The following is a 47,028-nucleotide window of genomic DNA, read 5'->3' as shown; positions in this document are numbered from 1 at the left end:
TACCCGGACCGGCCGCCCGCACCCTGGAACAACTACACGCCCGAGCGACTCCCATCGAAGATCGACCCTGACAGCTATTCAATTACAGGCCCCCGGCGGTGCCGGAATATTGGCGCTGGACCCCGGCGGAGGTGGTGCCCTTCTTGATGAAGCCAGTGTCGTCGATGATAAGGACACCGTCGTCCTCACCGAGCCTGCCGGCGACGTATTGCTGCAGGTCATCGCGGATGTCGTCGGGCTCCCACTTCGCGCCGGCCAGCAAGTGCTGCAGGCCGTCGGGAGTGGCGTGGCCTGCCTGCTCGGCCAGCTGCCAGCTGTTCTTCCGGGCGACCGGGGCCAGCAGCCCGCGTACGTAGTCACGCATGCGACGCCGGAGCTCCACCCGGCCGAAACGATGGCCGATGCTGATGAAAAGGTCGTCGAGCTCCAAGTCCCATTGCGCGGCACAACGCTCGGTCATCACGAGGAGACCCTGCCCTCGTCGCTGTCACTACCGGCGGCGTTGTCGCACGTTCGAGGGGCGGTCTCCGTGAGACCGTCCCTGACCATGCCCCGGCCCGCTACACTCCAGCCGCCCAGCCAAACCCACAGGTCAGACAGCGAAATCCTGCTGGAGTACTAAAGCGGCGGCGTTCCGGCTTCTCCGGGCTGCCAGTCTCCTCCGCACGGGCCAGCCAGCTTCACACCGTCCTCTTGTGCACACCCACCGCGTCAGCGACCAGCCGCACATGCGCCGTCGCCAACTCCCCCGACGCGCGCAGCCGCAGCAACTGGGCCACCGCAGCGGGCCTGAGCTCATCCCGATGCCGCCCCAAACCGCCATCCACGGCCCCAGGGGAACCACCGCCCGCCATCACCAGAGCCGCCCATCGCACCAGGAGCGAACCAGCAACCAAGCAGTGATCACAGCGCCAGCCCCCGGCCGTCAACTACCGCCCCACACAGGGCAGTTCACATCGCACCCACGGCAGGCGCGACGGAACAGACGCTAAAGCCGGCACCCCGGCCCCAGCCCCGCAGACCACCCGAGCGGGTGACAAAGCTCCACTCCACCTCCGCCCCCACACCCTCAAGAGATGAGGTGGCTTTGCAGGGCGCCGCATGGATGTGTCGGATGCCGCGTCGCGGTGAGCCGTAGGGGCGTGCCTTCGAAGATGAACAGGCAGTGCGACCCTTTTCTGTGACGGGCAGTCACTCTGGGGGAGGGCTGGTGGTCACTGTCCGAAGTGATCGACCCGGAGAGCTTGTCACATGCACGTACTGTGTGATTAATGTGTTTCTCCTGTGGCGCATCGGTAAAGATCGCGCCCGAAGACGCGGCCTGACGACCGCCTCGCGCCGGTCTGTCATGCCGCCACAACCTGGGTATACCGAACTGCTGCGAAGCAGCCTGTCAGGCACATGACCAAAACGGGCCGTGTTGTCGGCTCGTGAAGGATTCACGTTGCAACGCAGAAGATGGCAAAGCGGACGCGGGAAACAAAGACTTGCGTACCTCTCCCCGGCAGTAACTTCCATCACGGCTCTCGCTTTGATGGCGGGGCTGACCGCGCAGCCGGACGCCCTGGCCCCGGGGCAGCGAAACCGCGCCAGCACGGTCAGTGACTCGGAGGACTGGTACAAGGACACCGCAGCGGAGCAGTTACGGCAGGACCAGTGCCTGATGAGCGACGTGCTGCGGCTTGGCGGTACATCAATGGCCGCTACCGCGCAGAACGGTCTGAATCAGACACCGGACAAGCTGCACGAACTTGCCGACCGCGACTACTGGGACCACACTCCGCTCGCCACTGCCTACGAGACCGACAAGACCGCTTCGGCGAAGGCGCTGGACGACCTCGACACCTCAGTGGACAGATGGGAGGAGCCCGTCTCTGGCCTGGAGGGGCCACCGATCGACTTCTCGCCCGGCAGCTTCGACTGGCCGCCGGGAGCCGTTGACGGCGATGGCGAGAACTTCTATGAGCAAACCGGGCTTTGGCAGTGGACCGCCGACCGGCTCTGGAAGCAGGAAGGCGACTTTTACAAGGACCCCACCCCCCTCGCCGATGAAGCGACGAAGAAGGCGGTGACGTCGCTGGGCGAGCCGATCTACGGCGGTGGCACAAATGGTACGGACCCGCTGTTCGAAGAGAAGCAGGCGTACGACTACCTGACGAACTGGAGCCTGGAGCCGACCGGGGCGGACAACGCCCGGATCTTCCTGGAGTCGGGTGGCTTCCCCACGTCGGCGCCGCAGCCGGACAGTGCCGAGTTCCGGATCGCAGTCGAAGAGCTCAAGTCCCGGTTCGCCGCGTGCGCCTGGCGCGATCCGATCGACCCCAACCAGGTCCTCGGGGCCGAAGAGAGCACCGCGGCCGACGAGTGGCAGCAGGAAATCGCCTCGCAGACCACCCAGCGCAACGCGATCCTGGACGCCAACACCAACGCGACCCAGCGACTTGCAGCCGCATCGAAGGTTCTCGGCACCATGATTGGCAACTCCTGGGTTGCCGACCACACCACGCAGTGGCTCGATTACTGGTCACCCGGTGGTCTCGGCACGCTGGTGGACAAGGAACACACCATCCAGGTCAACGGGGCCGCGGGTAAGTGCCTGGACATCGAGGGCGGCGGGAAAGCCGACGGCACCCCGGTTCAGGTCTACACCTGCAACAACACGCTGCCCCAGGTCTGGGTGATCGAGGGGGGCGGGGCGGAGCTGAAGCTGCGCAATCCCATCTCGTCCAAGTGCCTCACGGCAAACGGCACAAAGATCCAGATCGCGGTGTGCAGCAACTCGCCGACGCAGGACTGGACGTTCAACCATCGCGCCCCGACGGCACTTCAGAACGTAGCCTCCGGCAAATGCCTGGCACTGGGCTCCTACACCAACGGGTCCAACGCGGGACTCGCCACCTGTGACGGCGGCACAGCCCAGCGGTACACCGTCAAGCCGAACGCGACTCCGCCACCCTCTCAGGAGGTCATCCCTCAGGCCCAGTTCGACAAGGCGAAGAAGAGCCTCAGCGCTGCTCAGGCGTCGGCGAAAGTTCAGATGATCCTGCTCAAGCAGCAGGCCACGGCAGCCCACGCAGCGGTCACCGCCACAGACAAAGCGGTGACGGCTGCCAACACCATCGCGGACGCCAACGGCGCCCCACGGGGCCGCGGACTCCTGGTCGCCCAGCAGAAGGCGCAGGTGACTCACGGCGTCGCGGCCGCACTGGATGCGCTCGTCATCGCCGGGCAGACGGCCGAGGCAGCCACCCAAGCCTCCGCTTCCGACAGTGCCACGATCGCGCAGCGGGCCATCGCGCAGGCGGCGCAGTCCAAGGCGGAGTTCCGCAAGGAGTCCGCGCAGTACGCCGAGCTGCAGGCCAAGTGGGCCATGGAATCGGCGAAGCAGCACCGGGACAACGCCAAGGTGGACAAGGAGACCGCCGAGGCCAACCTCCAGATCGCGCTCAAGGCCGAGGGCGACGCGAAAACGGCGGCGGAGGACGCGCACAAGAAGCGTCTGGCGGCCGAGGCCGAGGAGAAGACGGCCAAGGCGGAGAAGGAGACGGCCGCCGCCAAGCAGGCGGAGGCCGCCCGGCACCGTAAGGATGCCGAGGGCTACAACACCACGGCGCAGGAAGCCAACAAGAAGGCCGAGACGGCGGCCGGTACCGCGTCGGCCAGGCGCAAGGACGCGGAGACGGCGCGCGACAAGGCCGAGGCCAAACGGGACGACGCCTGGGATGCCGAGCAGAAGGCTGACGCGGTGCGGTCAAAGGCCGACGCGAAGGGTGCCTACGCCGACTCGCTGGACGCGGGGGAGGCGGCAACCGCTGCCCGCGCGGCCGCTGACGAGGCAGACCGCCAGGCCACCACGGCGGAGACGGCAGCGAAGAACGCCCGTACCGCGGCCGACGCCGCCACCCAGGCGGCAGCCGACGCGGACGCCGCGGCCACCCGCGCGGAAGCCGCCGCCGGCCGGGCCCGCGCGGACGCGGACGCCGCCCAGGCTGACAAGCTGGCGGCAGACGCCGCCGTGCGCACCGCGACCAGCGCTGCGGCAGACGCTATCGCCGCAGCCAAGCACGCGGCCGCCGAGGCCGCCCTGGCGGTCAAGGCCGCCGACGAAGCCGAGGCCCACGCCAAGGAGGCCAAGGGCCACGCCAACGAGGCGCTGAAACAGTCCGTCATCGCACGGGTCGCAGCGGCGAAGGCCGCCGGTTTCGCGTACACCACTGCACAGGCGGCGGTCGACGCCCGCGAGGCGGCATCCCGCGTCGCCGACCCGGCCAACGACGCCATCCAGCTCGGCTCCCCCTACGTCACCAAAGACTCAGCCGCCGGCCTCGTCGTCCTGGCCGGCCAGGGCGCCAAATCCATCGCCGACCAGCAAGCGGCGGTCGCCGACGCCCACGCCAAAAACGCCGTGGAAGAAGCCGCCCTCGCCAAGACCTTGGCCGACCAGGCCACAGCGGACTCCAAAGCCGCCCTCCAGGCAGCAGCCGGCGCAGCCGCGTACGCGTCACAGGCGCGCGGCTACGCCAAGGAAGCCCTGGGCTACTCCGCAGCCGCCGCCCTGGCCGCCTCCAAGACCACCCAGTCCCTGACCCGCACCATCGAATACGACCGCCAGGCCACCGCCGACGCAGCAGCCGCCGACGCAGCAGCCGGCCGCGCCGAAGGCTACGCCACCGACGCCCGCAACTCAGCCGACACAGCAGCCCTGGACGCCGACGCAGCCCGCGAAGCCGCCACCCAAGCCGAAACCGCAGCCAAAGACGCGCGAGAGGCGGCAGACCGAGCAGACACAGACGCAACCGCGGCCGAAGAAGCCGCCAAAGACGCAGACACCTACGCCACCGAGGCGCAGAAGACGTCTCAGAAAACTGAGACAAGACAGAACAACGATGCGATATCGGGTGGCGCCACGACCGGAATCGGCAACGTTTTCTACGTCAACTCCCTTGAGATGGTGGGGGAGCCAAAAAACGTCAAGAAGGATAACTGCAACCCGATCGTCCACTTCGGTGATTGCGTTGTAACAGCAACCGTTCGTGCTAGGGCTAGCGTAGACGTCTACCTGTGTACTGCGCTGCAAATCCCTGCGGAATTGTCCGGCTGCCCGCGAGATGAAACGCTCTTCTTGGATTCCATCCCAGCAGAGGAGCAGGAGGAGGAGGTCACGCATGTGATCTCGATGGTCGATTTCAACTCAGGAATCGACCCCGTGAAAATCCTTCTCGGCGATTACATCAAGTGCGCCGAAAAAGTTCTTCCGGGCGGTGCAGGCGGAAGCCTTGGGGGCTGCGGATGGGTCGCCTTCGACGTGGCCTCGATATTTTCCGGTAAAGCCATTAAGGCAATCGCGGACAGCATTAAGGCTGTCGATTTTTCCCTGCGTACGGGCAGCGGTTTCCGGGAGGCATATGCAGCGCTTAAGGCTGTCGATGGTGTGAACCCCGCTGCGCTCGCCGATGTCGGGCGTACGGTCGCCGCGTACACGGAGGACGCACAAGCGGCCTGTCAGGCTGCAGATTCCATCACAGCGCTGAGAGCGGCAGTAGTATCTACCTCAGCCGCCGGCCCGGTCTGCAAGTTCTGGAAGCTGACCGAGTTCGAGGGGCAGCGTGTTTACACGCGCGATGACCTAATCAAGCCGGATTATGTCTCACCTAACGACAACTACGGGCGAACGAACCTGAAGCGGATGACTCAAGGGTTGGCCCCGATGGGACCCGACGACCAGCCCATGAATCTGCACCACATGCTGCAGACCCAGGAGGGGCCGATCGCCGAAGTCACCAAGAAAATGCACCTCGACGAGAACTATCATCAGCTCCACTGGAAGTCCGGCACAAAGATTCCCAGCGGAATCGACCGGCCCGAGTTCACGAAGTGGAAGACAGCCTACTGGAAGGCTAGAGCGAAGGGATTTAGTGGATGACAGAAGCGTTGGAAGCAAGCCGTCGAGTGCTCAAAATCATTCGCGCCAACGAGGAGATTTCCAATCACGGCGCAGGCTGTGACGAGGAAATGCTAGCGGCGGCTGAACATGAGCTGGGGCTCACCTTCCCCCCCTCCTATAGACTCCTTCTCAAGGAGTTCGGGACATGGGACATCGGGGGAACGGAATTTCCTGGCGTATACCGGGTTGCCGCTCGAGGGGGAACCCTCTTGGGTACAGTTCAGGAGACACTGTCCGCTAGGCGCGAGCTAGATCTTCCGTCGGAGTTGATGGTCGTGAAGACGGATGATGTATGGATGCTTGTGGTCCTGGACACCTCTAAGCCGGACCAGTATATGGAATATCCGGTCTACGCATGGAATCCGGGACTTCCCGGACGCGAGTCGCTGGAACGGATTAGTGACAACTTCGGAACATTCGCTCTGGAAGAATGCCAGCGGTCTGTGTTCTAGTTGATCCGAGGTGAGCCGCCTCTCGAAAGCGGCTCACCTCGTCCGCCTCTATTTTACGGGTAGAGCAGCGAGCTGCTGCCCGGATCGCGATGCCCGGGTAGGCTGAAGGAATTGATTATGGGACGTGATCTGCGCATTTTGCAGAGTTATTTCTTGCCGGGAATGGTGTCATCGATTATTCCGGTGCGCATCCGGCGTAGCCGCCCACCACGCATGTGACGGCCGAGTTCCTCTGCTTTCAGCGGTTTTGTTTACGGCTGGCCAGCGCCGCCATCAAAGCCAGAATGAGTCCGCCCGCAATCGCAACTGCCCCGAAGATGATAGGCAGCGTGTCCCCGGTCGTAGCACTGGCAACGCATCCACAGGCGCCCGCCAGTACCGCAATGACTGAGAAAATGAATGTCTTCCGAATCGCTTTGTTTATCATGGGTTCTCGCCTCCCGCCCTGTGCGTTGTTTCCGACGTTGCTGCTTGCCACAACGTCTGGACTGAGGGGCATCAGCCCAGACGTTGGGTCACGCCGACGGTTTCACCCGTGCGATAGATGCCGGTATCGCAGACAACGGCAACTGCTCCGACCGTGCAGCCTGTGACTCCGCCCCATCCACCGGCACAGCAACCCGGTGGACGACAAAGTCCCCTTTACCGCACGCGACTGTTCATCTATTTCTTCCACCGGAACAAATAGATAGCGATGCCCACCAGAACAAGGAACCCGACGGTGAAAATTAGGGCCGAATTACCATCATGCAACATTGGCGGAGCGGAAAGGGACCACATCACCCCTGACCTTTCCTTTCACTGAACCAGCCAATCGGAATAAAGAGCACACCTGCCGCGATGAGCAGCCACCCGAATACGCCTGTTGATCCCTCTGCCGAGATCAAAAGCTGCTGCCCGCGTGCCGCCTTCGCGGCCTTCTGTGCCGGGGTCTGTCCCACGCGCGGATCGTAGAACCTGGCCTCCGGCGGCCGACACACGCCACGCGCACCAGGTACACCCGAGCAGTGGCGCGCGGAAGCGGACCGGGGCGCGCACGGCGCGATGAGTTGCGCCCGAACGGGACAGCGCCCAGGGGACGGAGATTTCTCCTCCCCCGGGCGCTGTCCCGTTCGGGCGGGATGTCGCAGGTAGCGAACGTGGTCAAGGAGCGATGCGTGCCGCCCGGAGCCGCTATCCAACCCGGTCAAGGAGCGATGCAACCTCCCGGACTGGCCCGGCATCCGGTGCACAGCATCGGATGCTGTGCACTCCCCATCGCGATGTCGCGCATCGGATGTGGTGCATCGTCCGGACATCGGATGCGGTGGCGGACATCGGGTGCGCTCCACTGAGCCTCCGCCAACCTGAAAGTCCCAGGTCAGCAGGGCTGGTGTGACCGTGTTCCGGGGTGCTCGTGCTGGTCGTGGGCGACAGTCTGTGGAGTAGATCGTCTGCCAGCAGTGTTGAGGCTCTTCAAACGATCAAAGTTGCCTCATCCCCACCTGCTTGGTCCGGTGTCCAACGCACCGGGAGAGTTGCACCGGGCATCGACGGTAGGGGCTCAGGCAGTGCCCTCGTTTGGCTTGTCGAGGACGGACAACTCCTGCTCGGTCAAGCGCGGGCTTCCGGCGGCGATGTTCTCTGCGAGGTGTGCCGGGTTCGCGGTGCCGGGAATGGCCAGCACGTGGGGACCGCGGTGGAGGGTCCAGGCGAGCCGTATATGGGCCGGCGTCGCATCGTGGGCGCGGGCGACGGAGTCGACGCGCGCGTCGTGCTCCTGGTCTGCGGCTGCCTCGCGCCGCAGACCAGAGACCGTGAAGAACGGGACGAAGGCGATGTCCTGCTCCCGACACAGGTCCACCAGCCCGCTTTTGTCAGCGCGGCGCCAGTCCAGGCCGTAGGAGTTCTGCACGCAGACTACGGGCGCGATCGTTCGGGCCTCGGCCACATGCTCAGGCAGGACAGCGGAGAGCCCGAGGTGCCGGATCAGGCCGGCCTCGCGCAGTTCGGCGAGGGCTCCGAAGTGCTCGGCGACCGATGCCGTGCCGGGGCCGTTGGCGCGCAGGTTCACCACGTCCAGGTGGTCTCGGCCGAGCTGGCGCAGGTTCTTCTCGACCTGGCCGCGCATCTGGTCGGGGCGGGCCATGCCACGCCACTCGCCGGAGGGATCACGCGCCGGGCCGACCTTCGTCACCACGACCACGTCGCCGGACCAGGACACGAGGGCGCGATTGATGAGCTCGTTCGCGGACCGCAGCGGCGAGAAGTAGAAGGCGACCGTGTCGATGTGGTTGACACCCTGCTCGAACGCGCTGTGCAGCAGGCCGACGGCGAGATCGCGGTCGATCGGTGTGCCATCGGAGTTCCCCATCATGCCGTTGCCCGTCAGCCGCATCGCTCCGTAGCCGATGCGATTCACCTCTAGGTCCCCCAGCTTCCAGGTCCCTGCTGCCGCCGCTGCGCTCACCGTGCTCCTTCGCCTGTTGGTTCATGAGGTCCTGGAGTATGGGGCTGCCACGGTGCGCTGCGACAGGTCAAAGGGCTGGGCGAAACGTCACATCTCCATCGGGACCTCACCGCCGCCGCAAAGCCGTTGAACCTTTCGGGAGAAGGTCAGTCTGTCCCGTGCTAATCAGCGGTTGACTTCGAGGTTCGTTAGAACGAGCAGGGCGCGCAGGAGGCGGGTGGCGCGGGTGGGGTCGGCACGGAGTTTGCTGAGGATCCGCCAGTTCTTGAGGTGGGCGAAGCCGTGCTCGACCGGTGCGTGTCCGACGGCGAGTACCCGGTTGGCTTCCTTCTCGCCGGGAGTCAGCTTGTGGGTGCGGCTGGCGTGGAAGCCGGTGACGATCACGGGGTCGAGTACGTCGTTGTCCAGGCCGCGAAAGCCGAGGTCCGCGAGGGCGCCGAGGCTGGCGGCGCGCAGGTGGGCCAGGATGTGGTCGTGGCGGGCGGCGGTGTTGTCGTGGGTGCGGCCGGGCCGGGCGGCGGAGATCCAGACCAGACGGCCCCTCTCGTCAGTGAGGGCGAGGAAGTGCAGACCGTGCTGGCGGTGCTTGCCGGAATAGTTCTTGCGGTCGGCTTTCCCGGTGCGGCGCTGGGTATGGACGAGGGTGCCGTCAATCAGGACGACCTCCCCACCCTGACGGGCGATCTTCTTCAACGCGCGGTCCAGGCGCGGGGCCCGCGCGGTGAGCAGAGCGATCACCTCGTCGCGCCAGCGACGGACGGTGGACTCGGAGACGTTGTTGCCGCCGGCCATGTCGGCCAGGCGCTGGTCGTGGCGCAGTACGGCCAGGACGATCACCGCGATCTTTCCGGGCGGCAGGATCCGCCACCTGGACCGGATCGCCTTCAGGTGGCGCCGCAGCAGGTCGGCGAGGGGGTTGACGGTGCGCGTGGACAGCGACAGACGGCACTGATAGACAAGCGGGCAGGTGTCCTCGGTGTGCTCTTTGGTTTTGGTCACACATTTCCAACAGCCGCCGGGGGCACCCCGGTTACGCCCGCTCGGCACCGCCCACGGGCAGTAGCTTCCGTGGTGTCACAGCCGGGTGGTGAACCGGCCGTCGGGCTGTTTCCGCAGCCAGCCGCGGTCGACCAGTCTGACCAGTTTCCCGCGCAGCGGCTCCAGCTTGCTCCTCACGCTGACGTCCACTCCCAGCACCTCGCCGACCTGCCGGGCCATGACCGGACCGGCGGCCTGCCGCACGACGGCCAGGATCCGCTGGTAGTCCGGTGGGAGCGCCGTCTCCTCCACGTCTGGCGCGCGGTGGGGGATCATCATCACCGCCCGACCGCCCACCTGCCCGGGCGTCGGTGCGAACGCGGCCCGCTCCTCGGCGAGCTGCTCGCTCATCCGCTCCAAGACCTTCTCAGCAACGGCGAGTTCGTCGCGCTCGGCCCGTACCTCCGCCAGCTGCTTGGCCAGCTGTTCTTCGAGTTCGTCCAGTTCCGCACGCCGTGCGGTGATCCGTTCCAGCAACTCGGGATCCATACACCGGATCGTAGAAGGCCGCTCGCCCGCCGCGAGCGGGAAACCGGCAAGCCGCCCCGTGACGGACAATCTACGCCACAGACTGTCACCCACGACCAGCACGAGCACCCCGGAACACGGTCACACTAGCCCTGCTGACCTGGGACTTTCAGGTTGGCGGAGGCTCCGTGGTCTCCACTCCCCCGACAACGGTCCACTCACAAGGCGCGCGGTGGAGTCCACCGTGTCCACTCATCCCCGGCGGCGGCCCCGTGCGGTGCGCCACGGGTTCGGCCGGCCAGCGGGGTACCGCCGTGAGCGGGAGCGGCGCCGAACGGGTGGCAGCTTCGGGCGGTGATCTGGGGCGAGGTCAGCTGTGCGGTGTCGCTGCGGCATCTGCGCAGCTACTGGCCGACGCCGTGGACGTCTTCCCGGTGGGCGAGCGGGACGTGGAGGTGCAGCGGCTGTTCGATCTGGAGGGCAGGGAGCGAGCTGACGTCTCGTCATGTGCGGCTGCTGGCACAGGGGTTGGGGACGACGGAGCGGGCGGTGTGGCGGTGTGGCGGTGGCTGAAAGTGACACCGTCACCTACGGCAGCGAGCCTCATTTGATCGAGCACGTACAACGGATCGGGCACCCGCCACGCGGGTCTGCTCGCCGCCCAGCTGATCAGCCACAGCGTCCAGAGCGAGCAACTCGCTGCGATACGGCTGAGAGACCTCGTGTCCGACGCGACCGCGCCGGCACTCCCCCACCCTCCGCGGGGGCCCTACCAGTGACCGTTGCCGACAGCCGGTACCGGTGTGGGCCCGGCCCCTTCTGATCGCCGCGCGGGCCTGGCAGTACCTGAGCGGACATCGATACGGAATCCGGCGCTTGTTTCAGCACCTCAACTTCCATCACCGACTCCCCGACTTCGTCGGGAAGTGGCTACGGGGTGGGGCTGGGCTGGTTCAGGGTTAGACGTCGAGGACGCGGACGCCTGCGCCGTCCCAGTCTTTGGGGGTGGTGGTGACCACGCGGGCGCCTTCCGGCCGCTCGGGATCGGGTTGTGCCACATGCCGGGTGTGGGACCAGCCCAGGGAACGGGGTTGGCCGGAGGCGGCGAGGACGGCTGCCAGATCCAGGGCGTGGAAGACGATCTGGTCCAGCATGGCGAGGTGGCCGGCGACTCCGGTACGGGCGCGGTCAGCATCGGCAAGCGCGGCCAGGGCGACGTGGACGCGCCAGCTGTCTGTGGCGGCAGTTTGGTGCAGGATCCGGGAGACCAGGATGTTGCCCGAGCCCAGGGCGAGGAGGGCGCTTTCGTCCAGGACCACATCGACGGTGTGGGTGGGAGGGGTGGAGCTCACGCGGTGTCGCCGAGTCGGCGGGCCAGTTCGGCATCAGCCGCCTGGTCCTGTTCGGGGGTCGGGGTGTAGCCCGACATCTCGTGCAGGACCGCCAGCGTGCGGGCGGTGCGTTCGGCTCGTTCGCTTGCGGTCGGTGTGTGTGCGGCGAAGTCGCTGACCAGCTGCGCGATGCTGGTGCCTTTCTCGGCGGCGAGAGCGGCGAGCCTGTCCCGGACGGTGTCCTCGACCTTGATCGTCGTGTGAGCCATGACGAAAGAATACATCAGGTATACTGCCGGGATGGGTGAGTCTGCAGACCGGTCACATACGGTCACGAATGCCCCTCATCGAGCGCAGCTACGGCGACGACATCTACGAGTACCGCTACGGGGTGGCACAGCCCTGCGGACTAGCGCCTGGAGGGTGGGACGGCTGGTATGCCCGGTGACGGCGCCGTGCGCGTAGGCGCGGTGTTCTCGTGGAAACCAGCGGCGAGCGCTCGGTGCGATGCGTCTCAGGTGAAGTGGGTGATGAGCATGAAGGCCACCATGCACAGGAACAGCGCCCCCACTATGCGGGTCATCGTGTAGCCGGCCCGGGTCGGCTCTGTGGCGTCGTAGTCCTTCACGAAGGGGCGTTGCAGGGGGCGGTTCGCTTTCCAGAGCAGCTGGGGTCTGATGAGCTGGATCAGGCCCATGACGGCGAAGAAGCAGAGCAGGACGACGATCATGGGCTCTCCCGTTCGGGTCCGCAGGTATCTGTGTGACCCGCTTACCCCCGTCTTGCGGGTTGCTACGCCGCCGTCTCAAGGGGGGCTTTCTGCCCTCAGTGATCGCCTCGGTCGTCCGTCCTTGCCCCGGCGAAGCAGCGGGCCAGTGCGCGGCCGAACCAGTTGCCGGCGGCTGCTTGCAGGAGGGCGACGAGCAGGGTCAGTGTGATGGTCACGGTCGCTGAGGCGGGCAGTCCGGCGAGTCCCGCGGTCGTGCGTGCGGTTCCGCCGATCGTGTCCCCCGATAGCGCGCGTACGGCGAGCAGTGCGGCCCAGGGCAGCGGTCCGAGCAGTAGCAGTAGTGCGGTGGTGCGCAGGAAGCCGTGGCGGTGCCAGGTGCTGTGGACGCCGAGGGCTACGCCTGCCGCCAGGGGCAGGTACCACTGGTCTGCCCAGGCTCCGAGGGCTACGGCTATGACGGCTATGGCTGTCAGCGCGGTCAGTGCCGGTGTGGGCAGCGGGAGTTTTCCGGCTTGCCGTTTTCTGGGGCCGCTTGCCGTTTCCTCGGTGGTCTGGTCCGGGGTTTCCACGGCGGTTTCGATCGTCATGTCAGTCTCCCGCTCGTAGGGACCAGGTTGCCGTGGTGTTCGCCTTGTCGTCCGGCGACGGCAGCGGCAGGTACTTCTTCTCCCGCCAGAGCGGGACGAGGTTGTCGTACAGGGGGGAGGTGGGGGTGTCGCTCTGTCCGCCGGGGTAGATCGCGACCGCTTCGGAGGTGCCGGGTGCTGTCCACTTGACGATGAGTCGGATGCTCGGTCCGTAGCTCGAGTTCAGTTCGCCGCCTGCCGCGTTCACGGTCCAGGGGTCGCCGCCGGCGGTGTAGGGCTCGTACCCGAGTCCCGGGGCCCCGGTGATCGAGGGGATCTCGCGGGTGTGCAGCTTGCCCCAGGTCCAGGCCGAGGGGGCGGCACCCAGTTTGTCCGTCAGTTCGGTCACGGCTGTGCGGAAGGCGGTCCGCATGGCTTGTGGGGCGTCGCGGTGGGCGGCGTTCGGCGGGGTGAAGGCCGCGTTGTCGGGATCGTCGAGCGTCCAGTGCTGGAGCATTTCGCGCAGCGGGATGGGTGAGCGGTCAAGGTCGAGGATCCAGCGGTCCTTGCTCTCCGGGACGTTCTTCTTGTCCCACCACGGCTGGAAGACCTCGTGGAGGTAGGAGTCGAGGAACGTCCACCAGACGGAGGCGGCGGGCGAGTCGCTGTCCATCGAGTGGTTCCACTTGGTCAGCAGGTCGCGTGCGGCGCTTTGTCGTCCGGTCAGTTTTGTGTCGTCGAGCGCGGTGAGCAGTGCCGGCAGGAGTTTCACGGCCAGTTCGTCGGTGACGTCGTTCTGGAGCTCGGTGTAGTCCTTGGGTTGCAACGCGCTCTGCCCGGTGTGGAACCGTTCGATCACCGACTGCCGGTACCCGGGGTCGAAGTTCATGGAGGTGCCGAGGTAGTACGGGTAGTCCTGGCCTGCCGGGCGCTGGTTGGTCGAGGCCACGAGGTGGCTGGGCGGGTCATAGGCCTTGGGCAGTGCCGCGTAGGGGATGGTGCCCACCACGTCTTCGGTGCCGGTGCCGGACAGGGGCAGCCAGGGCTGGGAGCCCTTGGGTGTCTGGGGGACGTCGCCGACGAGGAGCGTGCCGATGTGGCCCTTGTCGTCGGCATAGACGAAGTTCAGGGCCGGTGCCTTCCAGCCGCTCAGCGCTGCCCGGAAGGTGGTGAAGTCGTGGGCCTGGTTGGCTTTGAGCAGCGCGTTGAGGTCGTTGTGGGCGTAGTTGCCCATCCAGTTGACCGAGACTCGTTGGCCGAGCACCTTCATCATCGGTCCGTGCACGGTGAGGTCCGTGGTCAGGTCGACCGTGGAGCCGCCGCGTACCGGGATGGTGTATTGCGCCTTCTTCATGGGTCGCCAGGCGCCGTGCCAGTAGTAGGAGTCGGGCCTGTGGGGTGAGAGTTTCTCCTGGTAGTAGAGCGTGCCGACGGTCTGGGCGTTGGTCAGGGACCAGGAGATGTGTTCGTTGTGGCCGACGAGGATCCCGGGTACGCCGGGCAGGGAGCCGCCGGCGATCTGGTAGTCGGGTGAGTGCAGCGATATCTGGAACCAGTACGAGGGCAGCGTGGTCGCCAGGTGCGGGTCGCCGGCGAGCATCGCGCCGCCTCCGGCCACCTTGGGGCCGTTCGCCGCCCAGGCGTTGCTGTTGAAGTCGAGTTGCCGCACGGTGTCGGGCAGGGCGACGTCCTGGGCGGCGGGTGTCCGGGACACCGTCTGCGGGGCCGGGCTGTTGGCTGTGGCGGCCGGGTCGGCGGCGTTGGTGTTGCGTACGGTCAGCGGGGCCGGGGGGAGGGTCTTGTAGGGGCCGGGGTCGTAGGGGCGCTGGGAGGTCCGGGTCGGTGCCTGTACCGGGAACCAGTCCTTGGTCAGCTTCGGCCCGAGGGAGCGTTGCAGCAGTGCGTAGTCGAGCGGGATGGTGTTGAAGTTCATCTGCTGCGTGAGCACCCCTTGGACGACCAGGGTGTCCGTGGGTGTCCATGCCTGGGGTCGTACTCCGGTCAGGCCGTAGATCGTGGGCCATTCACCGGTCTCGTCGAGTCTGCTCATCCAGGAGTTGACGCCCGCGGAGTATGCGGTCAGTGCCTGGCCGGCGGCGCTGTCCCGCGGGGTGGCGTCCCAGCGGGCGCGGGCGGTGCGCAGCAGGCCGAGGTTCAGTTCGAACTTGTCGCTCTCCAGTCCGGCGGCACCGACGAGTTCGGACAGGCGGCCCTGGCCGAGTCTGCGCTGAAGGTCGAGCTGGGTGAAGCGCATGCGGGCGGTGACGTATCCCTGGGCGAGGAAGAGGTCGTGGTCGGTCGCGGCCTCGACGGAGGCGTATCCCTCGGCGGTGAAGGAGACCTTCACTGGTTTGTCCAGGCCGGGGAGGGTGAGGGTCTCGGACCGGACGGTGGTCTGGGCCGAGGCCGATGCCCAGACTCCCCCGCCCGGTACCAGTGCTTTGCCGAGCGCGGGCACCGGACCGTAGCCGGCGCCGAGCAGCAGGAGCACGGCGAGGGCCACGGCGGTCGAGCAGACCAGGTGGATCGCGCGACTGACCTTGCTTGCCATCGTGTCCTCGTCTTCGCAGGGGGATGGTCCGCCGGGAAGCCTTGCAGCGTCCGGCCGCGCCCATAAGTCAGGAAGGTTCCCTACATCCGTCGCGGCCGGCGGGCCGTGTGGTGCGGGTCAGGGCCGGGGTTCGCCGTCGGATTCCTTGGCGAGCAGCTCGGTGACCTCGTCGTCGGAGAGTCCGGACAGCCAGCCGAGGACGTCGTCGACCTCGGTGCTGCCCGCTTCGGTGAGTTGTCTGCTCTGTACGAGTGCGGCCAGTCGCTCGACGGTCAGTGAGCCGGTGAGCAGTTCGTCGGTGGAGAGGCCGACTCCGAACGTCTCCCGTACGCGCATCGCGACGCGGGTGGCCATGAGCGAGTGTCCGCCGAGGCGGTAGAAGTCGGCGGTGACCGACGGTACGGGGACGCCCAGTACCTCGTTCCAGATGGTGGCCATTTTGTGTTCGACGGGGTTGCGGGGTGCGATCGTCTGCTGCGGGGTGGCGGCTTCCGGGGCCGGGTCCGGCAGTGCGGCGCGGTCGAGTTTGCCGTGCGGGCCCACGGGGAGCTGTGCCAGTACGGTCACCGTGTCCGGGACGAGGCCCGAGGGCAGGGTCTGTTCGAGGTGGTCGCGGAGTGTGGCGGGGCTGGGGTGCTCGTCGCCTGCGGGTACGGCCCAGGCCATCAGGCGCGGGTGGCCGGAGGGGTCGGGGCGTGCCTCCACGACCGAGGTCCGTACGAGCGGGTGCCGGTTCAGTACTGCTTCGACCTCGCCGGGTTCGATGCGCTGCCCGCGGATCTTGAGCTGTCGGTCGAGGCGGCCCAGGTATTCGAAGGTGCCGTCGGGGTGCATCCGTGCGCGGTCACCGGTCCGGTACAGGCGTGCGCCGGGTTCGTAGGGGTCCGGTACGAAGCGTTCGGCGGTCAGGCCGGGGCGGCCGAGGTAGCCGCGGGCCGGGGCGAGTCCGCCGATGTGGAGTTCTCCGGGGACCAGCGGTGGGGCGATCGCGCCGGAGGAGTCGAAGACGTAGAGGCGGGTGCCGGTGATCGCGCGGCCGATGGGGATGCGGATGCGGTGGGTCGTCGCGGGGTCGGCGGGCTGGGCGGTGACGTCGATGGCCGCCTCCGTCGGGCCGTACTGGTTGTGCAGCCGTACGCCGGGCAGGACCTCGGCGAAGCGGTCGGCCAGGGCCGGGGTCAGTTCTTCGCCACTGCACACGACGTGACGCAGGGTCCGTGCGGCGTGTACGGCGTCGGGCTCTTCGAGGAAGATCTGGAGCATCGACGGGACGAAGTGGCAGTAGGTGACGGTGTGCCGGGCGATCAGGTGGGCGAGGTAGTGGGGGTCGCGGTGTCCTTCGGGCCGGGCGAGGACGACGGTGGCGCCGGCGACGAGGGGCCCGAGGAGCTCCCTTCCGGCTACGTCGAAGCTGACCGGGGTCTTGTGGAGCACGGCCTGTCCGGCTTCGAGTCCGTAGGTGCGCTTGTTCCACAGGAGTTGGTTCGCCAGGGCGGCGTGGGTCGTCATCACGCCCTTGGGTTCGCCGGTCGAGCCCGAGGTGAAGAGCACGTTGGCGAGGTGCCCGGGCAGTACCCGCGGGGGCTCGTAGGGTTCGGTGCCGCTCTCCCGCGGGTCGACGGGCACGGTCCCCTCGGGCGGGGTGAGGCCCGGGGCGGAGCCGATGAGCACCCGGGCTCCGGAGGTGCTGATCTGCCGGGCGATGCGGGCCGTCGGGTGTGCGGTGTCCAGGGGGAGGTAGGCGCCTCCGGCCAGCAGGACGGCGTACACGGCGATGATCAGTTCGGGTGACCGGGGCAGGCAGACGGCGACGGGTTCGTCGCGGTCCACGCCGAGTTCACGCAGCCGGGCCGCAAGGCCGCGGGCCCGTGTGGAGAGTTCGCCGTAGGTGAGTGAGCCTTCGTCCCAGACCACGGCCGGTACCGCGGCGGCGGAGTGTGCGACGCGTTCGATGATCTGGTGGACCAGTTCCTCACCGGGTTCCGGGGGGCCTCCGTCGGCGGTGGTCCGCGCGATGTGCTCGGCTTCGGCGGGGGGCAGTGCGGGCAGGGCGGCGACGGCGGTGGCCGGTTCGGTGAGTGCCGCGTCGAGCAGGGCGGGCAGCCCGGACAGCAGGGCGGCGACGGTCTGCTCCTCGAACAGGTCGGCGGCGTAGACGGCGTGGCCGCTCAGTGAGCCGTCGGGCGCCGGTGCGAGGTGCACGGAGAGTTCGAACTGGGCGCCGGGCGCGGGCAGTTCGAAGGGTTCGGCGCGTACCCCGTGGGCTTCCCAGGGGCCGACCGGGAGGTTCTGGAAGGCGAGCAGGGCCCGTACCAGCGGTGCGCGGCCGTCGGCGGGCCGCCGGCCGACGGCGCGGACGATCTCGTCGTACGGGGGCCGGTCGGCGCCGTAGGCCGTGAGGCACTGGGACCGTACGTCGTCGATGACCGTGTCGAAGTCGGCTGTGCCGGTGCGGACGCGCAGCGGCAGCGTGTCGGCGAACATGCCGATGGCGGTGTCGGCGCCGGGCCTCTCCCGGCCGGCGGCGACGGTGCCGACGATCACGTCGTCCTGGCCGCTCCACCGGCCGAGGAGGGCGCCGAAGGCGGCCATGAGGACCATGAAGGGGGTGGCGCCCCGGTCCGCGGCGAGGATCCGTACGCGTTCGGCGAGCTCCGCGGGGATCCGTACGGGCAGGGAGGCGCCGTGCCAGGTCGGTACGGCCGGGACGGGGCGGTCGGTGGGCAGTTCCAGCGCCTGCGCCCCGTCGAGGCGGTCGCGCCATCCGGCGAGGGTCTCCTCGGTCCACGGGGTGGGGGCGGGGGCGGTCGCCGGTACGGGTTCGACCGTTCCGCCGGCCCGGTAGGCGTCGCCGAGCCGCTGGAGCAGCAGGCCCAGCGACCAGCCGTCGACCACGGCGTGGTGGGCGGCGACCGCGAGCACCCAGTCCCGTGGTCCCTGTCGCAGCAGGAGCAGGCGGACGAGGGGGCCGGAGGCGAGGTCGAACGGTTGGGCGGCCAGTGTGCGCAGTGCGTCGGCCACGCCGTCCTCGCCGGTGGTCCGCAGGTCCTGGAACGGCAGCCGGAACATGTCGGCGGTGGGGCGGACGGAGATGCTCGGTGTCCCGTCGGGTGTGGTCCGGAAGACGGAGCGCAGGAGCGGGACCTCGTCGAAGAGGGCGGTGAGGCTTTGTTCGAGGAGCGTCCGGTCGAGGGGCCCGTGCAGTCGGAGTCCGCCGGTGACGTGGTAGGCGTCGCCGGCGCCCATCTGGTCGAGCAGCCACATCCGTTCCTGTTCGGGGGTGACGGCCGTCGGCTCCAGGAATGTGGCGTCGGGTGACTGTGCGGGTCCGCCCGCCGGGATCGCGGCGAGGTCCAGGAGGGTGAGGCCGTCCAGGAGCCGGGCGAGGGGGATGTCCACGCCGCGCGTCTCGAGGAGTGCCGATCTGAGCCGGGCGGCCGACAGGGAGTCCAGTCGTTGCCTGACGAGCGGTGCGTCCGCGACGAGCGCGGCGGGGTCGGTCTCCAGTGCGGCCGCGACGAGTTCGGTCAGCTCCGCGGGGACGGTCCCCGCTGCCGGGGCCGGCTTCGTCTCCTCGGCCGGCGCCGTGGTGCCCAGCGGCTGGAACGCTCCGGCGAGAAATCGTGTGCGGCACTCCGCGCGCCTGACCTTGCCGCTGCTGGTGCGGGGGATCTTGCCGGTGCGGACGAGGACGACGTCGGCGAGGGCGAGTCCGTGCTCGGCCGACACGGCCTCGCGCACGGCCGCGGTCACGAGCGGTCCGTCCTCCTCCCGGAAGCCGCGGACCACTTCGTGCACGAGCACGACCTGTTCGGTGGTTCCGTCGTCGACGGCCAGGGCCGCGCCCCGGCCGGGGTGCAGGAGCGGGTGGGCGCGCTCGGCCGTCAGCTCGATGTCCGGCGGGTAGAGGTTGCGGCCCCGCACGATGATCAGGTCCTTGATGCGGCCGGTCACGTACAGCTCGGTGCCGTGCTGGAAGCCGAGGTCGCCGGTGCGCAGGAAGGTTCGTCCGTCGTGTCCGCGGGCGGTGGCCGCGAAGGACTCGGCGGTCCGGTCGGGCCGCTGCCAGTAGCCGTGGGCGACGGTCGGTCCGCTGACCCAGATCTCGCCGACGGCGTCCGGGGGCAGCGGCTCGCCGGTGGCGGGGTCGACGACCAGCACGAGGTCCTGGTGGTGTGCCCAGCCGCAGCCGGTCAGTTCGGCCGCGGGCTCGTCGGGGGCGGCCTCGACGGCCCGGCCCTCTTCCATGTCCGGGCGTCGCAGGCGCAGGACGGTGGGTTCGGCCGCCGGGTCCGCTCTGCCGGTGACGAACAAGGTGGCCTCGGCGAGGCCGTAGCAGGGGTAGAACGCCGAGCGCCGGAAGCCGTTGTCGCGGAAGGCTTCGGCGAAGGCGTCCATCGTGGTGCGCCGTACCGGCTCCGCGCCGACGAGGGCGTGCCGCAGCGCCGACAGGTCGAGGTCGTCGTGGTCGCCCGGCTTGGCGCGGCGCAGGACCTCGGCGTAGGCGAAGTCGGGGGCGGCGGTGATGGTGGCGCGGGTGCGGCTGAGTGCGCGCAGCCAGCGCATCGGCTGGTGCAGGAAGGTCATCGGCGAGAGCAGGGTGCAGGGGAAGCCCGTGTGCACGGGCTGGAGGATGCCGCCGATCAGGCCCATGTCGTGGTAGGGCGGCAGCCAGCTGACAGCGCGGCTGTTCTCGTCCAGGCCGAGCGAGCGGCCGATCGTCGCCGAGTTGTGGGCGAGGTTGGCGTGGCTGAGCATGACGCCTTTGGGGGTGCCGGTCGATCCCGACGTGTACTGGAGGAACGCCAGGTCGTCCGGGGATGCCTGCGGGTCCTGCCAGTCCTCGGGGGCGGTGGCCACGTCGTCGGTGGTCGCCCATTCGAGGGGGACGGACAGGTCGAGCCGGTCGCGGCGCTCGTCGACGGCGGCGAGTGTGACGGTGTCGATCAGGGCGAGTCGCGCGCCGCAGTCGGCGGCGATGGCCCGTACCCGTTCGAGGCCGTTCGCGCCGAGCGGCGGGTAGACGGGGACCGCTATCGCGCCCGCGTAGAGGCAGCCGAAGAACGCCGTCACGTAGTCGGGTCCGGGCTGGTGGAGGAGGAGGACGCGGTCGCCGCGGCCGGTGCGCCGCTGGATCAGTGCGGCCACCGCCCGGGCGCCGCGGTCGAGTTCGGCGTAGTCGAGTGCGAGGATCTCGGTCTCGGAGAGCTCGAACTCCAGGGCAAGTCGGTGGGGAGTGCTCTCGGCCCGCCGGCGGAGCGTCTCGATGAAGGTCGGGTACACGGGCACTCCTCGATGGACGGTCGGTCAGCGGTAGCGGAGCAGGAGATCGTGGAAGCGGTCGGCGCCGAAGCGCACGGCTTCGACGGGCACCCGCTCGTCGGCGGCGTGCATCGCGTCCTGGTAGCGGCTGCCGGCCGGGAGCAGCATCGGCACCCAGCCGTAGCAGGCGATGCCGAGTCCGGCGAAGAGCCGGGCGTCCGTGGAGGCGGGGGTGATCATGGGCAGGGGCAGCCCGTCGGGGTCGGCGTCGCGCATCACCGAGGCGATCGTGTCGAAGAAGCCGTCGAAGACGGGCGGGGGCATCGCGTCGCCCTCCAGCAGGAGTTCGAGGTCGCCGTCGGGGCCGATCAGCTCGCGCAGTTCGGTGCGGAAGTCCTCGACCGTCCAGCTGCCCGGCAGGATGCGTCCGTCGAAGTCCACGGAGAACTCGCTCGGCAGCATGTTGATCTTCTCGGGCGTGCGGACGATGGTCGCGTTGACCGTGTTGCGCAGGACGGAGTCGAGATAGACGGCGTCGGCCTCGGGCAGCAGGTCGTAGGGGATCTCCGCCTTGCCGTCGGGGTCGCGCAGGTCGCGCAGCCGTCCGGCCAGTGGTTCTTCGGCGGCGGTGGCGAGGGCGTCGAGCATCCGGTCCAGGGCGGGGGTGATGTGCGTCGGCAGGCGGCCTTCCTCCAGGCGCCCCAAAAGCCGGGCGAGCTTGCCCATCGAGGTGCCGGACCAACCCTGCCGTGAGGCGTGGCCACCGCGGCCGCGTACCGAGAGCCGCATCCAGCAGGCGCGTTTCTCGGCCACCACGATGGGGTGGACGCGGCGGGGCAGGCAACTCAGCACCGCTCCGCCGTCCTCCCCGACCCCGTAGGCGATACCGTCGAACAGGTCGGGATGCTGCCTGACCAGATAACCGGCGCCGACCTTGCTGCCCGCCTCTTCGTCGGGCGAGACGGCGAGCAGGACGTCACCCGCGGGCGCGGTTCCCTCGGCCCGCAGCCGGACCAGCGCGGAGACCATCATCGCCAGGCTGCCCAGCATGTCGATGGCGCCGCGGCCCCAGACGTGGCCGTCGATGATCCGCCCCTCGAAGGGCGGGTGCGTCCAGTGCTGGCCGTCGGTGGGCACCACGTCGGCGTGCGCGTGCAGCAGCAGCGGCGGCGCGAGGCCCGCCCCGCGTACGCGGGCGACGAGGTTCGGGCGGTCGGGGTCGGACCCCAGCAGCCGTACGTCCGCGCCGGCGCTCTCCATGAGGGCGGCGACGTGGCGGACGCAGGCGGCCTCGTTCCCGGGAGGGTTGACGCCGCGGAACCTGATCATCTGCTGGAGCAGGGGCACCGGGTCGCTCATCGGGGGTTCTCCTTGTCCGGGCGGTCGTGCGCGGCGGAGCGCGCCGTGCGGGTCACCGCTGTTCCGCCGCGAGCGGCTCGGTGGCGACGACCCGGGTGCCGCCCCGCCCGTCCAGCGCGTCGGTGACGGCCTCGGCGAAGCGCCCGTCGGCGATCCGTACGTCCGCGACGCCGGCCTCCAACGCCTCGCGCGCCGCGGTGAGTTTGACGGTCATGCCGCCGCCGACGGCCGGGTCCCGGCCGTCGCGCACCTGGTACTCGGCGCGCACCGACGCGGGGTCGGAGCTGTCGGCGAGGACGCCCGGTGCGCCGGTGAGCAGCACCAGGCGCTCGGCGCCCAGCACTCCGGCGACGGCGGCCGCGACCCGGTCGGCGTTGACGTTGACGGGCAGGCCGTCCTCGGCGAGCGCGGGCGGTGACAGCACGGGCACCATCCCGTCGGCCAGCAGGGAGCGCAGCAGCGGCGTCGCCACCGAGGTGAGCCGGCCGCTGCGGTCGTCGCGGACCACCACGGTCCGGCCGTCCACGACGGTGCGCAGCGCCTTCTTGCGCCGGGCCCGCAGCAGGCCGGCGTCGAGCCCGGTCAGTCCGACGGCGGGCACGGCGAGCCGGGCCAGTTCGAGCAGGAGCGCCGGCTTGGCCTTCCCTGCGAGTGCCAGGGTGACCACTTCGAGGGTGGCCGGATCGGTCCGCCGGCTCACCGTGCCGTCCGGCGACACCAGTTCGCCGAGCGGCACGCCGAGACGGCCGGCCAGTTCGGTGACCATCGCGGAGCCGCCGTGCACGAGGACGACGGGCCTGCCGTCGCGGACCAGCCGGGCCACCCCGGAGCAGACCGCTTCGGCCTGTACTTCTGCGGTGCCGCCGCACTTCACCACGGTCAGTCCCGTGCCCACGCGGCTCTCCTTTCTGAGCGGATCCAAGCGGACCTGAGCGAATCTGAGCGGATCTAAGCGGACCCGAGCGGACCCGAGCGGAAGGGTCCGACTAGACGGGGTGCAGGCCGGGGAATTCGAGGCCGAGGCGCTCCGGCCATCCCATGCGCACGTTCAGGCACTGGACCGCGCCGCCCGCACCGCCCTTGACGAGGTTGTCGATCGCCGCGACGGCCACCACGGTGGACGTGGCGGGGTCCGTGGCGAACCCGACGTCGCAGTAGTTGGTGCCGGACAGGATCTTGGGCTCCGGAAGCCGGTAGAGGCCGCGGCTCTGGGCGATGATCCGGACGAACGGCTCGTCCTGGTAGTGAGCGCGGTACAGCCGCCGTACGTCCTTGTCGCCCAGCGGTTCACGCACCGGCACCCGGCAGACCACCTGGGCGCCGCGCACCGCTTCCACGCCGGTGGCGCTCATCCGCGCCTCGAGGCCGGTCGCCTGCGTGATCTCGGCCTCGTGCCGGTGGCCCGTGGGTGCGAACAGCCGCATGGTGCCGCTCCGTTCGGCGTGCAGGTTCATCTGCTCGGCGCGTACGCCCGAGCCGCTCGAACCGATCCGGCCGTCCACCGTCACGGGCCCGGCGACCACGCCCGCCTCGGCGAGCGGCCGCAGGGCCAGGATCGAGGCGATGGCCATGCAGCCGGGCATGCTGATGGCGTCCGCCCCGGCCAGCTCGGCCCGGTGCATCTCCGGCACGCCGGGGACGAACGAGCCGAGCAGCTCGGGTGCGGTGTGCGGGGTTCCGTAGTAGCGCTCGTAGAGCTTGGGGTCCCGCAGCCGGAAGTCGGCGCCCAGGTCGATCAGGCACTTGGTCCGCTCGCGCAACCGGGGGACGACTTCGAGGCCGGCGGTCTGGGCGACCGCCACGAACACCACGTCGTGGTCGCCCAGCGCGTCGGGGCCGGTGAAGGTCAGGTCGGTCCGGCCGCGCAGGTTCGGGTGGACGCGGTCCACCCGGCTGCCCGCGAGCCTGGCGGACACCGCGGTGGCCACCCGGACCTCGGGATGGTCGAGCAGCAGCCGCAGCAGTTCACCGCCGATGTAGCCCGAGGCCCCGACCACCGCGACATCGATCACGGCTACTCTCCCCAGTCCTCGTCGGCCTCGGGGGCCAGCGCCAGCAACAGCGGTGCCACTCCCACGACTTCGAGTTCGGCGGCGCACTCCGGGCACTCGACGATCTCGCCGGCCCGGACCTCGCTCTCCACGCCTACCCGGCCCTCGCACTCGGGACAGGCTTGTACGGTCGTCTCCGCTATGGGCATAAGGTCCTCTCCTCTCCTCCTGGTCGGACACCTGCGGGCCTCAGCCTCCCGGCCGCGGTGCGCTCACCAGTAGTCAGGTAGATCCCGGACTTGTGGGCCGCACGGAGGGGGCCAATACTCTGGGAGCCTTTCTTTGAACCCCCGTCCGCACGACCCAGGAGTGACATGACAAGCAGGTTCACCGAGTTGACGGTCGACTGCCGCGATCCGGAGAGCCTCGCCGCCTTCTGGTGCGAGGTGCTGGACTTCAAGGTGATCGACCGGAGCGAGGGCAAGGTCGAGATCGGCTCCTGGGAGCCGACCGTCGAGGAAGTCCGGGCCCGTCAGATGGCGCCCACCCTGCTGTTCATCCCGGTGCCCGAGGGCAAGGCCGTGAAGAACCGGCTGCACCTCGACGTCAGCCCGGTCGACCGCGGCACCGCCGACGAGGTGGACAGGCTGCTGGCCCTCGGGGCGACCCGGGCCGACGTCGGGCAGGGCGCCGGCCGCAGCTGGGTGGTCATGGCCGACCCCGAGGGCAACGAGTTCTGTGTCGCGCGCACCCTGGCCCCGCAGGGTTAGAGCCTCTCTCGGAGCCTGTCTTTGAACCCCCGTCCGCTCTCAGACCGCCCGCGCGAGGAGATCGAGGGCACGGTCCTGGTCGGCCAGGAGCGCCGCGGTCCTGTGATCGAGTTCTTCTGCCGCCGCGGTGGTGTCGGCGCGGGCGTTGGCGACGATGATCCGTACCGCGCTCCAGTGGTGGGCGACCCGCTCCACCAACCGGGACACCTCGGTCAGTGCGGGCCGGGCGAAGGCGTGGCCCGCGGCGGCCAGCCAATCCGCGTGCACCCCGGTCTCGGCGAGCACCGTGCCGGCCACGACGAAGGTCTCGTCCACCACCTCGGTGTCGTCGCCCTTGCCCATCCGTTCCGCGGCGGCGTCGAGGAAGCGGGCCAGGCCGCGTCGCCCGCCGAACAGCTGCGCGCCGTTGTCGGCGTATCCGTCGGGCAGGGTGCGATCGCCTGCCAGCGCGGCCACGTTGGCGGTGATCACCGTGCGGACGTGGTCGAGGTCCCAGGGCGGCAGGTCGGGGCCGACCGAGATCTCCAGCCAGCGCCCGTCGATCGGGTTGCGGGTGAAGAACAGGTCGCGGTCGTGGTCCTCGGGGTTGGCCGAGAAGCGTGCGGCGGCGAACTCGGCGCGGGTGATCGCGCCCTGGAAGCGCGGCGGCACCGGATCGGCCAGCAGCACCTCGTCCCGTTCGTCGTCGAACCCGTACACGGTCAGCAGGTGGTTGGTGTGCACGTCCCGGTAGGCCGGACGGAACGGCAGATGGTAGTTGTCGACGGCCGCGGCGACCGCGTGTCCGTCCCGCACCGCGTCGCGTACCTGTGTCCAGGCCGTCTCGGGGTCCGGCGGGCGGTGCCACTGTGAGGCCACGGGATGATGCGGGGCCATCGCCCCGAGCAGGGACTCGGCGCCGAAGGGGACGTAGTACTCCTCGCGCCGCAGGTCGCCCGAGCGGTAGCCGAACCCCCAGGCCGCGCCGAGCACATGGAGCGGATCGGCGCCCCGGCTGGCGAGCAGCACCCCCATCGTGGCGTGCAGGCAGTGGCCGAGGTCGTGGCGCCACGGCCGTACGTCCTGAAGCTCGACTCTCATGCCGCCTCCGTCACCAGGGTCAGTGCGAACAAGTGCATCGCGGGATTGTGGGGCAGGACGATGGCCCGCAGCCCGTCGGCCACCGCGACCGGCACCCGCTGGTGCCAGATCGACGGGCTCATCGTGTGCTGCTCGTGTCTCGGGTAGAGCATCGCGGTGGTCCGGAACGCGAGCCGTTCGCCGAACCGCGGCGCGGTCTGGGGCCAGAAGTCGGAGAGCCGCAGCCACTGCCGGCGCACGGAGCCGTCGGCGTACTCCAGGAGCACGGTGTCCTCGGTGCGGCGCTCGGCGGCCCCGAGGACGTGGATCCAGTCGGCGCGGGCGGCGGGCAGCGGGATCCGCTGGCCCCGGCACCGCAGGTGGTCCGGCCGTACGCCGTCGGCCGCGGGGAAGCGGAACGGCACCCGGTCGAGTTCGGTGAGTGTGCCGCAGGGCAGCTCCTCGGCCGGAAAGGCATTGCCCCAGATGTTGAACGCACCCGAACCGGAGCGGCTGTTCGGTTCGACGCCGACGCTGTCGAGGAAGTCCTCGATCGCGACCGTGTGAGCCGCTCCGGCCGTCGACCGGACGAGAGTGGGACTGACGTGCTTGACCACAGGAACCTCCTTGGATCACAGGTTGCGATACGGGTGGTGGAGACGCGCGAGCGCGGCGGGGCCGTCGCGGAGCGGACCGCCGCGCTGGCCCGGGCCGCGTTCGCCGCGGGCCGGCATCCCGGTCTGCCGCCCGCCGACGGCTCCGAGGAGACGGCCGCCGAGGTGCTGGCCGAACTGGAGCGCGGGACGCGGCTGTGGACGGCCTTCGACCCGGGCGGCGAGGCGATCGGCTGCGTACGCGCGATCCCCGGTACGGACGGGGCGTGGGTGGTGCGGCGGCTCGCGGTCGCTCCCGTCGCCCGGGGCCGGTCGGCCGGACGGCTGCTGATGCGCGCGCTGGAGGACGGTGCCCGCGCCGGTGGCGCGGCACGCGTGGTCCTCGACGCCGTGGTGGAGCGCGGCAACCCGCCGTTCTACTGCCGTCTCGGCTACCGCACGACCACCCATTTCCCCGGTCCTGACAAGCCGTTGTCCGAGGTCCACATGGAGCGGGAACTCGCCGCGCCGGACGAGGAATTGGCCTACCCGTGGGGCGGCGAACCCGTCCCGCTGTGGGACGGGCCGCTGCGGGTGTGGTTCTGCGGGCCGCGGGGCACCGTGGCGCTGCCCGCCGTGCCCGGCCCCGCTCTTGAGGCCGGTCTTGCGGCGCTGGCCGAACGCGCGGCGGGGCAGGTGGGCGCTCCGGCGCGGTTCCGCGGTGCCGACGGGCTCGCCCGGCCCGCCGGTGTGCTGGTCGATCCCCGGCCCGCCGAGGCCGTGCCCGCGTATGTGATGCCGCGCGGGGTGGACGCCGACGCGCTCGCCCTGTGGCGGACCGGCGGCTGAAGCGGCTGAGGCGGCTGAAACGGCTGAGTCCATCAACCGACCGCTCCGGTCAGCAGCCGGGCCTCGGCGACGATCCGTTCCGGGGTGACGCCCGCGTCGTGGAGCAGGTCGAGTTCGCCGCCGACCCGGTCGCTGAAGCGGTCGGGCACGCCGATCCGGCGCACCGGGCAGCCGCCCTGGGCCGCCAGGGTCTCGCAGACCGCGCTGCCGAGGCCGCCGGTCACCAGGTGGTCCTCCACGGTGACGATGCCCCGGGTCTGCGCCGCCGCCCGCAGCACGGCCTCCTCGTCCAGCGGTTTGATCGTGTGCATGTTGAGAACGCGGGCACCGATGCCCTCGGCGGCCAGCGTCTCGGCGGCGCGCCGCGCCATCAGCACCGGGTACGGCCCGGTCGCGATCAGCGTGACGTCGTCGCCGTCCGCGAGGGTCACGGCCCGGCCGATCCGGAAGTCGTAGGGGCGCCGGTAGACCAGGGGCGTCTCGGTGCGGCCCAACCGGAGGAAGACCGGTCCCGGCAGGTCGGCGGCGGCGACCAGCGCCTGTTCCGCCTCCACCGCGTCGGCGGGCACCAGCACGGTGAGGTTGGGCATCAGCCGCATGATCCCGAGGTCGTCCACCGCGTGGTGGGTGGGCCCGTAGTGCCCGGCGGACAGGCCGCCGTGGGAGACGATGATGCGCACGGGCAGGTTGTTGCCCGCCACGTCCACCTTGATCTGCTCGCAGGCACGGGTCGCGGCGAAGCCGCTGAGGGTGTGCGCGAACGGTACGAGTCCGGCCTCGGCCATGCCCGCGGACATGCCGATCAGGTTGGCCTCGGCGATGCCCACATTGACGTACTGCTCGGGCAGCTCGGCGAAGAGGGTCTCCAGTCCGCCGACGTCGGAGTCCACGCACATGATCCGCGGGTCCCTGCGGGCGAGGTCGACCAGGGCGCGCCGGCAGATCTCCCGACTCGGTCCCGCGTACCGCTCCTCCCACGAGGGCTCCGGCGCGGAGGGTGCCTCCTGCGCGATCGTCAGCTCGGTCACTGTTGTCGCTCCCTGCGGTTGCGGAGTCCCGCCAACGCGCGCACGTGGAGTTTCGGCGTCAGCTTGACGAAGTGGCTTTTCTTGCGGTCCTCGAGCATCGGCACGCCCCGGCCCTTGACGGTCCGGGCCAGGACGACCGTCGGCCGCCCCTCGGTGTCCGGCAGTCCGGCGAAGGCGGCGAGCAGCGCGGGCAGGTCGTGTCCGCCCACCTCGCGCACGGCCCAGCCGAAGGCGCGCCAGCGGTCGGCGAGCGGCTCCAGGGACAGGCACTCCTCCGTGGTGCCGCTGATCTGCCAGCCGTTGCGGTCCACGACGGCGACCAGGTTGTCCAGGCCGTGGTGGGCCGCGCCCATGGCGGCCTCCCAGACCGAGCCCTCCTGGAGTTCACCGTCGCCGAGCAGCGCGAACGCCCGGGAGGGGCGGCCGAGTCGGCGGGCGGCGAGCGCGGCGCCCGCGGCCAGCGACAGGCCGTGGCCCAGCGAGCCGGTGGGGAACTCCACGCCCGGGACGCGGCGCAGCGGGTGTGCGGCGAGCCGGCTGCCCGCCGTCGCGTAGCCGGCGAGTTCCTCGGCCGGGATGAACCCGTACTCGGCGAGCACGGCGTAGAGGGCGGCGCTCGCGTGGCCCTTGCTGAGTACGAACCGGTCGCGCTCGGGCCAGTCGGGGTGGTCGGGCCGGACCCGCAGCACGGAACCGTAGAGCACGGTCAGCAGGTCGGTGGCGGAGAGGCTGCCGCCGAGATGGGTGCCGGTCTCGCCGGCTCCCATCTCCAGCACCCGCTCGCGCACCCGGTGCGCCTGGTCGGCGAGTACGCCGATGTGGGCGGTGTCGGTGGGGTCTGCAGTGCCTGTGGTGCCTGTGGTGTCTGCGGTGTCTGCGGTGTCTTCCATGGTCTCGGCGGTCATCGCACGGCCTCCGCCGGTGCGGGGCTCATCGCCCGGGCGAGCGTCGCCACCTGATCGAGGTGGGCCCAGACCTTCTCGAACGCCGCCGCGCAGTCCTGGAGGACCGGTCCCGCGGCCGGGTTGAGGTGCCAGCGCTGAAGGGTCAGGGAGTCCTCGATGACGGCGAGGGTGTTGGGGTACTTGTCGGACGGCGCGTACTCGCCGGGCCGCAGTTTCCACGGGTAGCCGCCGAACCCCTTGCGGGTCAGGAGCGCCTCCTGCTCGGGCAGCGGTACGGGCTGGTACTGCTGGAGCGGGACCCCCTCGGCGCGCATGACGCGCTCGACGGCGGTGCGGACCGCGCCCGGTGTGGCGCCCTCGATGCCCATGCGTTCGGCGGAGAAGCGGAAGCGGAGGATGTGCCAGGCGTGCGTACGGTCGTCGGGGACGTGCGGTATCTGGAGGCCGGGCAGCGCGCCGAGCCGGTCGAGCAGGGCCCGGACGTTGCGGTCGCGGGCCTGGTGGTACTCCTCGAGCCGGTCGAGCTGGCAGCGGGTGAAGGCGGCCTGGACCGCGCTGAGTTTGGCGTTGCCCGCCAGTTCGTGGGAGATGTAGTCGCGCTTGCCGCGGCCTTCGAGCTCCTCGCCGAACTGGCGGTGGCGCAGCAGCCGGGCGTACAGGTCGGGGTCGTCGGTGGTGATCAGGCCGCCCTCGCCGCAGGTCGGCAGGTTCTTGACGACGTTGAGGCTGAAGGCGGCGACGTCGCCGAGCGCGCCGGTGCGGGTCCCGCGGTACTCCGCGGCGTGCGCCTGGGCTGCGTCCTCGACGAGCAACAGGCCGTGGCGGTGGGCGAGTTCGCGCAGTTCGTCCATGTCGCAGGGCAGGCCGTGCAGGTGGACGGCGAGGATCGCGGAGGTGCGCGGGGTGATGGCCGCGGCGACGGCGCGCGGGTCCATGGTGAAGGTGACCGGGTCGATGTCCACGAAGACGGGGACGACGAGCCGGTGCACCGGGGCCACGGCGCTCGCGATGAACGACAGCGCCGGGACCAGGATCTCCGAGCCCGGCTCGACCCCGGCCGCGGCCAGGGCGAGTTCCAGCGCGGCGGTGCCGTTGGAGACGGCCGCGCAGTGCTCGGTGCCCACCAGGGCGGCCCACTCGCGTTCGAGGAGCTGCACCTGTCCGGCGCCGGGGTTGTTCGAGGTGAACTGCCCGCTGTCCAGGACGCCGACGACGGCCTGGCGCTCCGCGTCGGTGATCACCGGCCAGCCGACCAGGTCCTTGGAGGGCCGTTCCTTGGGAACGGCGCGGGGACCGCCGAACATCGCCAGCCCGTTACCGGTCATGCGGCAGCCTCCTCTATCTGGACCCAGGTGCCCGGAAGGTCGGGCAGGCGGATCGCGGTGGGGTTCTCGGGCCGGGTGAGCGGGACGCGGGCCCGGCTCAGCCCCGGCGGGCAGTGGATCCATTCGGGGTCCACGGCGTCGGCGTAGTGCACCAGGACCTCGGCGCCGTCGGCGGCGCGCGCCTGGCCGGCGCCGCCGAACACCAGCGGCAGCCAGTCCCGGTGGCCGGGCGGCAGCGGTACGAGGGCGCCCCGGCACTCGACGGTCGGCTCGGGCACCGGAGTCACCCCACCCTGCTCAGGACGTGGTCGACGTAGCGGCCGACCAGGTCCACCTGGAGTACCTCCAGCGCGCCGTGGAACTCCGGGGTGTGGTTGACCTCGTTGACGTAGTAGGCGCCCGAGCGGTCCTCCAGCACGTCGATGCCGAGGACGCCGTCGCCGATCGCCTCGGCCGTGGCCGTGAGCAGCTTCAGCAGGTCGTCGTCGGGCGTGCACACCGAGGGGACGCCGCCGCGCTTGGTGTTGGTGCGCCATTCGTCCGAGCTCTTGTAGATCGCGCCGACCGTCTCGCCGCCCATCACGTACGCCTTGATCTCGCGGCCCGGCTTGTCGATGTACTCCTGGACGTAGGTGATGCCGTTGACGGGGCCGGGCAGCGCCTCGCGGTGTTCGAGCACCGCTTCGGCGGCGTCGTGGCCGTCGAGGCGGGCGGCCAGCCGGCCCCAGGACCCGACGACGGGCTTGACCACGGCGGGGTATCCGAAGTCCGCCAGTACGGGCAGCGCCCCTTGCGGCGTGAGGGTCGTCATCCAGCGGGGCACCGGGAGACCGGCGGCTTCCAGCGCGAGGGTGGTGAACAGCTTGTCCCCACAGGTCTCCAGGATGGCGGAGGTGTTGACCACGGTCACGCCCGCGTGTTCGAGCAGCCGTGTGCCGTAGAGGTTGCGGATGTGTCCGATCTCGCGGGTGAGTGCCCCGCGGAAGCGGAATTCGGTGCCGGGCCCGAAGACGGTCGTCCTGGTGTCCAGGAGGGTGTACGGGACCCGGCGCCGTTCGAGTTCGGTGAGGAGCAGCTTCTCCTCGAGTCTGATCCGGGAGGCCAGCACGGCCAGGGGGAGGTCGTCGACGCTCACGGTCGCCTCTCTTCGGGGTAGGGGCCGCCGGCCGGTACCGGCCGGGGCAGGGACGTCGCGATGTCCGGGAGTGCCTCGGCCAGGACGTCGACGGCGAGCAGGTACTCGTCCAGCCGGATGTGCTCCTCGTCGGTGTGGTCGAGCCGGGAGTCCCCGGGGCCGTAGGCGAGGGCGGGCACCGTCCAGTGGGGCGCCAGGATGTTCATGTCGGAGGTGCCGAGCTTGACCTTGACCGAGACCGCGCCGGTACGGCGACGCACCGCGCCGGCGAAGGCGCGGACCAGGGGTGCGCCGCGCCCGGTCCGGACGGCCGGCACCTGTTCGGCCACGGTGATCTCGCCGTCCGCCCCGTGCTTGCGCACCTCCTCCAGGAACCCGGCGGTGTCGAAGCCGCGCGGGATCCGGCAGGAGATCTCGGCGTGGGCGTGGGTCAGACCGCCCTCCAGGGCAACAAGTGCCGGTGAGGCGTGCTCGAAGAGCGGGGCGTCCGCCGGGGCGGGCGGCAGCAGGGTCCGCACCGCCTGCCACAGGTCGCTGGCGAGCTCCGCCGCGCGGTCCGCGGGGCTGCTCGTGTGCGCGGGCGGGCAGCGGACCTCGTAGCGGAACCGGAGCACTCCCCGGTAGCCGACGACCACGGAGCCGGCTCCGCTGGGCTCGCCGATCAGCAGGGCGTCCGGGGGGTCGAGAGTGGCGGCGAGGTGGTGGGCGCCGCGCGAGGCGGCCTCCTCCTCCACGGCGCCGACGACGACGAACCGCCCGCCTCCGGACGAGGCGGCCCTGGCCCCGGCGTGCGCCATGGCGGCGAGCGGGCCCTTGGCGTCGACGGTGCCCCGCCCGAACAGCACGCCGCCCGACTCGTGCACCGGGAGGGTCCCCGGCACCGTGTCCAGGTGGCCGACCATCATGATCACCGGTCCGGCGGGGTCGCCGATCTCGCCGATCACGTTGCCGACGGCGTCGGTGCGCACGTCGTAGCCGAGCGCGGCCATCCGCCCGGCGAGGAAGGCCCCCGCCGCGGCTTCGGATCCGGACGGCGAGGGGATCTCCACCAGGCCGCGCAGTGTTCGCGTCGCCTCGACGCGCGTCGGGTCAGCGTTCATTGATGTCGACCAGCAGCATGTCGCGCACTCCGGTGGCGCCGTCGGCGACGGTGGGCGTGACCTCGTGGGTGATGCGGGTGTCGGAGACGACCAGGGAGTCCAGCCGCTCGGTGAGGGTCATCCGCGTCTGCGGCAGACCGTCGCGGTGGATGATCGACTCGCCGCCCGCGCAGTGCTCCCGGCCCATCAGGTGCATGCCGATGAAGTCGTGGCCGTCGCGGTGCCGGCCCTCGGGGGTCGGGCTGCCCGGCGCGCCGGGGGTGGCCAGCACCCGCATCTGGTGCAGCCCCACCTCGAACCGGGTCGCCCGCGGGACGACCGCGGAGACGATGGCCAGGTCGGTGGCGATCAGTGCGGTGAGTACCGGGTCGGTCAGCGTCTGTTCCGGGATCGGGCTGAACATCCTGGCCTTTCCGTCGTACAGCGGGATGTGCTCCGCGGTCTGCTGGAAGGCCGTGTGCGGCAGCGCGGTGAAGGTCCACTGCCCGCCGGGGCCGCGCGAGGCCAGCAGGCGCCCGTACCGGCGCTCGCGGACCACGCCGCCGACGACCGTCTCGTCGCGTGTCAGGTGTTGCCAGGTGGCGGCGAACCGCGCGAGGTCCGCCGGCGGGAACCAGCCGGCCAGTTCGCTGCCCGGCAGGGCGACGAAGTCGTCGCCCGCCAGGGCTTCCCCCCACTTCCCGAGTGCTTCCGCCCGACGCGTCAGGGCCAGGGTTGCAGCCGACATCCTTCCCACTTTCTGTGTGCGCTGTTGGTACGCGGACCTCATAGCAGCTGCCCTACGTCGTGCAGGGCCTCGCCGGAACCGGCGCCGAGTCCGGCCGCCAGCTGTTCGATGGTGTGGTCGCCGAGCATGGGTTCGAGGGGCATCAGGAGTCCTTCGTCCTGGGTGCGCTGGAAGACCCGCACCGCCCGCAGCGAATTGCCGCCGAGTTCGTAGAAGTTGTCCTGGATCCCGACATCGGTGAGTTCGAGCACGTCGGCCCAGATCTCCGACAGCAGCCGCTCGGCCGGTGTGCGCGGTGCGACGGTGACCGCCGCGCGCCGTTCACCGAGGTCCGCCTCGGGCAGTGCGGCGCGGTCGATCTTGCCGTTGGCGGTCACCGGCAGCGCGGGCAGGACGACGAACGTGCTCGGCACCAGCGCCGCGGGCAGCGTGCGCAGCAGGAAGGCGCGCAGATCCTCGCCGGTCGGCCGGTGCTCCGGGCACCCCACGTAGGCGACCGGCCTGATGTCGGCGCCGGAGCCGCGCACCACGACCACGACCTGGCCGACGTCGGGGTGCCGGCCGAGCGCCGCCTCGATCTCGCCCAGTTCCACGCGGATGCCCCGCAGCTTCACCTGGTGGTCGTAGCGGCCGAGGAACTCCAGTGCTCCGCCGGGCAGTCGGCGCACCCGGTCGCCGGTGCGGTACAGACGCGTGCCGTCGGCGGCGAAGGGGTCGGGGACGAACCGTTCCGCGGTGAGCGCGGGCGCTCCGAGGTAGCCGCGGCCCACCGCGACCCCGCCGATGTGCAGTTCGCCGGGGACGCCCGGTGGCACCGGCTCACCCCGTCGGTCGAGGACGTGCAGCCGGACGCCGGGAAGGCGGCGGCCGATGGGCACCCGTGGCAGGTCGAGGTCCTCGGCACCGACCGGGTGGTGGCTGACCTCGACGGCGGTCTCGGCCGGGCCATAGAGGTTCCACAGCGCGGTGTCCGGCAGGATCTCCGTGAAGCGCCGGGCGGTGGCGATCGGCAGCGCCTCGCCGCTGGCGTGCACGAGGCGCAGCGTCCCGGCGCACCGGGCGGCGGCGGGCTCGGCGAGGAACGCCTGGAGCATCGACGGTACGAAATGGCAGAACGTCACCGACTCTTCGGCGATGAGGTCGGCGAGGTAGCGGGGGTCGCGATGGCCGCCGGGTTCGGCGACGACGAGCCGGGCCCCCGCGGTGAGCGGCCACATCCACTCCACGGTGGAGAGGTCGAAGCTCCACGGGCTCTTGCCCAGGACGGCCTCGCCGGGCGTGAGCGGGGAGACACCCTGGATCCAGCGCACCCGGTTGATCACCCCCCGGTGGGTGTTCATGGCGCCCTTGGGGGTGCCGGTGGAGCCGGAGGTGTGGATGACGTAGGCGAGGGTGTCCGGGTGCTGGTCCCGGGTGTCGGGGGCCGGGCCGTCGGGGCGGCCGGCGGGGATGCCGTCGGCGCGCAGGATCCGGACTTCGGCCCCGTCGTCGAAGAGGCCGGCCGTGGTCTCGTCGGTGAGGATGACGGGCGTGCCGGCGTCGGCGATCAGCCGTTCGAGGCGCTCCTTGGGGTGGCCGGGGTCCAGGGGCATGTAGGCGGCGCCGCTCTTGAGGATGGCCAGGGCCGCGACGACCTGGGCGATGGAGCGCTGCATGCAGATGGCGACCAGCCGGTCCGGTCCGGCGCCGTACGAGCGCAGCAGCCGCGCCCAGTGGTTCGAGCGCTCGTCCAGTTCGCGGTAGGTGATCTCGTCGGCGGCGGCGCTGATCGCGATCCGTTCGGAGTGTTCCCGGGCCGCGGCGGTGATCCACTGGTGTATGAGGCCGTCGGCGACGGGTGGTTCGGCGTCCTCGGCGGCGTCGCCGTGCACGCCGATGGAGAGCAGTCCGACCGGCTTGGCCGGGTCGGCCACCGCGTCGGTGAGCAGGGCGAGCCAGCCCTGGGCGAGCCGCTGTACGTCCGCGGGGTCCCACTGCCCGTCGTGCACGATCCGTCCGGCCAGTCCCGCGTCCGCCGTCCCGGACAGGTAGAGGTTGAGGCTGAACTGGGCGGGCAGGTCGGCGAGGTCGACCTGCTCGGCCGTGATGCCGGGCAGGTCCCACTGCGGGGCGGGCGTGTTCTGCAGGGCGAGGACCGCGCCGATCAGCGGGGTGCGGCCCTGGACCCGCTCGGCTCCGGAGACCTCGACGATCCGCTCGAACGGGAGGTCCTGGTGCTCGAAGGCGCCCAGGCAGGTCTCGCGGACCGCGGCGAGCAGCGCGCGGAAGGACGATCCGCCGTCCACGTGGGTGCGCAGGGGCAGCGTGTTGACGAAGAAGCCGATGAGAGGGTGGAGCTCGGGCCGGGGACGGCCCGCGACCGGGGTGCCGATCACGATGTCGTCGCGTTCGGTCCAGCGGGCGAGGACCGCCATGTAGGCGGCGGTCAGGACCATGAAGGGGGTCGCCGACTCCTGCTTCGCCAGCCGGCCGATCGCCTCCACGAGCGCCGCGGGCACCGCCACCGGCACATTGGAGGAGACGCCGGGCCCGGTGACGGGCACGGCGGGCTCCAGCGGCACGGCGCCCGCCATGCGCTCGCGCCAGTAGTCGGTGAACTCAGGGCCGGCCTCGGCCACGGTCTCACGCTGCCAGTCGGCGAAGTCGCCGTACTGGATGGCCAGTTCGGGCAGTTCCGCCGTGCCGGCCGCGGTCTCGGCCCGGTAGAACGCGGCGAGTTCGGTGTGGAAGACGCCGATCGACCAGCCGTCGGACACGATGTGGTGCATCACGACGCCGAACAGCCAGGACGTCTCGCCGAACCGGACGAGCGCGGTGCGCAGCAGGGGGCCGGCGGCGAGGTCGAAGGGGGCGTCGGCGTACTCGGCCAGGGTGCGGCGGGCGGCGTCGAGCGTGGGCTCGGGCGCCTCCATCCGGGCGGTGGTGGACCGGACGTCCGGGTGGACGAGCTGCACCAGCCGGCCGTCGGGGCCTAGCTCCAGGGTGGTGCGCAGGATCTCGTGCCGTTCGACGAGCCGCGTGACGGCGCGGGCCAGGGCGTCCGGGTCGAGCGGGCCGTCCAGCCGGATGGCGCCGCCGAGGTGGTAGGCGTTGCCGGCGGCGAGCCGGTCGAGGAGCCACAGCCGCTCCTGTCCGAACGAGGCGGGCAGCTCGAACGGTCCGTCGTCGGCGACGGCCTGTTCACTCATGATCGGGCTCCTTGCTCGACAGGGGACGCGGTGGCGGCCGGGGGCGCGGTGGCGGCCGGGGACGCGGTGGCGGCCGGGCGCTGCCGGCGGGCGGTGCGTGTGATGGGCGCGGCCCGCGGCGTCCGGTTGCCGGAGTTCTGGGTGATCCATTCGCCGACGGCGGCGATCGTGGGGGCACGCAGCAGCACGCCGAGCGGCAGTTCGCAGGCGAACGCCTCCTGGATCCGGCCGACGATCTGGACGGCGAGCAGTGAGTGGCCGCCCAGTGAGAAGAAGTCGTCGTGGACGCCGATCCGGTCGAGGCCGAGGGCTTCCTGCCACATCCGGGTGATGATCCGCTCGGTGTCGTCGCGGGGGGCGACATAGCCGGTCGCGAGGGCCGGCCTGAGCGAGCTGGGCGACGGCAGCGCGGCGCGGTCCAGCTTGCCGTTGGGCCCGAGCGGCCAGCGGTCGACCACCATCAGGGAGGCGGGGACCATGTAGTCGGGCAGCGCCCGGTGCAGGTGCTCGCGCAGCCCCGCGACGGTCAGCCGCGCGCGGATCGCACGCCGGGGGTCGTTGGCGAACTCCCCGTCGGCGGGCGGCAGTTGAGCGGGGCGGCCGCCTGCCGGGCGGTTTGCCTCGCGGAACTCCGGGTCCAGCAGGCCGGGTTCGGAGCCGAGCCGGGGCAGCAACGTGTGTCCGGCGGGGACGGGCAGGTCCGCGGGTTCACCCGCGGGCACCGGCTCCGCCTCGGCGAGGGTACAGCGCAGGGCGCCCACGGTGTCCGGGCCGCCCTCGTCGCCCTCGCGCAGCAGCCGCACCCGGGCCAGGTCCTCGGTCAGCCGCGCGTCGGGCAGGCCCAGCAGGCCGTACGAGCCGTCGCGGTCGGGCGCGCCGGCCGCCCAGGGGTGCCAGGCGTCCGGCACGGCCGGGGCTGAGGCGCCGCCCGGCGCGGTGATGATCACGTCGTAGCGGAACCGGGTCAGCTCGTTGCGGTGCGGGGAGGACTTGGCGAGCAGGCGGACCCGCTCGGCGGGGGCGACCGTCTCGAACAGGGCCGGGTGGATCAGCAGCTCCTCCTCCTGGGCGATCTGCTGGTCCACGAGCCTGCGCAGGTCGGCGACCGGGGCCGTGTCGGGCAGCCGGGCCGCCTGGACGGAGCAGTGGAACGCCTCGACCAGGCGCAGGTCCCGTACGTCGCCCACGAAGAGGTGACCGCCGGGGGCGAGCAGGGCGAGTGCTCCGCGCAGGACGCGCAGCAGATAGGAGACGTCGGGGAAGTACTGCACGACCGAGTTGAGGATGATCGTGTCGAACTCGCCCTCGGTGAAGCCGGTGAAGTCGTCCCCGGGGCGCAGCGACAGCTCCGCGGTCGTGTCCGCGTCCAGGTGCCCGGCGAGCCGGGTGAGGGCCTCGGGTGAGATCTCGGTGCCGACGTAGCGCGCGCAGTGCGGGGCGAGCCGCAGAAGGAACTGTCCGGTGCCGCAGCCGATCTCCAGCACGTTCGAAGGCCGCAGCGCGGTGATCCGGTCCACGGTCTCCTCGACCCAGACGCGCATCTCCTCCTCCGGGATGGCCTCTCCGGTGGCGGAGTCGTTCCATCCGGCGAGGTCGATCTCGTCCGCCGAGGGGGTGGACGCCTGGTAGGTGTCGTCGAAGACGGTGCGCCAGCGGTCGACGTGGTCGCCGTTCTCCGCCGGTTCCGGCGCGGCCTCGATGTCCGGTCCGAGACCGGCGTAGGCCGCGAGCTGGAGGTCTCCCTCCGCGTCGCGGAACGGCAGGACGACGGCCCGTTCGACGGCCGGGTGCGCGCCGAGGACGGCCTCGATCTCGCCGGGTTCGATCCGCTGGCCGCGGATCTTGAGCTGGTGGTCGGCACGGCCGAGGTAGTCGAGCGTGCCGTCGGCGCCCCACCGCGCCCGGTCGCCGGTGCGGTACAGCCGTCCGCCCGGCGTGAACGGGTCGGGCAGGAACCGGTCGGCGGTCAGCCCCGGGCGGCCGCGGTAGCCGCGGGCGAGGGGGAGGCCGCCGATGAACAGGTCGCCGACCGCGCCGGGCGGCACCGGTTCGAAGTGGGCGTCCAGGACGTGGAGCCGGGCGCCGGCGATCGGGGTGCCGATGGGCAGGCGTGCCTCGTGCTCCGGCGCGAGCTGCCGCGGCACCTGCCAGGCCGTCACGTCGATGGCGGCCTCGGTGGGCCCGTAGAGGTTGTACAGGCGGGTGCCGGGCAGCGCGCTCGTGAACCGGCGCGCGGTCGCGGGTGGGAGCTCCTCTCCGCTGCATATGACGCGGCGCAGGACGCCCGCGCAGTCGGCGGCGGGGCCGTCGAGGAAGGCGCGCAGCATGGAGGGGACGAAGTGGCAGGTGGTGACGGTGTGTTCGCGGATCAGCCGGGCGATGACGCGTGGGTCGCGGCGGCCCTCGTCACCGGCGACGACGATGCGCGCGCCGACGGCCAGCGGCCACAGCCACTCCCATCCGGAGACGTCGAAGCCCAGTGGCGTCTTGTGCAGGACCGCCTCCCCGGGCTCCAGTGCGTACGCGTCCTGCATCCACCGGATGCGGTTGACGACCGCCGCGTGTTCGTTGGTCACGCCCTTGGGCCGGCCCGTCGAGCCGGAGGTGAAGAGCACGTACGCGCTCGCGCCCGGCGGGACGGCGACGGCGGGGCGGGTGGTGGGCGCCGACGGGTCGCCGGTGGCGTCGGTGAGGACGAGCCGGGCGCCGGCGTCCTCGGCCAGCTCCGCCAGTCGCCGCGGCGGGTGCGCGGGATCGAGCGGCAGGTAGGCCGCGCCGGCCTTGAGCACCGCGAGCATCGCGACGACGGCCTCGGCCGAGCGCGGGAGCTGTACGCCCACGACGTCGTCGACGCGTACGCCCCGGGCGATCAGGTCGTGCGCGAGGCGGTTGGCGCGCTCGTCCAGTTGCGCGTAGGTCAGGGTGAGCGCGTCGTCGATCAGGGCGACCGCTTGCGGTGTCCGGTCCGCGGCGCTCTCGAACAGCTGGTGGAGCAGTCCGGTACCGGCCGGTGCCGTCTCGGCCCCGCTCCACCGCGCGAGGACGGTCCGCCGGTCGGCGCCGGACAGCATCCGCAGTTCGTCGGCCGGGGCGTCCGGCCGTGCCGCGCCCTCGTCGAGCAGGGTCCGCAGGCCCTCGGCCAGCCGGGCGGCGGTGACCTCGTCGAACAGGTCCGTCGCGTATTCGAGCCAGCCGCCGAGCCCGCCGTCCTCGGTGGGGGTCAGCTCGATCTGGATCTCGAACTTGGCGGTGCCGGTCTCCTGCGGGACCACCTCGACCTCGAGTCCTGGCAGGTCCAGCTTGGAGCGCGGGCTGTTGTGCAGCACGAGCATGTGCCGTACCAGGGGCACTCGCGCGTTCAGCTCCCGGTCCGGCTGGAGCCGCTCGACGATCTGCTCGAAGGGCACGTCCTGGCCGGCGTAGCCGTCCTGGCAGGCGGTTCGCGCGCGGCCCACCAGGGTGCGGAACGAGGGCTGTCCGCCGAGGTCGAGGCGGAGCGGGAGGGTGTTCACGAAGAACCCGATGAGCGGTTCGATCTCGCTGCGGTTGCGGCCCGCGACGGCGCAGCCGAGGACGACGTCCTCGCGGCCGCCGCTCCACCGGCCGAGCAGGGCCGTGAGGGCCGCCACCAGCACCATGTAGGGCGTCGCCCGTTCCTGGTCGGCCAGCCGCTTGACCTGGGCCATCAGCTCGGCGGGCAGGGTCAGCGGCACCTGGCCGCCCACGAAGGAGCCCGATTCCCGCCGCGGCCGGTCCGTCGGCAGGTCCAGGGCGTGGGCGCCCCGGAGACGGTCGACCCAGGCGGTCAGCGCCTCTTCGTGGGCGGGCTCGCGCATGCGCTCGTTGAGCCAGGCCGCGTAGTCGGCGTACTGCACGGCGGGTTCGGGCAGCGGCGAGGGCTCACCCTGTGAGAAGGCCGGATAGAGCGCGCCCAGTTCGCGCAGCAGCACGCCGAGCGACCAGCCGTCGGCGGCGATGTGGTGCATCGACAGCTGCAACAGGTGCTTGTCGGGCGCGAGTCGCAGCAGTCCCGCCCGCAGCATGAGGTCCCGGGACAGGTCGAAGGGGCGCAGGGACTCGGCGTCGAGCCGCTCCTTCACCGCGCGGTCGCGGGCGGCCTCCGGCAGCGCGGACAGGTCGGTGAACTCCAGCGGTACGGGTGCCTCGGGCTCGACCCGGGTGAAGGGCTCGTCGCCGTCGCCGTGGAAGGTGGTGCGCAGCGTCTCGTGCCGTCGCACGACCTCGGTCAGGCAGCGGGCGAAGACCTCGCGGTCGAGGGTGCCGCGCAGCTCGGCGACGCCGGTGATGGTGTAGAGCGCCGAGCCGGGCTGGAGGCGGTCGAAGAACCAGATGCGGCGCTGGGCGGAGGACGGTTCCGCGTGCGAGCGGTCCACGGCGTGCGGCCGGATCTCCTGGCGCGGCGCGGGCGCGGCCCCCTGCTCGGCCAGCAGGCGTTCCAGCAGGCGGAGTTGGTCGGGGTCCATGCTGCCGGGGCGGAACGCGGCGGCGTCGGCGATGCTCATGCGCTGAGACTCCTCGTCACCTGGGCGGCGTCCATGGCACTCACCTGGAGGATCAGTTCCGCCACGCGGTCGGCGTCCGTGCCCGCCTCGGTCGCCGCGGTGCGCAGCCGGTCGGCCAGGGCGAGCACGGTGCCCGCCGCGAGGAAGCCGCGGATGGGGAAGTCCACCCGGAACAGGTCGCGGATCCGGGAGACCACCTGCGTCACGAGCAGCGAGTGGCCGCCCAGGTCGAAGAAGTCGTCGCTCACCCCCACCCGGTCGAGTTCGAGCACTTCGGCCCAGATCCCGGCGAGGACCTTCTCCAGGGGGTCGGAGGGCGCGGTGTAGGCGCCGGACAGTTCGGGGCGGATCGCGGCCGGGTCGGGCAGCGCGGTCCGGTCGAGCTTGCCGCTCGGCTGGAGCGGGAACTCGTCCATGAGGACGAACGCCGAGGGCACCATGTGGTCGGGTACGCGGTCGAGCAGGAACCGGCGCAGTTCGCCGATGCTCGGCGGCAGCGGGCCGCGGGTGGTGAGGTAGGCGACCAGCCGCCGGTCGGTGCCCTCGCCGCGCAGCAGCACGGCGCAGCGCTTGACGTCCTCGTGGGAGGTGAGCGCGGCCTCGATCTCGCCCGGTTCGATGCGCAGGCCGCGCAGCTTCACCTGGTGGTCGAGCCGGCCCAGGAACTCGAGGTCGCCCGAGGTGCGCCAGCGGGCGGCGTCGCCGGTGCGGTAGAGCCGCCCGGCGGGGGTGCGGCCGAACGGATCGGGCGTGAACCGCTGCGCCGACAGGCCCGGCCGTCGCCAGTATCCGCGGCGCACACCGGCGCCGCCGATGAAGAGCTCGCCGCGCACGCCCACGGGGACGGGTTCGCCGTGCGCGTCCAGGACGTACAGGCGCTGGTTGGGCAGCGGGCGGCCCCACGGGATGGTGCCGGGGACCGGTTCGGGCCGGCGCACGAGGTGGTACGTCGAGCAGTACGAGACCTCGGTCATCCCGGCGAGGTTGAACAGCCTTAGCTCCGGCAGGAGTTCGCCGAGCCGGTCGGCGAGCGCGGCCGGCGGCCGGTCCCCGCCGAGGACGGCCAGTCGCAGCGCGGCGCCGTCGAAACCGGGGCCGCCGTGGGCGTGGTTGACGAGCAGTTCGAGCAGGGCAGGCGCCGAACTCCACGCGGTGACCCGGGAGTCGATGACCAGCCGGCGCAGCCGCACCGGGTCGGTGACCTCCAGGTCGTCCGGCGGCACGACCACGCAGGCGCCCGCGAGCAGGCTGCCCAGGATCTCGTAGACCGACATGTCGTAGTTGAGGCTGGAGACCGCCAGCATCCGGTCCGCCGGGCCGAGGCCGAGGGTCCGGTTCAGCCCGGTCAGGGTGTTGACCACGCCGCCGTGCTCGTTGGCCGAGCCCTTCGGTACGCCCGTGGAGCCGGACGTGTAGATGACGTAGGCGAGCGTGCGCGGAGGGACCGGTCCGGGCCGTGCCCCGCGCGGCTCGTCGGCGCCGCCGAGGTCGTCGATGAGTACAAGGCCGGGGCCGGGGCCGGTGTCGTCCTGTGCGTCCAGTCGGCCGGTGGCGGCCACCGTGCTGTCGGTGACGACGAGCGAGACGCCCGAGTCGCGGACCATCAGCTCGATGCGGCCCTGCGGATAGCCGGGGTCGAGCGGCACGTATCCGGCGCCCGCCTTGAGCACCCCGAGCACGGCCACCACCATGTCGGCCGAGCGGGGAAGGCAGATCCCGACGAGCTGTTCCGGGCCCGCGCCCAGTGCGCGCAGCCGGTGTGCGAGCCGGTCGGCGCGCTCGGTCAGCTCCCGGTAGCCGAGCACGGTGTCGCCGCACTCGACCGCCGGGGCGTCGGGCCGGGCGTCCGCCTGTGCGTCGATGAGGGTGTGCAGGCAGCCCGTGTCGGCGGCACTCGCGTCGCCGTCCCCGGACAACTCGCCGACGAGGTACTCCCGTTCGGCGGCCGACAGCAGCGGCAGCCGGTCGACGGGCCGGTCCGGTCCGGCCAGCGCGGTCTCGACCACCCGGACGAAGGCGTCGGCGATCCGGCTCGCGGTGGCCGCTTCGAAGAGGTCGGTGCTGAACTCGACGCGGCAGCGCAGCCCACCGTCGTGCTCCGGGACCAGGTCCAGGACGAGGTCGAACTTGCTGGCGTCCTGGCTCGTCGCCAGATCCAGTTCCTCCACGTCGAGGCCGGGCAGGTCGGGCCGGTGTCCCGGCACGTCGCGCAGTGCGAGCATCACCTGCACCAGCGGCACGGGGCCCAGGGACCGGTCCGGGCGCAGTGCCTGGACGAGCTTGCCGAAGGGCACGTCCTGATGGGCGTACGCCTCGGTGCAGGACTGCCTGACCTCGGCGAGCAGCGTCGCGAACGTCGCGGTCTGCGGTACGTCCACGCGCAGCGGCAGCGTGTTGACGAAGAAGCCGGTCAGCGGCTCCAGTTCGGAGTGGGCGCGCCCGGCCAGCGGCGAGCCGATCACGACGTCCCGCTGGCCGCTCCACCGGGCGAGGACGACCGCGAACGCCGCCACCAGGACCATGTACGGGGTCGTCCCGCGCTCCTGGGCGAAGGACACCACGCTCTTCCACAGGTGCGGCGGGAAGGAGAACGGCTCCGACGCGCCGTGCCAGCTGCGTACCGCGCCGGGCGCCTTGTCCGTGGGCAGCTCCAGCACGGGGGCGCCGTCGAGGCGCTCGCGCCAGTAGGCGATCTGGTCGTCCAGCGGGCCGGTGGCGAGCCACTCCCGCTGCCAGACCGCGTAGTCGGCGTACTGGATGCCGAGTTCGGGCAGCGGCGAGGGCCGCCCGTGCCGGAAGGCGTCGTAGAGGACGCCGAGTTCATGGAGCAGGACGCCGAGGGACCAGCCGTCGGCGGCGATGTGGTGCAGGCCGAGGACGAGTACGTGGTGGTCGTCGGCGAGGCGCAGCAGCCGGGCGCGCACCATGAGGTCGGACGCGAGGTCGAAGGGCGTGTTGGCCTCGGCCCGGAACGCGGCCGCGACCGTGTCCTCGCCGTCCTTGCCGTCCTGCCCGGAGGCGTCCTGCACGGGAAGCGGCACGGAACGGGCCGGTCCGACGCGCTGTTCGGGCCGGCCGCCCTGGTCGGGGAAGGTGGTGCGCAGCACCTCGTGGCGGCGCACGATCTCGTCGAGGGCCGCGCCGAGCGCCCCGCGGTCGAGTGCGCCGCGCAGGCGCAGCGCCCCGGGCATCACATAGGCGGTCGATCCCGGGTCCGCCTGGGCGAGGAACCAGAGCCGCTCCTGCGCGTAGGAGAGCGGGAAGCACGGCTCACCGCCCTCGCGCGGCAGCGGCCGCGGCCTGAGTTCCGCCGCCTTGCGCCGGGCGAGCTCCATCGTGAGCAGCGCCCGGCGCTCGGGCGAGAGACCCGCCAGCGAGGGCTTCCCCTCCGGTCCGGCCGCCGTCCGCACCGTGCCGCCGTCCGCGTCACGTGCTCCGGACGAATCCGCTGTGCCCATGCCTGTTCCTCCCTCTCGGCCTCGCCGCCGTGCGTCCGGCCTGTTCACCGGGACCGCAGGAGCCGGCCGCCGACCGCCGCGTCCGCGTCCTCGGCCAGTGCTGCCAGGACCTTCCCGGTGGATTCCTGAACGAAAAAGTGGCCGCCCGGAAAGGTGCGGGGCGGCTGTTCACGCGTCGTGTGCACGGCCCAGCCGCGGTGCGCCGCGGGGCCGTCGACCATCGGGTCCTGTGCGCCGAGGTAGACGTGGACCGGGCAGCCGAGCGGCGCCGGCGCACGCGGTGGCCTGCGTGCGAGGAGACCGAGGTCGGCGCGGAGCACCGGCAGCAGCGCGGCCAGGTACTCCCGGCTGGCGAGCAGCTCCCCGGGGGTGCCGCCGAGGGCGCGCAGCCACTCCACCAGGTCCTCGTCACAGGCGTCGGACGTGATCTCCACGGCCCGCCGCTCGGGCGGCTCGCTGGCGGCGGCGATCAGGGCCGTCGGTTCGACTCCGTGCCGGGTGCGCAGTTCGTGGGCGAGGTCCAGGGCGAGAACCGCCCCCATGCTGTGCCCGTAGAGCATCACCGGCCGCTCCAGGAGCGGTGCCACGGCGTCGGCGAACTCCCCGACGGCGTCCTCGGTGCTCGCGGCCCACGGTTCGCCCTGCCGGCCGCCGCGGCCCGGCAGTTCGAGCGCGGCCACGCCGATGCTCTCGGGCAGTCGGCCGGCCCAGTCCCTGAACAGCCGCGCGTCACCGCCCCCGGGGGGCAGGCAGAGCAGCCACATCCGGACCTCGTCCGTCTTCGACCACACCCGGAGCGCGTTCATGCGACACCACACTGTTCCCGTCGAGTCGGACGATCCTGCAGAGCTGGTTCGAGGTTGGCAGCCTGCAAGTGGGCGGGACAGTCGGGGAGTTCCCCTACCCTGCGAAGGCCGGCAACCCCTCGGACGGGCTGTTGTTCCGTGCCAGACTGCGGGGCTCTACGGCCGTGACGGCGAAGGGGTGGGAGACGGTGACCAGGTGGTACGAGGCGGACGACGGGCCGCGCATCATCGCGCTGTGGGGCATGCCGCGCAGCCGCTCCACGGCGTTCTTCCGGATGATGGCCGAGCGCGGTGACTTCCACGTCCTGCACGAGCCCTTCTCGAACCTCGCCGAGTTCGGCAGCGTTCGGGTCGGCGATGCGACGGTCGGCACGGAGACGGAACTGCTCGACGCGATAAGGGAGTTGGCCCGGTCCAAGCCGGTCTTCTTCAAGGACACGACCGACGAGCGCTATCCCGCGCTCCTCGGCGACGGGGCCTTCCTCGGCGGCGACGCCACGCACACGTTCCTCATCCGCCATCCCGCGGAGACGATCGCCTCGTACCACGCGCTCAACCCGGCGGTGCGGCTCCACCAGATCGGCGGGGAGGCGCAGTTCGAGCTCTACCGGGCGGTCGCGGCACGGTCCTCCCGGCCGCCGGTCGTCATCGACGCGGCCGACCTGGTGGCGGACGCCGCGGGCCTGATCGCGGCGTACTGCGCCGCCGTCGGCATCCCTTTCCTGCCCGACGCGCTGAACTGGCGGCCCGGGGAGCGCACCGAGTGGCAGCGCACCTCCCGCTGGCACGCCGAGGCCAGCTCCTCGGCCGGCTTCAGCACGGCGCGGCGCGACCACGGCAAGGATCTGGAGGCCGACCCGGTGCTCTCCTCCTACCTCCGGCACCACCTGCCGTTCTACGAGGACCTGCGGGCGCGCCGGCTATGCCCGGCCGGGGGCGAGTAGCCGCGCGGCGGCCAGCCGGTCGGCCTTGCCGGTGGAGGTGAGCGGCAGGGCGTCCACCACAAGGATGCGCCGCGGCACCATCGACGGGTGAAGGCGTGCGCTCAGGAACGAGCGCAGCGCCGCCTGTTCGGCGCTGCCCACGACGATCGCGACCAGGGCACGGGCGAGGGACTCCCGTCCGGTGACGAGGCACACCGCCTCCCGCACCCCGGGGTGTTCGAGCAGCACGCTCTCGACGCCCTCGGGCTCCACGCGATGGCCGTCGATCTTGACCTGCTGGTCCTTGCGGCCCGCGAACCAGAGCAGCCCTCCGCGTTCGCTCGCGAAGTCGCCCGTGCGGTAGTACCCCTCGCCGAGGGCGCGCGCGCTCGCTTCGGCCGCGCCCTCGCCCACGTAACCGCGCAGGACGATCCCGGCGACGCACACCTCGCCCTGCTCCCCCGGCGCGACCTCGGCCCCGTCGGCGTCCCGCAGGGT

Annotated in this window: 34 protein-coding genes and 1 pseudogene (1 of these 35 only partly in view); 5 read left to right on the top strand and 30 right to left on the bottom strand. The window is 71.1% G+C overall.

Annotated features, from left to right (window positions below; genetic code table 11):
- Positions 1-91 precede the first annotated feature (91 nt).
- Positions 92-460: pseudogene (locus tag ACZ45E_RS34545) on the bottom strand (transposase); the annotation flags it as partial.
- Positions 461-1,534: 1,074 nt separating this feature from the next.
- On the opposite strand from ACZ45E_RS34545, the gene ACZ45E_RS34540 reads away from it, so the two are divergent.
- On the top strand, positions 1,535-5,923 hold the full coding sequence (locus tag ACZ45E_RS34540; RefSeq protein WP_468228789.1) for an HNH/ENDO VII family nuclease: 4,389 nt from the start codon (positions 1,535-1,537) through the stop codon (positions 5,921-5,923).
- Positions 5,920-6,396: an SMI1/KNR4 family protein gene (locus tag ACZ45E_RS34535; protein ID WP_468228787.1), complete on the top strand. Its 477-nt coding sequence runs from the start codon at positions 5,920-5,922 to the stop codon at positions 6,394-6,396. Before ACZ45E_RS34540 ends, ACZ45E_RS34535 begins: the two co-directional genes overlap by 4 nt.
- Positions 6,397-6,634: 238 nt before the next feature.
- Here ACZ45E_RS34535 and ACZ45E_RS34530 read toward each other — a convergent pair whose 3' ends face one another.
- From ACZ45E_RS34530 to ACZ45E_RS34460, 15 genes are all read right to left on the bottom strand, one after another.
- Complete coding sequence (locus tag ACZ45E_RS34530; protein ID WP_468228784.1) at positions 6,635-6,823, bottom strand: hypothetical protein; 189 nt, start codon at positions 6,821-6,823, stop codon at positions 6,635-6,637.
- Positions 6,824-7,175: 352 nt separating this feature from the next.
- Entirely contained in the window at positions 7,176-7,337 is a 162-nt protein-coding gene (locus ACZ45E_RS34525) for a hypothetical protein (RefSeq protein WP_468228782.1), read from the bottom strand.
- Positions 7,338-7,939: 602 nt separating this feature from the next.
- The gene (locus tag ACZ45E_RS34520) at positions 7,940-8,845 is read right to left on the bottom strand and encodes an aldo/keto reductase (RefSeq protein WP_468228779.1); all 906 of its coding nucleotides are present in this window, start codon (positions 8,843-8,845) and stop codon (positions 7,940-7,942) included.
- A 165-nt stretch (positions 8,846-9,010) separates the two neighbouring features.
- Complete coding sequence (locus ACZ45E_RS34515) at positions 9,011-9,844, bottom strand: transposase family protein (protein WP_468228776.1); 834 nt, start codon at positions 9,842-9,844, stop codon at positions 9,011-9,013.
- A 75-nt stretch (positions 9,845-9,919) separates the two neighbouring features.
- Positions 9,920-10,372 carry a hypothetical protein gene (locus ACZ45E_RS34510; RefSeq protein WP_468228773.1) on the bottom strand — a complete coding sequence of 151 codons (453 nt, stop codon included), beginning with the start codon at positions 10,370-10,372 and terminating at the stop codon, positions 9,920-9,922.
- Positions 10,373-11,310: 938 nt separating this feature from the next.
- Entirely contained in the window at positions 11,311-11,703 is a 393-nt protein-coding gene (locus ACZ45E_RS34505) for a hypothetical protein (RefSeq protein ID WP_468228771.1), read from the bottom strand.
- Positions 11,700-11,951, bottom strand: a complete 252-nt coding sequence (locus ACZ45E_RS34500) for a hypothetical protein (RefSeq protein ID WP_468228768.1) — start codon at positions 11,949-11,951, stop codon at positions 11,700-11,702. The genes ACZ45E_RS34505 and ACZ45E_RS34500 overlap by 4 nt, the downstream gene beginning before the upstream one ends.
- Before the next feature lie 245 nt (positions 11,952-12,196).
- Positions 12,197-12,412 carry a DUF6199 family natural product biosynthesis protein gene (locus ACZ45E_RS34495; protein ID WP_468228765.1) on the bottom strand — a complete coding sequence of 72 codons (216 nt, stop codon included), beginning with the start codon at positions 12,410-12,412 and terminating at the stop codon, positions 12,197-12,199.
- Between the two features lie 95 nt (positions 12,413-12,507).
- Entirely contained in the window at positions 12,508-12,999 is a 492-nt protein-coding gene (locus tag ACZ45E_RS34490; RefSeq protein WP_468228762.1) for a hypothetical protein, read from the bottom strand.
- 1 nt (position 13,000) lies between these two features.
- Entirely contained in the window at positions 13,001-15,529 is a 2,529-nt protein-coding gene (locus ACZ45E_RS34485) for a penicillin acylase family protein (RefSeq protein WP_468228760.1), read from the bottom strand.
- Positions 15,530-15,646: 117 nt separating this feature from the next.
- Positions 15,647-20,812 carry an amino acid adenylation domain-containing protein gene (locus ACZ45E_RS34480; protein ID WP_468228758.1) on the bottom strand — a complete coding sequence of 1,722 codons (5,166 nt, stop codon included), beginning with the start codon at positions 20,810-20,812 and terminating at the stop codon, positions 15,647-15,649.
- Between the two features lie 24 nt (positions 20,813-20,836).
- The gene (locus ACZ45E_RS34475) at positions 20,837-22,150 is read right to left on the bottom strand and encodes a M20/M25/M40 family metallo-hydrolase (RefSeq protein WP_468228755.1); all 1,314 of its coding nucleotides are present in this window, start codon (positions 22,148-22,150) and stop codon (positions 20,837-20,839) included.
- 52 nt (positions 22,151-22,202) lie between these two features.
- Positions 22,203-23,045: an acetylglutamate kinase gene (gene argB, locus ACZ45E_RS34470; protein ID WP_468228752.1), complete on the bottom strand. Its 843-nt coding sequence runs from the start codon at positions 23,043-23,045 to the stop codon at positions 22,203-22,205.
- Between the two features lie 91 nt (positions 23,046-23,136).
- Positions 23,137-24,162, bottom strand: coding sequence for an N-acetyl-gamma-glutamyl-phosphate reductase (gene argC, locus ACZ45E_RS34465; RefSeq protein WP_468228749.1), 1,026 nt, complete (start codon positions 24,160-24,162; stop codon positions 23,137-23,139).
- 2 nt (positions 24,163-24,164) lie between these two features.
- Positions 24,165-24,350, bottom strand: a complete 186-nt coding sequence (locus ACZ45E_RS34460; RefSeq protein WP_468228746.1) for a lysine biosynthesis protein LysW — start codon at positions 24,348-24,350, stop codon at positions 24,165-24,167.
- 165 nt (positions 24,351-24,515) lie between these two features.
- Here ACZ45E_RS34460 and ACZ45E_RS34455 point away from each other — a divergent pair, with 165 nt between their 5' ends.
- Complete coding sequence (locus tag ACZ45E_RS34455; RefSeq protein ID WP_468228743.1) at positions 24,516-24,911, top strand: VOC family protein; 396 nt, start codon at positions 24,516-24,518, stop codon at positions 24,909-24,911.
- Between the two features lie 39 nt (positions 24,912-24,950).
- Here the strand turns inward: ACZ45E_RS34455 and ACZ45E_RS34450 are convergent, their stop codons facing one another.
- Together ACZ45E_RS34450 and ACZ45E_RS34445 are read right to left on the bottom strand one after the other, a co-directional pair.
- Complete coding sequence (locus ACZ45E_RS34450; RefSeq protein WP_468228740.1) at positions 24,951-25,991, bottom strand: BtrH N-terminal domain-containing protein; 1,041 nt, start codon at positions 25,989-25,991, stop codon at positions 24,951-24,953.
- Positions 25,988-26,587: a hypothetical protein gene (locus ACZ45E_RS34445; RefSeq protein WP_468228738.1), complete on the bottom strand. Its 600-nt coding sequence runs from the start codon at positions 26,585-26,587 to the stop codon at positions 25,988-25,990. The genes ACZ45E_RS34450 and ACZ45E_RS34445 overlap by 4 nt, the downstream gene beginning before the upstream one ends.
- Before the next feature lie 33 nt (positions 26,588-26,620).
- Between ACZ45E_RS34445 and ACZ45E_RS34440 the strand changes: the two genes are divergently transcribed.
- Positions 26,621-27,412, top strand: a complete 792-nt coding sequence (locus ACZ45E_RS34440) for a GNAT family N-acetyltransferase (RefSeq protein ID WP_468228735.1) — start codon at positions 26,621-26,623, stop codon at positions 27,410-27,412.
- Positions 27,413-27,444: 32 nt separating this feature from the next.
- Here the strand turns inward: ACZ45E_RS34440 and ACZ45E_RS34435 are convergent, their stop codons facing one another.
- The 11 genes from ACZ45E_RS34435 to ACZ45E_RS34385 are packed head-to-tail and all read right to left on the bottom strand — an operon-like array spanning position 27,445 to position 45,607.
- Positions 27,445-28,440: a transketolase family protein gene (locus ACZ45E_RS34435; protein WP_468228732.1), complete on the bottom strand. Its 996-nt coding sequence runs from the start codon at positions 28,438-28,440 to the stop codon at positions 27,445-27,447.
- Entirely contained in the window at positions 28,437-29,345 is a 909-nt protein-coding gene (locus ACZ45E_RS34430) for a transketolase (protein ID WP_468228729.1), read from the bottom strand. Before ACZ45E_RS34430 ends, ACZ45E_RS34435 begins: the two co-directional genes overlap by 4 nt.
- Entirely contained in the window at positions 29,342-30,670 is a 1,329-nt protein-coding gene (locus ACZ45E_RS34425; protein WP_468228727.1) for a DegT/DnrJ/EryC1/StrS family aminotransferase, read from the bottom strand. The genes ACZ45E_RS34430 and ACZ45E_RS34425 overlap by 4 nt, the downstream gene beginning before the upstream one ends.
- A complete protein-coding gene (locus ACZ45E_RS34420; RefSeq protein ID WP_468228724.1) occupies positions 30,667-30,948 on the bottom strand; it encodes a hypothetical protein in 282 nt (93 codons plus the stop codon). The genes ACZ45E_RS34425 and ACZ45E_RS34420 overlap by 4 nt, the downstream gene beginning before the upstream one ends.
- 5 nt (positions 30,949-30,953) lie before the next feature.
- Positions 30,954-31,805, bottom strand: a complete 852-nt coding sequence (locus tag ACZ45E_RS34415; protein WP_468228721.1) for a RimK family alpha-L-glutamate ligase — start codon at positions 31,803-31,805, stop codon at positions 30,954-30,956.
- The gene (locus ACZ45E_RS34410) at positions 31,802-32,905 is read right to left on the bottom strand and encodes a M20/M25/M40 family metallo-hydrolase (RefSeq protein WP_468228718.1); all 1,104 of its coding nucleotides are present in this window, start codon (positions 32,903-32,905) and stop codon (positions 31,802-31,804) included. Before ACZ45E_RS34410 ends, ACZ45E_RS34415 begins: the two co-directional genes overlap by 4 nt.
- A complete protein-coding gene (locus ACZ45E_RS34405; protein WP_468228715.1) occupies positions 32,895-33,632 on the bottom strand; it encodes a 2OG-Fe dioxygenase family protein in 738 nt (245 codons plus the stop codon). Before ACZ45E_RS34405 ends, ACZ45E_RS34410 begins: the two co-directional genes overlap by 11 nt.
- Positions 33,633-33,670: 38 nt before the next feature.
- Complete coding sequence (locus tag ACZ45E_RS34400; RefSeq protein WP_468228712.1) at positions 33,671-36,820, bottom strand: non-ribosomal peptide synthetase; 3,150 nt, start codon at positions 36,818-36,820, stop codon at positions 33,671-33,673.
- Positions 36,817-41,343 carry a non-ribosomal peptide synthetase gene (locus ACZ45E_RS34395; protein ID WP_468228709.1) on the bottom strand — a complete coding sequence of 1,509 codons (4,527 nt, stop codon included), beginning with the start codon at positions 41,341-41,343 and terminating at the stop codon, positions 36,817-36,819. Before ACZ45E_RS34395 ends, ACZ45E_RS34400 begins: the two co-directional genes overlap by 4 nt.
- Positions 41,340-44,801, bottom strand: coding sequence for a non-ribosomal peptide synthetase (locus ACZ45E_RS34390; protein WP_468228708.1), 3,462 nt, complete (start codon positions 44,799-44,801; stop codon positions 41,340-41,342). The genes ACZ45E_RS34395 and ACZ45E_RS34390 overlap by 4 nt, the downstream gene beginning before the upstream one ends.
- 44 nt (positions 44,802-44,845) lie before the next feature.
- Positions 44,846-45,607: a thioesterase II family protein gene (locus ACZ45E_RS34385; RefSeq protein WP_468228705.1), complete on the bottom strand. Its 762-nt coding sequence runs from the start codon at positions 45,605-45,607 to the stop codon at positions 44,846-44,848.
- A 188-nt stretch (positions 45,608-45,795) separates the two neighbouring features.
- On the opposite strand from ACZ45E_RS34385, the gene ACZ45E_RS34380 reads away from it, so the two are divergent.
- Positions 45,796-46,551: a sulfotransferase-like domain-containing protein gene (locus tag ACZ45E_RS34380; protein WP_468228702.1), complete on the top strand. Its 756-nt coding sequence runs from the start codon at positions 45,796-45,798 to the stop codon at positions 46,549-46,551.
- Here ACZ45E_RS34380 and ACZ45E_RS34375 read toward each other — a convergent pair.
- Positions 46,528-47,028, bottom strand: partial view of an AMP-binding protein gene (locus ACZ45E_RS34375; RefSeq protein WP_468228700.1) — the final stretch only. 948 nt of this gene lie beyond the right edge of the window; the window shows 501 of its 1,449 coding nt (coding positions 949-1,449); its start codon lies off the right edge, out of view — the gene reads right to left on this strand; it ends in the stop codon at positions 46,528-46,530. The two genes, ACZ45E_RS34380 and ACZ45E_RS34375, sit on opposite strands and share 24 nt — an antisense overlap.

This window comes from Streptomyces sp. NPDC030991, from assembly GCF_055571235.1.
The sequence above is the reverse complement of the archived record's forward strand: the minus strand, read 5'-3'. Positions and strand labels throughout refer to the sequence as shown.

Bases quoted from the DNA above. Each gene is read 5' to 3' on its own strand.
- ACZ45E_RS34510 (WP_468228773.1), bottom strand. From the start codon at position 10,372: ATGGATCCCGAGTTGCTGGAACGGATCACCGCACGGCGTGCGGAACTG.
- ACZ45E_RS34400 (WP_468228712.1), bottom strand. From the start codon at position 36,820: ATGAGTGAACAGGCCGTCGCCGACGACGGACCGTTCGAGCTGCCCGCC.
- ACZ45E_RS34535 (WP_468228787.1), top strand. From the start codon at position 5,920: ATGACAGAAGCGTTGGAAGCAAGCCGTCGAGTGCTCAAAATCATTCGC.
- ACZ45E_RS34450 (WP_468228740.1), bottom strand. From the start codon at position 25,991: ATGAGAGTCGAGCTTCAGGACGTACGGCCGTGGCGCCACGACCTCGGC.
- ACZ45E_RS34540 (WP_468228789.1), top strand. From the start codon at position 1,535: ATGGCGGGGCTGACCGCGCAGCCGGACGCCCTGGCCCCGGGGCAGCGA.
- ACZ45E_RS34395 (WP_468228709.1), bottom strand. From the start codon at position 41,343: ATGAGCATCGCCGACGCCGCCGCGTTCCGCCCCGGCAGCATGGACCCC.
- ACZ45E_RS34455 (WP_468228743.1), top strand. From the start codon at position 24,516: ATGACAAGCAGGTTCACCGAGTTGACGGTCGACTGCCGCGATCCGGAG.
- ACZ45E_RS34385 (WP_468228705.1), bottom strand. From the start codon at position 45,607: ATGAACGCGCTCCGGGTGTGGTCGAAGACGGACGAGGTCCGGATGTGG.
- ACZ45E_RS34500 (WP_468228768.1), bottom strand. From the start codon at position 11,951: ATGGCTCACACGACGATCAAGGTCGAGGACACCGTCCGGGACAGGCTC.
- ACZ45E_RS34490 (WP_468228762.1), bottom strand. From the start codon at position 12,999: ATGACGATCGAAACCGCCGTGGAAACCCCGGACCAGACCACCGAGGAA.
- ACZ45E_RS34405 (WP_468228715.1), bottom strand. From the start codon at position 33,632: ATGTCGGCTGCAACCCTGGCCCTGACGCGTCGGGCGGAAGCACTCGGG.
- ACZ45E_RS34485 (WP_468228760.1), bottom strand. From the start codon at position 15,529: ATGGCAAGCAAGGTCAGTCGCGCGATCCACCTGGTCTGCTCGACCGCC.
- ACZ45E_RS34410 (WP_468228718.1), bottom strand. From the start codon at position 32,905: ATGAACGCTGACCCGACGCGCGTCGAGGCGACGCGAACACTGCGCGGC.
- ACZ45E_RS34390 (WP_468228708.1), bottom strand. From the start codon at position 44,801: ATGGGCACAGCGGATTCGTCCGGAGCACGTGACGCGGACGGCGGCACG.
- ACZ45E_RS34430 (WP_468228729.1), bottom strand. From the start codon at position 29,345: ATGACCGCCGAGACCATGGAAGACACCGCAGACACCGCAGACACCACA.
- ACZ45E_RS34475 (WP_468228755.1), bottom strand. From the start codon at position 22,150: ATGAGCGACCCGGTGCCCCTGCTCCAGCAGATGATCAGGTTCCGCGGC.
- ACZ45E_RS34495 (WP_468228765.1), bottom strand. From the start codon at position 12,412: ATGATCGTCGTCCTGCTCTGCTTCTTCGCCGTCATGGGCCTGATCCAG.
- ACZ45E_RS34425 (WP_468228727.1), bottom strand. From the start codon at position 30,670: ATGACCGGTAACGGGCTGGCGATGTTCGGCGGTCCCCGCGCCGTTCCC.
- ACZ45E_RS34460 (WP_468228746.1), bottom strand. From the start codon at position 24,350: ATGCCCATAGCGGAGACGACCGTACAAGCCTGTCCCGAGTGCGAGGGC.
- ACZ45E_RS34530 (WP_468228784.1), bottom strand. From the start codon at position 6,823: ATGATAAACAAAGCGATTCGGAAGACATTCATTTTCTCAGTCATTGCG.